Below are 56,491 nucleotides of genomic sequence, written 5' to 3'. Positions count from 1 at the left end.
GCGCAGCATCTCGAATTGCTGGCGCGCGTCGTCCGGCGTCTGGTAGGCGTACTGCGTGATCTCGATGTTGAGCAGGTCCTTCACCGCATCCAGTTCGGGGATGGTCTGGCCGTACATCACCACCCCTACGCGGCTCGAAATGCGCCGGGCCTTGATGAGCGCCTGCAGCAGGTCGAAGCCGCCGAGCTGGATGGTGGCCACGGGCGCTTCGAGGCCGGCCCGCAGGATGCTGGCGTTCGAGCCGGCGCTGACGAAGGCGTCGACCGTTCCGCGCGCGATGCGATCGCGCGCGATCTCCAGCGCGCCGCCGAAGGTGCCGTCCACCACTTCGATGTCGGCGCGGCCGACATATTCGGCGACCACCGGCATGGCGAATTCGCGGATCTGCCGGTAGCTGAGAAAGCAGAGCCGGGGCAGGCGTGTCCGCTGAAAGGAATGGGTCGCCATGGAAAGGATGCGTCTCGGTGAAACGTATGAGTGTTCCATAGATGTCGCATGGAACAAAATCCAGAAGGCAATCTTCGGAAAAAGTCTTTCAAATCAATGAGTTGCGAGACAGCGATGCTTTGGCACGGTGCATGCAACACGTAGAGCGAACACGTTTTACGGAGACATCGCACTTGGCACTCGAACACATCACCGTGCTGGACCTGACCCACATGCTCTCGGGTCCCTACGGCACCATGCTTTTGGCCGATCTCGGTGCACGCACCATCAAGGTCGAACCGCCCGGCACCGGCGAGGGCACGCGTCGGTTGCTCGAAAACGACCCTGACTACGCCCGCGACGGCATGGGCGCCTACTACCTCACGCTCAACCGCAACAAGGAGAGCGTTTGCGTAGACCTCAAGAGCGAGGCCGGCAAGACCGTGTTCCTCGACCTCGTGCGGCAGGCCGACGTGGTGTTCGACAACTTCAGCGTCGGCGTGACGGCGCGGCTGGGCATCGACTACGACTCGCTGTCGCAAGTGAACCCGCGCATCGTCACGTGCTCGGTCACCGGCTTCGGCCAGAGTGGTCCCGAAACCCATCGCCCTGCCTTCGACCAAGTGGTGCAGGCCATGGGCGGCGGCATGTCGATCACCGGCACGCCCGAGACCGGCCCGACACGTAGCGGCATTCCGATCGGCGACCTCGGTGGCGGCATGTTCGGCGCGATGGGCGTGCTCGCGGCGCTCGCGGAGCGCGAGCGCACCGGCCGCGGCCAGCACGTCGACATCTCGATGCTCGACGCGCAGATCTCGTTGCTCAACTACATGGCGACCATGCACCTGATGTCCGGCCACGTGCCCGCCGGCATCGGCAACGGCCACTTCGTGCACGTGCCCTACAACAGCTACCCGACGGCCGACGGTCACATCATCATCGCGTGCATCGGCGATGCTTTCTTCGAGCGCTTCGTCGAGTTCATCGACCTGCCGGCGTTGCGCAAGCCCGAGTACCTCCAGCAACCGGTGCGCTACGCGGCGAAGGCGGAGATCGACGCCATCGTCGGCGCCGAGTTGCAGAAGCAGCCGACGGCCTACTGGCTGGAGCGGCTGCGCGCAGCGCGCATTCCCTGCGGACCGGTCAACAACTTCGAGCAGGCGCTCAACGACGTGCAGGTGCGCGCACGCGACATGGTGGTCGAAGTGCCGCTCAAGACCGGCGAGATGCTGCGCATGCCGGGCAATCCGATCAAGCTCTCCGCGGCGTCCAGCAAGACCTACACCTGCCCACCCGCGCTGGGCGAGCACACGCGCAGCGTGCTGACGCAGCTGGCCGGCTACTCGCCCGAACAACTCGAACAACTCCGGCGCGACGGTGCCATCGCCTAGGCCTCGCACCATGGAACGAATCCACATCACCGACGTCGCCCCGCGCGACGGATTGCAGAACCAGCAGGTGCAGGTGTCGACCGCGGCCAAGCTGGAGTTGATCCGCCTGCTGGCCGCCGCAGGCGTGCAGAGCGTGGAGGCGACGAGCTTCGTGTCGCCCAAGGCCGTGCCTCAGATGGCCGATGCCGGCGAACTGGTTGCCCAACTGAACGAGGCGCTGCCGGAACTGCGCAGTTCGGTGCTGGTGCCCAACCTCAAGGGGTTGGAGCGCGCCCATGCGGCCGGCGCGCGGGAGATCGCGGTCGTGCTCTCCGCCACGGAGACCATGAACCGCAAGAACATCAACATGGGGCTGCACGAAGCCACCGAGGTCAGCGCGCGGACGCTGGCCGAGGCGCAGCGCCTTGGCATGCGCACGCGCGCCTACGTGGCAGTGGCCTTCGATTGCCCCTTCGAGGGCGAGACGCCGCTCGCGGAAGTGGTGCGCCTGGCCGCGCGCATGCACGAGCAGGGCGCCGGAGAAATCGTGATCGCCGACACCATCGGTTCCGCCTCGCCCGGTCAGGTGAAGGAGCGCCTCGGCGCCTTGTGCCAAGTGGTGCCGGTGGGGCAACTCGCCGTGCACTTCCACGACACGCGCGGCATGGGCGTCGCCAACGCCTGGGCCGCATTGGAGGCCGGCGTGCGCCGCTTCGACGCCAGCGTCGGCGGCATCGGCGGCTGCCCGTTCGCGCCCGGCGCCGCCGGCAATGTCGCCACCGAGGACCTGGTGCTCATGGCTGAACGAAGCGGCTTTTCGACCGGCATCTCGATCGATGGCCTGCTCGACGCGATGAACTTCGCCGAGGCGCAGTTGCAGCGCGCGCTGGGTGGGCGTGCCATCACATGGCTGCGACGCCAGCGCGAAAAGGAGCGAATGGCGCCTGTCGCTCGAACCGCCTGAACAAGTCCCCGCACAAAGACACATTCCAACGAAAGAGACGAGACCCATGACGAGCCCCCTCACCGCCTTCACGCGCCGTACTGCCCTCGCGGCGCTCGCATCGATCGCCGCCACCTCCGCGTGGTCGCAAGCCGCCGACGCCAAGTTCCCGAGCAAGCCCGTCACGCTGGTGGTGCCCTACGCGGCCGGCGGCGGCACCGACATCGTCGGCCGCCTGATGGCGCAGAAGCTGTCGGAGCTTTGGGGCCAGTCGGTCGTGGTCGACAACCGCACCGGCGCCAATGGTGTCATCGGCTCCAGCCACGTCGCCAAGTCCGCGCCCGACGGCCACACGCTGCTGCTGGTGGTGGGCTCCCACGCCATCAACCCGGTGCTCATGAAGAGCATGCCTTACGACACCATCAACGCCTTCACGCCGGTCACCAACATCGCCAGCTCACCGATGGTGCTGGTCGTGGCCGCCAAGGGGCCATACAAGACGCTGAACGACGTGGTCAAGGCCGCGCGCACGGAAGAGCTGGCCGTGGGCTACTCCGAAGGCCAGACGCGGCTGACCGGCGAACTGATCCGCCAGGCCGGTGACCTGAAGATGGCCGGGATTCCGTACAAGGGCGGTGCGCCGATCATGGTCGACATCATCGGCGGCCATCTGCCACTGGGCGTGACCAGCGTGCTCACCGCGTTGCCGCACGTGCAGTCGGGCGCTCTGCGCGTCGTGGGCGTGGCGGCGGACCAGCGCATGGCCATCTTCCCTGACGCGATGACCTTCAAGGAGGTTGGCCTGAAAGGCGTCGAATCGCTCAGCTGGTACGGCCTCTTCGGTCCCGCCGGCATGTCGCCCGCAGTCGTGGCGCAGATCAACCAGGACCTCAAGAAGGTCACGGCCGACCCGGCGGTCGTCAAGCAGATGCAGGCCCAGGGCGCGCAACTGGTGCTGACGCCGCCGGCCGAGTTCCGCAAATTCCTGGCGGGCGAGACGGAGAAATGGGCGCTGGTCGCGCAGCGCGGCGGCATCAAGCCCGAGTAAGCACAGAGTTCCACAACTAGAAAACGGAGACATTCATGCCATCGAATTTCCATCGCGCGACGCTGCGCCGACTTATCGCGCCGGCGCTGCTGGCGCTGGCCGCCGTCACCGGCCCCGCATCGGCCGACGACTACCCGAGCAAGCCGATTCGCCTCATCGTTCCTTTCGCGCCCGGCGGCGTCACCGATACCGGGGCGCGTGTGGTGGCCGAGCGGCTCGGTCAACGCCTGGGCCAGCAAGTGGTGGTCGACAACCGGCCCGGCGCCTCGGGCAACATCGGCACGCAGATGGCAGCGACCGCGGCGCCCGACGGCTACACGCTGGTGGTGGGCTTCGATGGCACGCTGGTCATCAATCCGCACGTCTATGGCAAGGTGCCCTTCGATCCGGTGAAGGATTTCGCGCCGGTCAGCAAGATCGGCGATGCGGCGCTCATCATCGTGACGCACCCGTCGGTGCCGGTGAAGACTTTCGAGGAACTGGTCGCCTATTCCAAGTCCAACCCCGGCGGCGTTTCCTATGGCAGCGCAGGCACAGGCAGCACGCCGCATCTCGCCGGTGAACTGCTGAAGATGCGCACAGGCGCCAACTTCGTCCATGTGCCCTACAAAGGCGGCGGGCAGGCCATGGCCGACGTGGTGGGCGGCACGCTGCCGATGCTCTATACGGCCGTGGCCGGTGCCTATCCCTTCGTCCAGAAAGGGCAGATCAACGCCATCGCGGTGTCGAGCAGCCAGCGACTGGCGTCGCTGCCCAAGGTGCCCACCATTTCCGAGGCGGGCGTGCCGGGCTTCGAATCTGTTTCGTGGATCGGCATCCTCGCGCCGGCGAAGACGCCGCAGCCCATCGTCGACAAGCTGCAGCGCGAACTCAACGCGGTCGTCCAGTCGCCAGACATCAAGGATCGGCTCGCCGCGCTCGGCATCACAGCTTCGGGCAATACGCCGGCCGAGTTCGGCCAGGAGATCCGGTCGGACCTGAAGCGCTACGCCGAGATCGTGAAGGCGGCCAACATCAAGGTGGACTGAGGTGCTCAGGCGCCGTGCGCGGCCGCGTCGGCGTCACCACCGGTTCTGAGTTCGGCCGCGAATCCCGACCGCACGATCACCTCCAGAGGCTGCGGCTGCAGCGACTCGATGCGCAGCACGCCGCCGCGCGACAGGACGGCCTTGTGCACCTGCCGCAGCGCATCGAGGCCGGTCGCGTCCAGCGAAATCAGATGCATCGCATCGAGCACCACTGTCATGCCGCGGGGGGCGCGTTCGATGGCCTGCACGGTCGGGTCCAACTTGGCTGCCGCGCCGAAGAACAGCGTGCCGTAGAGCCTGAATGTCAGCACCGGCGGCTCCAGCGACACCATCTCGACGCTGAACAGCGTGCTCATGCGCCGGACAAAGAGCGCGCAGGCCAGCACGATGCCCACCTGCACCGCCACGGTGAGGTCGAACACGACCGTGAGGAAGAAGGTGCCCAGCATCAGCAGTCGGTAGTGGCGGCTGAAGCGCCGCAGCATGTACGGCGAGAACTCGCGCCACTCGCCCATGTTCCAGGCCACGAAGACGAGGATGCCCGCCAGGACCGCGAGCGGCACATGCTGCGCGAGCGGCGCAGCGACCAGCACGACCACCATCAGAGTGAGCGCATGCACGATGCCCGCGATGGGTGAACTCGCGCCCGCGCGCAGGTTGGTGATGGTCCGCGCAATCGTGCCGGTGGCCGGCATGCCGCCGAAGAAAGGCACGACGGTGTTGGCGATGCCCTGCGCCATCAGTTCCTGATTCGGATCGTGTCGCGGCAGCCCGCTGACCTGATCGGCCACTCGCGCGCACAACAGCGATTCGATGGCTCCGAGCATCGCGATGGTGAGCGTCGGCGTCACCAGTTGCTTGACTGTCTCCCATGTGAAATCGGGCAGCGCGAACCCCGGCACGCCACCGGGGATTCCGCCGAAGCGCGTGCCGATGGTCTCGACGGGCAGACTGAAGCCCCACGACACCAGCGTCAGCGTGATCAGCGCGACGATGGGCCCAGGCACGCGCGACCCCGCTCGGGCGGCGCGAGTGTCGGCCATGCGACCCAGCACGAAATGCACGGCGTGCCCGAAGCGCGTCTTGTCGTGCAGCAGATGCGGCCATGCGAACAGGCCGATGAGGCAGGCGAGGCCGAGCCCGAAGGCGTAGGGATTGAAGCTGCCGAGATTCGTTGCCAGCGTATGGATCTGCGAGAACATGTCGGCCGGCATCTTGGCGATCGAGAGGCCCAGCCAGTCCTTGATCTGCGAGATCAGGATCAGCGTCGCGATGCCGTTGGTGAAGCCGATCACGATCGACACCGGCACGTAGCGCACCAGCGTCCCGAGCCGAAACAGCCCCATGAGGAAGAGCAGCACGCCGGCGCAAGCGGTGGAGATCAGCAGGTTCGCGACGCCGTAGCGCTCGACGATGCCGTAGACGATCACGATGAAGGCGCCCGCCGGTCCGCCGATCTGCACCGCCGACCCGCCGAGCGCCGATATCAGGAAGCCCGCGATGATGGCGGTCCAGATGCCGGCTTCGGGCTTGAGCCCCGAGGCGATCGCGAAGGCCATGGCCAGCGGCAGCGCCACGATGCCCACCGTGGCGCCGGCGCCGAGATCCTTGAAGAAGCGTTCCTGGCTGTAGCCCGCGAGGGCGTCGATGAGCCGGGGATGGAAGCTCGCCAGCTTCAAGGGAGAGGTCATGGGCGCTATTGTGGACGCGCCCTGTGTTCAGTCCGAGTCGCCGGGTAGCACGGCATCGGCCGCTGCGCCCACCGCCTTGCCGGTGATGCGGGCCGTGCCGATCGCGGCATCGGCCGCGAGTCCGACAGCGCCCGCGCCGACGCTCACGGCCGTGCCCGCAACGCTCACCGCAGCGCCCGCCACCGCGCAGCCGCCGAGCGCAAGGCAAGTGACAGAAGCCACAACGAGCAATACGAAGCGATTCATGGCGATGACTCCTTGAGGCTCAACGTACGCGCATACCAGGCGTTGCGCCGGGCCATGGCTCGAGCACGTGGATGCCGGGGTTCGCCTTCTCGTCCGCATGGCTGGCGGCCAGCACCATGCCTTCCGAAATGCCGAACTTCATCTTGCGCGGCGCGAGGTTGGCGACCAGCACCGTGAGCTTGCCGATGAGCTGCTCGGGCTCGTAGACCGATGCGATGCCCGAGAACACATTGCGCGTCTTGCCTTCGCCGGCATCGAGCGTCAGGTGCAGCAGCTTGGTCGATCCCTCGACCTTCTGGCAGGCCACGATCTTGGCGATGCGCAGGTCGATCTTCACGAAGTCGTCGATGGTGATGGTCGGCGCAATGCCTTCGCCGCCCGGCAGTTGCGTTGCGCCGGCGGTAGCAGGTTCGGCGGCTGGCTCGGGCAGCTCGAAGAGCTGGTCGAGTTGCTTGACGTCGACGCGCTGCATCAGGTGCTTGTAGTCGTTGATCGCGTGGCCGGCGCCCAGCAGCCGGCCCGCATCGGCGAACAGCAGCGGCGCGCTGCCCAGGAAGGATTCGACCTGCCCCGCCAGCGCCGGCAGCACCGGCTTGAGGTAGATCGTCAGCAGGCGGAAGGCTTCGATGCAGGCTGTGCACACGTCGTGCAGGCGCGCTTCCATGCCTTCCTTCTTGGCGAGTTCCCAGGGCTTGTTCTGGTCGACGTACTCGTTGACCTTGTCGGCCAGCAGCATGATCTCGCGCAGGGCCCGTGCGTAGTCGCGCCCGTCGTAGAGCGCCTGCATCGACGCGGAGGCGGCCTGCAGCGTGGCCAGCAGCGCCGCGCCGTCGGCCGACACCGTGCCCAGCTTGCCGCCGAAGCGCTTGGCGATGAATCCCGCCGCACGGCTCGCGATGTTGATGTACTTGCCGATCAGGTCCGCGTTCACGCGGGCCATGAAGTCCTCGGCCGTGAAGTCGACGTCCTCGACCTTGGCATTGAGCTTGGCCGCGATGTAGTAGCGCAGCCATTGGGGGTTCATGCCGATCGAGAGGTACTTGAGCGGGTCGATGCCGGTGCCGCGGCTCTTGCTCATCTTCTCGCCGGAGACGGTGATGAAGCCGTGCACGTTCACCTGGCTAGGCGTCTTGCGCTCGCTGAACTGCAGCATTGCCGGCCAAAACAGCGTGTGGAAGTACACGATGTCCTTGCCGATGAAGTGCACCTGCTCCACCGCCGGATCGGCGACGAATTCGTCGAAGCTCTGCGAAGTGCGCGAGGGCTCGTGCCAGTGCTGGGCGGCCTGTCCCTTGTCGAAGTGGTTCTTCAGGCTGGCGAGATAGCCCACGGGCGCATCGAGCCACACGTAGAAGTACTTGCCCGGCGCATCGGGGATCTCGATCCCGAAGTAGGGCGCCTCGCGCGAGATGTCCCAGTCGGCCATGCCGGCCTCGAACCACTCGCTGGCCTTCTTCGCCATTTCGGGCTGCAGCTTGCCGTCCTGCGTCCAGTTCTTGAGGAAGTCGACGACCTTGGGGTCGGAGAGCTTGAAGAAGAAGTGCTCGGAACTGCGCAGTTCCGGCGTCGCGCCCGTGAGCGTCGAGGAGGGGTTGATGAGTTCGGTCGGCGAATAGACGCTGCTGCACACCTCGCAGGCGTCGCCGTACTGGTCCTTCGCGTGGCACACCGGGCATTCGCCCTTGATGTAGCGGTCGGGCAGGAACATGCCCTTCACCGGGTCGTAGAACTGCTCGATGGTGCGCGTGGCGATCATGCCGCCGGCCTTGAGCCTCTTGTAGATGCCCTGCGCGAGTTCGGTGTTCTCGCTGCTGTCGGTCGAGTGCCAGTTGTCGAAGCGGATGTGGAAGCCGTCCAGGTATTCCTTGCGGCCCGCGGCGATCTCGCCGACGAACTCCTGAGGCGTCTTGCCGGCCTTTTCAGCGGCGATCATGATCGGCGCGCCGTGCGCGTCGTCGGCACCCACGAAATGCACCATGTGGCCCTGCATGCGCTGGAACCGCACCCAGATGTCGGCCTGGATGTATTCCATGATGTGGCCGACGTGGAACTTGCCGTTGGCGTAGGGCAGGGCGGTGGTGACGAAGAGTTTGCGCTGGGACATCGCGAGGGGCGCTTTCGGGGGAGAGGAGGAAACTGCGGGACGGACTGCGGCTGGCGCGAGAGCCAGCGGGAGGAGCCGCATTTTAGGTGGCGGGCTATAGTCTTCGCGCCAACCCAGGTTCCCCCGTGATCACCGAGTTCGAAATCACCCTCGCCCAGCCAGCCGACGCGCAGGACATTGCGGAGCTGTCGCGGGATGCGATCGAGCGCGGTCTGTCGTGGCGCTGGACCGAACGGCGGGTGCGGCGCAGCATCCGCGACGAGGCGACCAACGTGGTGGTGGCCCGGAGGCAGGGCGTCCTGCTGGGCTTCGCGATCATGCAGTACGGGGACGACGACGCGCACATCTCGCTGTTCGCGGTGCAGGCCTCGCAGCGCCGCAGCGGACTCGGATCGGCCCTGCTGGCCTGGCTGGAAGCCACCGCGGGCGTCGCCGGCATCCGCACCATTCGCCTGGAGGCAAGGGCTGGCAATGTGGCGGCCAAGTCCTTCTACGGCCGCCACGGCTTCACGGAATTCGGCACGAGCCCGGGCTACTACGAAGACGTCGAGGACGCGGTGCGCATGGTCAAGCGGCTGGGGCCGGAGCCCTGACCGGCTGCCCGGCCGTCATGCGACGGCATGGGCGTCGCGCTCGCGGCGCCATGCTCCCGGCGGCTTTCCGACCAGGCGCTTGAAAGCCCGCACGAACGCAGCCTCGGAGTCATAGCCTACCTCGAGCGCGATTGTGGCGACCGTGTCGCGGGTCTCGATCAGCAGGCGCGCCGCCCGCTGCATGCGCCACTGCGTCAGGTACTGGATGGGCGGCATGCCGAGCATCAGGACGAAGCGTTCGTGCAGCGCCGAGCGCGACAGGCCGACCAGCCGTCCGAGTTCGTCGAGGGTCCAGTCGCGCGCCGGCTGCGCGTGCATCAGTGCCAGCGCACGGCCGACAAAGCGATCGCGAAGCCCCGCGAGCCACCCCGCGCTCTGTGCGGGAAGGTGATCGGCATAGCGCCGCACGGCATCGACGAACATCATCTCGCTCATGCGGGCCAGCATCGCCTCGCCGCCGGCACGCTGCGCATGCGACTCGGCCACCGCCTGCTGGGTGAACTTCGCGATCCATGCGTCCTCGTCGGTGGCGCGCAGGTGCAGCATGCGCGGCAGCGATTCGATCAGCGGGTTGAAAGGCTGCAGGTCGCAACCGAGAAAGCCGCACACGATGCTTGTGTCCACCTCCGAATCCGGCGGCGCCGCGCGCAGGACGTTCTGACCGATGTAGGCCAGGCGCAGCGGCAGCCGTTCGGCTTCCATGTCTGCGTACCAGTTGAAGTCGCTGTCGCCGCGCATCCCGGGAGCGCTCGACACGACGTGCGCATCCCCGTGCGGGAACATCACCACATCGCCGGCGAAGAGCTGGACGGACGGCCCCCCGGGAATGCCGGCCCAGCAGCTGCCCTGTGCGACGGCGTGGTATTCGATCACGTGGTCCACGCCGCGCATCAGCAGCGGCGCGAGCTCCCTCGCCGAAGGCGCCTCGGCCGCCCAGTCGCTGCTGGCGCTGATGCTGAAGAAGACGGCGCCGCGCAGACGCACGCCCTGCAGTACGTCCGACAGCGTGTCCTGGCTCATCCGGGTGTCACCGCGGTGTTTCGGTCCGTGCAACGCAAACGGCGGACGCCCAGTCAACTGTCGAGGACGCGGGGTGAAGCGCGGCAACAGGCAGGCAAGAAGAATGGACCCACCCCTCGCAACCGATGCGCGGCGGCCCGTTCTTCGATGCGTTCATACAGGAGCACTCCATGCAAACCGTGACCTACCTTACGCTGGACAAGGACGTCCGGCAAGTTCGGCAGCCGGACCTCTCGGCATTCGCTGCGCAGCTCAGCGGCGGCGTCCTCGACGCCGCCGACCCTGCCTATGACGAGGCGCGCAAGGTCTGGAACGGCAGCGTCGACCGGCGCCCCGCATTGATCGCGAAGTGCCTGACGGAAGGCGACGTCCAGGCCGCGGTCCGCTTCGCCGCCGCGCATCGGATGCTGATCAGCGTGCGAGGCGGCGGCCACCACATCGCGGGCAACGCGGTCGCGGAGGGCGGCCTGATGCTCGACATGTCGGGCATGTCCGCGATCCACGTCGATACCGAGAAGCGAATCGCGCGTGTCGGTGCGGGCGCGCTGCTCAAGGATTTCGATCGCGAAGCGCAGGCGCACGGCCTGGCCACGCCGCTCGGCATCAATTCGACCACCGGCGTGGCGGGGCTCACGCTGGGCGGCGGCTTCGGCTGGTTGACGCGCCGCCATGGCATGACCGTCGACAACTTGCTGAGCGCCACCGTCGTGACCGCCGACGGCGCCGTGCGCGTCGCCTCGGCCACCTCGGAGCCCGACCTGTTTTGGGCCCTGCGCGGCGGCGGCGGCAATTTCGGCGTGGTGACCTCTTTCGAGTTCCGGCTCCACCCTGTCGGCCCCGAGTTGTACGCCGGCCTGGTCGTCTATCCGGCGACGCAGGGACAACAGGTGCTGCGCGCATGGCGCGACTTCACCACCCAGGCCCCCGACGAGCTGAGCGTCTGGGTGGTGCTGCGCAAGGCGCCTCCGCTGCCCTTCCTGCCCGAATCTGTCCATGGCACGAACGTCGTCGTCCTTCCGCTCGTGCACTGCGGCAGTGTCGAAGACGGGGAACGCGCCGCCGCGCCGGTGCTGCGCTTCGGCGAGCCAGTCGGCACCGCGCTGGGCCCGATGCCCTATGCCGGGTTCCAGACTGCCTTCGATCCACTGCTGACGCCGGGCGCCCGCAACTACTGGAAGTCGAACAACTTCAACACGCTCAGCAACGAGGCGCTGGACCTCGTCCTCGCGGCGGCCGAACGCGTGCCGGGGCCGGAATGCGAAATCTTCATGGCCCAGCTCGGCGGGGCCATGGCGCGCGTCAAGCAGGATGCGACCGCCTTTGCCGGCCGCGATGCCAACTACATCATGAATGTGCACGGTCGCTGGAGGGACGCGGGCGACGACGAGCGGGTGCGCGCCTGGGCGCGCGAGGTTTTCGAGGCCGCGGCGCGGCACGCCACCGGCAGTGGCTACGTCAACTTCCTGACCGAGGACGAGGCCGAGCGTGTCGCCGCCAGCTACGGTGCGAACCACGAACGCCTGCAGGCGGTGAAGCAGCGCTTCGATCCCGACAACCTGTTCCGGATGAACCTGAACATCGCCCCGGCCGCGTCGCCGCACCGGTAGGCCGGGCCATGAGCAGCATCGACGCACGCGGGTGCAGCGTCACCGGCGCCACACCCTCGGCCCTGGCAGCGTACGAGCGCTCGCTCGCCGCGTTCCAGAGCTGGCGCAGCGGCGTCGAGCCAGCACTTGCAGTCGCACTGCAGGAGGCGCCGGCCTTTGTGATGGCGCATGCCCTGCAGGCCTACCTGCTGCTCGGCAGCCGCGATCCACGCAAGGTGCGGCTGGCGCGGCCGGTGCTGGCACGCGCGGCCGGCCTTCCGGCCAATCCGCGCGAGCGGCTGCACCTGGCGGCCATCGCCGCGGCGCTCGGCGACGACTACGCAAGCGCCAAGACCCGGCTCGGCGAGGTGCTGAAGCAGCATCCGCTGGATGTGCTCGCACTGCAGGTGGTTCACATGCTCGATCACATCACAGGCGACGTCGCCCGCATGCACGACCGCGTGGCGTCGGTCATGCCCGCCTGGTCGCGCGATCTGCCGGGCCATCACGCGGTGCTGGCCATGCATGCCTTCAGCCTCGAGGAAAGCGGCGAGTACGGACGCGCCGAGGATGTCGCCTGCGCTGCGCTGGCCCTGAACCCGTTGGACGCCCGGGCGCACCATGCGATGGCCCATGTCTTCGAGATGTCCGAACGAGTCGACGCGGGCTTGCGCTGGATGAACGCGCACCGTGACTTCTGGAGCGTCGATACCGTCGTCGCCACGCACGGCTGGTGGCACGTGGCACTGTTCCACGTTGCGCAGCGCCGCTTCGAAGAGGCGCTGGAGCTGTACGACCAGCGGGTGCGCGCCCAGCCGTCCTGCGAGATAGCGGACCTGATCGACGCCTCCGCGCTGTTGTGGCGGCTCGAACTGGCGGGGGGTGACCCGGGCCGGCGCTGGGCCGAGCTCGCGACGGCCTGGGGCGCCTACATCGACGACGGCTTCTGCAGCTTCAATGATCTGCACGCCATGCTGGCATTCGTCGGCGCCCGCGACTGGGATCGTTCACGGCAGCTCGAACGGGCGCTGGTCAGGTCACAGGCGCTGCCGACGCGCCACGGCGAATCGACGCGGCAGGTCGGCTTGCCGTCGTGCCGGGCGCTGATTGCTTTCGGACACGGCAACGACACGCTCGCGATCACGCTGCTGGCGAGCCTGTCGGAGCTGGCGCACCGGCTCGGCGGGAGCCACGCGCAGCGCGATGTGCTGAACCTGACCTTGCTCAGGGCCGTCGAGCGCATCCGCAGGCCGGCTCGGAGAAGGCCGCGCCCAGAAAAAAGCCCCCTTGCATTGCTGCGCGGGGGCTAATCCATCGAAGGAACGATGGAGGAGACAACTGGGATCTGTCTGTCAGTGAAGCTCGTCCAGCTTCTTCGAGGTCACATAACCAGAAGCAACGACGCCAGCTACGGCAACAAGGCAGAGAAAAACGGTGAACATTGGGGACTCCAGAATGAGTGCGTTGCCTCGATTATAGGGTAAACCCTAGTTTCGTGCTGAGGAGCAATGAAAGCCAGTGCGCGCACCCCGTCAGATGTCGATCTGCGCCGGCGCGTCGTCCGCCAGCGCCTGCTCCACCACGCCGCGCGGCAGCGTCGGCGCAAACGACTCGATGAAGGCGTGCACGTAGCCGCGCAGGTAGTTGCCACGCCGCACCGCCAGTTTGGTGAGGTTGATGCCGAACAGCTCGCCTGCATCGAGCGCGCGCAGCTGCGTGTCGCGCTCGGCCTCGTAGGCAATGCCGGCGACGATGCCGACGCCCATGCCGAGCTGCACGTAGGTCTTGATCACGTCCGCATCCATCGCGGTCAGCACGATGTTCGGCGCCAGCCCCTGGTCCTCGAAGGCCTTGTCGATGCGCGTGCGGCCGGTGAAGCCGGTGTCGTAGGTGATCAGCGGATAGCGCCCGAGCGCATCGAGCGTGAGCGGCGCGTCGAGCAGCGCATGCCCCGGCGGCACGATCACCGAGTGCGTCCAGCGGTAGCAGGGCAGGGCCACGAGCTGCGGGTAGTCGCCCAGCGCCTCGGTCGCGATGCCGACGTCGACCTCGCCGCTCAGCAGCATCTGCGCGATCTGCTTCGGCGAACCCTGGTGGAGATGCAGCTTCACGTTCGGAAAATGCAATCGAAACTCCTGCACCGCGACCGGCAATGCATAGCGCGCCTGCGAATGCGTGGCCGCGACCGAGAGCAGGCCGCTCTGGCGCGCGACGAACTCCTGCCCCGCGTGCCTGAGGTTGGTGCTCTCCATCAGCATGCGCTCGATGATGGGAAGCACATGCCCGCCGGGCTCCGTGAGGCCGGTGAGCCGCTTGCCGGCACGTACGAAGAGTTCAATGCCCAGCTCCTCCTCCAGTTCGCGGATCTGCCGGCTCACGCCGGGCTGTGAGGTGTGGAGCGTGTGGGCGACTTCGGTGAGGTTGAAGCCGCAGCGAACGGCCTCGCGCACCGAGCGCAGTTGTTGGAAATTCATGATGCTCGAACGAAAAACGGCGCCCCCAGGGGCGTGTCGGGCCATTGTCCGCAGAGGCATCAGATCGGGGAACGACCGATTCGTTGATTCCAAATAGGAAAATCATCTTTGGCCGGGACGTGGGGCATCAGGCGCTGGTCGCAAAGCCGGCGTCGAAAGTCGGGCGCACGTCCAGCGGCTGCTTGATGAGCCCCACCTGGTGATAGAAGTCCGCCGTGCGCTGCTGATCGGCGATCACCTGCCCGTCGATGGGCACCCAGTTCTGCTGGCGGCGCTCGAATTGCAGCTTCGCGGCCTCGGGCGGAATGCCGATGATGCGTGCGAGCGTGGCGGAGAAGGCGTCCACGTTGCGGTACGACCAGGCTTGGGCCTTCACCACCCGCTGCAGGAAGTCCTGCAGCACCGGCCGCTTGGCTGCGATCGCCGCATCGGTCGCAGCCAGGTAGCTCAGGCCCGGCAGCAGGCCGCGCCCACTCACCAGCACCCGCGCGTGGTGGCTGGTCTCGGCCAGCGCGGTGTAGGGCTCCCAGGTCGCCCAGGCGTCGACCGAGCCTTGCGTCAGCGCAAGCTTGGCATCGGCGGGTGCGAGGAAGCGGAAGTTGACGTCCTCCGGCTTCAGGCCTGCGGTGGTGATGGCTTTGAGCGAGACGTAGTGGCCGATGGAGCCGCGGTTCGTCGCGATGCTCTTGCCCTTGAGATCGGCCGCGGTCTTCAGCGGCGAATCCGGCCGCACCAGAACGGCCGTGCCGTAGGAGTCGGACCGGTTCGCACCGATGGCCTTGACTCGCGTGCCGGCCGCGAGCGCGAAGATCAGCGGCGCATCGCCGATCGGGCCCGAGTCCACGGCGCCTGCATTGAGCGCCTCGGCCAGCGGCGCGGCGGCCGGGAATTCCGACCATTGGATGTCGTAGGCCAGGCCCTCCAGTCCCCCTGCCGCTTCGAGCAGCGCACGCAGGCCGCCTTTCTGGTCGCCTGCCTTGAGCACTGGGCGCGATTGCGCATGCAGCAGGGCCGTCGGCAAGGCGAGCGCCGTTGCGCCGGCGAGGGTGTGGGTGATGAATTGACGGCGGGATGCCTGTGTCATGAAAGGACTCCTTGAAAGTTGGAAATGCGGAAGAGGTCAGTGGACGAAGCCGCCCTTGAGGAAACGCACGGGCTCGGCATCCATGCGAGCGATCAGCGCACTCAGGCCGTCGGCGGGCGCTGGGTCGTCCGGCGTGCTGCCGGGCCCGGTGGCGGCGCGGCACAGCAGGTCGTCTTCCGACCAGCCGGCGGCGCCCGGCGCACTGCGCGCGCGCAGCCAGCCATCGCGGTCCGCCAGCAGTTGCGTGCCGGCCAGTCGGTCAGTGCCGGCGATCAATGCGAACGCCTCCCACGCCGCGGGTGAATCAATCACGCAGCCCGCCACGCGCGGCAGTGCCGCGACCGCAGAGGCTTGAAGCTGCATGGTGACCATGCGCGGGTCTTCGAGCGGGGCGGTCGCTGAACCCGCGGCAACGATGCGCAGGCGCTGTCCACGCCAAGCCGAGAGCGGACGCGGTTCACGGCCTTCGCAACGGACGACGACGTCGGGCAGGCCGATGGGCTGGCTCCAGACGCCGGTCGCGCGCAGGCTCTGCCCGGCACCCTGGGCTTTCGTGAAGTCGATCAGCGCCCATGCCTCGCTGTCTGCGAGTCGATCGAAGGCCGGCATGGTCGATGCTCCATGCCGGTCCATCGTGCCGTGCAGCACGTGCCACAGCAGATCGCCATCGGCGCGCCGCCACAGCAAGGGCCCGGCAAGGTTCGGAGGCCACACCGGCTGCGTCGCGGCCAGCGGACCTTGTCCTCGGCCATCGACGCCGTGGCATCCAACGCAATGCTTCGCATATAGCGCGTGGCCCTGCGCGATGGATTCGGCGCTGAAGCCAGTGGGCGAGCGATGAAAGCTCGTGGGATACGCAGGCACGAGCACTACCTCAGGTTGTGGCCATGGCGCGAGAACCAGCAGCAATGGCACCGTTGCGAGCAGGAGCCATCGACGCCGACGCCACGCCAGCGCGGCCAGAAGCAGGAGCGCGACGAGCGCCAGCACCACCAGCGTCAACGCCAAGCGCCGCGCCTGCCCGAGATCGATCAGCAGGTTCTCGCCCGACAGCCGGAGCGCCCACGGCCACGCGGGTTGCCCATGACTTGAGCCGACCAGCCCCAGCCACGCCAGCAGGCGCAGCAAGCTCAGTTGCACGCCCTGCAGCAGCCCGATCAATGGATTCAGCCATGCGGCATCCGCCAGCGCGCTCATGCCTCAGGGCAAGCAATCGTCACCACGTCGCGTCCAGGCCGAGATGGCGAAGCGCTTCATGTCGAAGCTCGGCCAACCTGGGATGACCCCGATGCCGTGGATAGGGCAGATCGACCACGAGTTCCGCGGAAATGCGCGCGGGCCGGTCGCTCAATACGATCACGCGGTTGGCGAGGAAGAGCGCTTCTTCGACGTCATGCGTCACCAGCAGCGCCGAGAAGCCGGCGCGCTGCCACAGGCTCACCAGCTCGCTCTGCATCGCGATGCGCGTGAGCGAATCGAGCTTGCCCAGCGGTTCGTCGAGCACCAGCAGGCGCGGGTCATTGACCAGCGCGCGGGCGAGCGCGACGCGCTGCGCCATGCCGCCCGAGAGTTGATGCGGAAAGCTCTTCGCGAACTCGGTGAGCCCCACGAGCTTGAGCGCATCGTCGACGCGCGAGCGCTGCGTCTTGAGCAGCCCGCGTGCCTGCAAGCCCAGCGCGACGTTGTCCCAGACGCTGCGCCACGGGTAGAGCGTCGGGTCCTGGAACACGACGATGCGCGACGGATCCGGCCGCGTGATGGGCTCGCCGTCCTGCGTGATGGTGCCGGCGGTAGCGGGTTCGAGCCCCGCGACGAGCCGCAGCAAGGTCGACTTGCCGCAGCCGCTGGGCCCCAGCAGCGCGACGAACTCGCCGGGCCGCACCTCCAGGTCGATGCCATCGAGCACCTGCAGCACGCCGGTCGGCAGCTTGAACCAGTGACTGACGTCGCCGATGTCGATGTGCGCGCCGGCGTGGGCGGTCGGCGCGGGTGCGCGGTTCGTCGTGGTGACTGCGGCGTCTACCATTTGACGGTCCCCTTCTGCCACGACAGCGCACGGTCGCGCACTGCGAAGAGCAGCGTGATCAGCCCCGAGCACAGCACCGCCATCACCAGCAGCGCCGCGTACATGTTGGCGTAGGCCGCCCAGCCTTGCGCCCATTGCAGGTACCAGCCGAGGCCGGCCTTCACGCCCATCATCTCGGCGGTGACCAGCACCGAGAACGATGCGCCGAGGCCCATGAAAAGACCGACGAAGACCTGCGGCAGCGCGGCTGGTATGGCCACGCGCAGCACCAGAAACCACTCGGGCGCCCCCAACGTGCGCGCCACGTCGTAGTAGCTCTTGTTGACAGAGGCCACGCCCGACCAACTCAGCACCGCGACGGGAAAGAAAGTCGCGAGCCCGACCAGGAACACGGCCGCCGCGTAGCTCGACGGCGCGAAGAAGAATGCCAGCGGCAGCAACGCCGAGGCCGGCACTGGCCCGAGGAAGCGCAACAGCGGATGCACCCAGTAGCCCGCGATGCGCGACCAGCCGATCCACACCCCGGTCGCGAACCCCACCAGCGCGCCGAGCACGAAGCCATGCGCGAGCAGCCGCAGCGAATGCGCGGTGGAGAGGCCGAGCCGGCTCCAGTCCTCGTAGGCGACGTCGAGCAGGCTTTGTGGTGGCGCGAAGAAGGGAGGAGGCAGCACGCCGAGCTTGGCAGTCAGCACTTCCCAGAGTGAGAGCAGCAGCGGCGCGGCGATGAGCCAATGGCCTGCAGGCCGAAGCTTGCGGCCGATGCGGCCTGCGCGGGCGCCGAGCAACGCGACCACCAGCAGCAGCGCTGCGACGGCGATCGCGCCAGCACCGAACTCCTGCGTGAAGTTCCAGTCGCTGAAGCCGACCTCGCGGTTGGGCCAGGAGAGGGTCAGCGCGCCGAGCGCGAGCCATGCAGTCGCCGCGACGATGCCCGTGCGCCAGACGCCCGTGACGGCAGGCTCGCGCAGCACGGCGGGCGTCGCGATGGCCGGCGCGTCGCGCCGGGCGTGCAGGCGCGGCGCGGCATGAGGCCGCGCCGCGCCAAGGATGTTCTCGGCCGTCGTCATGCCAGCACGTCCACCGACACGTGGTTCGCGAGCCGTGCCGGATCGGTGCTTTGCTTCAGCACGCCGACCGATCGGAAATCGCGCGCATAGAACTCCACTTCGTCGCGCAGGTTCCTTCCGACCGGGTGGTGCGCGTGGGTCAGAGTGCCCAGCAGCGCCTGCAGGTCCTCGACGGGCACCTTCGGCGAATACTTCGCGAAGAGCTTGGCCGATTCGTTCGGGTTCTCCGCCACGAAGTCCGAGGCTTGCACGATGGAGCGCACCAGCGCCGCCACTACCGGCCGTTCCTTGCGCACCAGCTCGCCGCGCGCGCCGACGATGCAGCAGACCTTGTCCTTGTATTCGCCGGAGAGGTTCGATGCCAGCTCCAGGTAGCGGCCCTTGTTGCGCTTCTCGATCAGGTAGAGCGTCGGGTCGCCATCCGCGATCGCCTGGATCTCGCCCTTGTTGACCGCGATGTCGAGCAGGTCGGCGGGGTACTGGAGCCAGGTCACGTCCTTGTCGGCATCGATGCCGTTCTTCTTGAGCAGGATCGAGAAGAAGTTCTTGCCGGGGCTCGCGATGTCCGACACACCGATCGTCTTGCCCTTGAGCTTCTGCAGGTCGGTGACGCCAGCCTCCTTGACGCCCACGAGCCGAACGCAGCCCCCGTGCGAGCTGCCGACGATCTTCACGTCGAAGCCCGATTCGAGCGGCTTGAGCCAGCGGTGGATCATGCCTACCGCCGCATCGGCCTTGGCCGTGGCCAGCGATTCGAGCAACTGGTCGGTCGAGCCCGTGTAGTTGATGAGTTCGACCTGCAGTCCGTTCTTCTCGAAGATGCCGCGCTCCTGCGCGACCACCACGGGCGAAAGGCAGAAGGCCGATGCGTTCCACGCGAAGCTCAGCTTGCGCTGCTGCGACCAGGCGCGCGTGGCGATCAGGCCGCTGGATGCAATGACGGCCGCGGCGCCGCCGGCGCGCAGCACGCCGCGGCGCGAAAGGGATTTGTTGTTCATGGTGGGGAGAAGCTCGCAGCGGGGTTGCGGTCAGGCGGCCTTGCGTTGCGCAGCCAGGCGCTGCGCCACCAGCTCGCGCGTGCGCGGAATCAGTTCGCGCCCGTAGTCGATGGCGTCCTCGAGCGGGTCGAAGCCGCGGATGAGGAAGGTGGTCACACCCAGCTCGTAGTAGTCGAGCAGGGCGTCGGCCACCTGCTCGGGCGTGCCGACCAGCGCAGTGCTGTTCGAGCGGCCGCCGATCTCCTGCGCAACCGCCGTCCACAGGCGCTTGTCGAGTCGCGTGCCCTTTTCGGCCGCGGCGAGCAGCCGCCTGGCGCCTTCGCTCTGCTGCGGGCCGCCGCGTCCGAAGCCCTGCACGACGCGAAGGCGGCGTGTCTCCGCGAGGATGCTGTCGGCGCGCTCCCAGGCCTTCTCCTCGGTCTCCGCCAGGATCGGGCGGAACGACACCGAGAAGCGCACGCTGCGCCCGTGCTTAGCCGCCTCCGACCGCACGCGGCCGGTCAGTTCGCGCGCCTGGTCGAGCGATTCGCCCCATAGCGCATACACGTCCGCATGCTTCCCGGCTACCGGAATCGCGGCCTCCGAAGCGCCGCCGAAGTACACCGGCACGTGCGGCTTGCCGTTGAGCGACTGTGCCGGCTTCACCTCCGAGAAGGCATCCTTGAAGCGGTAGTGCGCGCCTTCATGGTCGAAGGGCTTGTCGCTGGTCCACACCTGGCGCAGCACGTCGAGGTATTCGTCGGTGCGGGCATAGCGCTGGTCGTGGTCGAGCCAGTCGCCGTCGCGCTTCTGCTCGTCATCCGAGCCACCGGAGATGTAGTGCACGCCGAGTCGGCCGCCGCTGAACTGGTCGAGCGAGGCGAACTGTCGCGCGGCAAGCGTCGGCGCGACGAAGCCGGGCCGGTGCGCCAGCATGAAATGGATGCGCTCGGTGACGGATGCGGCGTAGGCCACGGTCAGTGTGGCATCGGGGCTGGTGGAGTGGTGCGGCACCAGCACCCGGTCGAAGCCGGCCTGCTCGTGGGCCTGCGCGAAGGCGCGCACGTAGTCGCGGTCGATCGCGGGGCCGCGCGCGGGATGGATTTCCGAAACCTTCTGGGCCTGGATCATTCCGATGAATTCGATGTCGCTCATGGCTGCTCGTGCCTTCCGTTCGTCTAGAGGAAAGGCGTGACCGTAAGGCGCGCGTCTTCGAAAGCGAACGCAGGAAAACGAGTTTGGATATGCGGCTTCCGTCTTTTTCCGCGCGCGCGGTGGGGGTTAAGGTCCGGGCCCATGAGTTCACAAGCCCTGCGTCGCCCGCCGGCCGCACCCGAATCGGACGACGCGCTCCTCGCGCAGTTGTCCTCCCTCTTTGCCGAGACCGCGGCCGACCACGATCGCAGTGGCGCCTTCCCGCGCGAGAACTTCGCCGCGCTGCATGCCAACGGGTTCGTCAGCCTGGTTGCGCCCAAAGCGCACGGCGGCGGTGGCGCCTCGCTTGAAACCGCGCGCCGCGTGCTGGCGGCCGTCGCTTACGGCGAGCCTGCGACCGCGCTGATCCTCACGATGACCTGGCTGCAGCACCTCGCCATCGGGCGTACCGACAGTCGTTGGCCGTCGCATCTGCGCGAACGCGTGCTGCGAGATGCCGTGCGCGACGGGGCATTGGTCAACGCATTGCGCGTGGAACCGGCGCTGGGCTCGCCGGCGCGGGGCGGCCTGCCCGCCACGACTGCACGCATCGAGGGCGATCAGTGGAAGCTCAGCGGCCACAAGCTGTACACCACCGGCATCGAGGGCCTGCGCTGGCTGTCGGTCTGGGGCCGCACGGACGAGGAGTCGCCGCGCGTCGGCGTCTTCCTGGTGCCGCGCGATGCGCCCGGCGTTCGCGTCGTCGCGAGTTGGGACCACCTGGGACTTCGCGCCTCGGGCAGCCATGAGGTGATCTTCGAGGACGTCGCGATCCCGCTCGACCACGCGGTCGATTTGCGCGCACCGGCCGAATGGGCACCCGATGCGGGCAGCCAGACCGACATCGACGCCCACGCCATGCAGCAGGCCTGGATGGTGGTGCTGCTGGGCACGCTTTACGACGCCGTGGCGCGTGCGGGGCGCGACTGGCTGGTCGGCTTTCTCAACGGGCGGGCCCCGAGCGGGCTCGGCGCGCCGCTGGCCAGCCTGCCGCGCGTGCAGGAGACCGTCGGCGAGATCGAGGCCTTGCTGAACGTCAGCCGCGTGTTGCTGGACCGTGCGAGCGCCGAAGTCGATGTGGGCCGCGCGCCCTCCGCCACGGAGAGCGGCTTGCTGAAGTACACCGTCACGACGCATGCGATCCGCGCGGTCGAGCTGGCGCTGCAACTCAGCGGCAACCACGGCCTTACGCGGCAGAACCCGCTGGAGCGCCACTACCGCGATGTGCTCTGCAGCCGCATCCACACGCCGCAGAACGACGCGATCCTGGTGACGGCCGGCAAGGCCGCGCTGTCCCGATGAGTGCGCGACTGCGCGATTTCGCCATCGCTTTCGGCCGGTTGATCGACACCCATCCCGGTGAGCCGCGCATCGTGGAAGAGGGCGGTGCATTGCTGCGAGGCCTGGTCGCGCGCGACGACTGGCTGCCTGATGCCTTCGCGAAGCCGCATCCCGAGCGCTATCAGCAATACCTTCTGCATCTCGATGCGGCCGAGCGCTTTTCGGTGGTGAGCTTCGTCTGGGGGCCCGGACAGGCCACGCCGGTGCATGACCACACGGTGTGGGGCCTGATCGGCATGCTGCGCGGCGCCGAGCTGAGCCAGCGCTACCGCGAGCGCGATCGCCTGCTGATGGCCGAGGGTTCGCCGGTGCGGCTCGAGCCGGGGGACGTCGAGGCCGTGTCGCCGACCATTGGCGACGTGCATCGCGTCAGCAACGCTTACGACGATCGTGTGTCGATCAGCATCCACGTCTATGGCGCCGACATCGGCAAGGTGCGACGCCATACTTACCCGCCGGACGGAGGGCGGAAGCCTTTCATCTCCGGATACTCGGGATCGCCCCCAAGCTTGCCCACTTCATCGAAATGACTGCTCTCATCTCCTTCACCTCAGTGCGTGCGCATCTCGTGGCACGTGACGAGATCGCCTTGCTCGACGTGCGCGAGGAAGACCCGTATGCACAGGCCCATCCGCTGTGGGCTGCCAACCTGCCACTGTCGCGGATCGAACTCGACGCATGGCGCCGCATTCCGCGCCGCGACACGTTGATCGTGCTCTATGGCTCGCATGAAGATGTCGATCTCGCACCGCTCGCGGCCGAGCGACTCGCGGCGCTCGGCTACACGCGCGTGCACCTGCTCCAGGGCGGGCTCGAGGGCTGGCGCGATGCCGGGGGCGAGTTGTTCCGCGACGTCAACGTGCCGAGCAAGTCTTTCGGCGAGTGGGTGGAGCATGAGCGCCGCACGCCTTCGCTCTCGGCGCAGGAGGTCAAGGCATTGATCGATGCGCGTGCGGATGTCGTGGTGCTCGACGCGAGGCGCTTCGACGAGTTCCAGACCATGAGCATTCCCACCGCGACCAGCGTGCCCGGCGCCGAACTGGTGCTGCGTGTGCGCGAGCTGGCGCCCGATCCGGCCACGCGGGTCATCGTCAATTGCGCCGGCCGCACGCGCAGCATCATCGGTACGCAGTCGCTGGTGAATGCGGGCATTCCCAATCCGGTCGCTGCGCTGCGCAACGGGACCATCGGCTGGAAGCTGGCCGGGCAGGTGCTGGACCACGGCGCCTCGCGGCGTGCGCCTGCGCCGGGCGAAGCGAATCGCGCCGCCGCGCAGGCGAATGCACAGGACGTGGCGCGGCGGGCAGGCGTGCGCTGGATCGGGCCCCATGCGCTTGCGACGCTCGAGGCGGCGGGCCGGACGGTCCACCGCTTCGACGTCCGTACGCCCGAAGAGTACGAGGCCGGCCACCTGCCGGGCTTCGCCAGCGCGCCCGGTGGCCAGCTGGTGCAGGAAACCGATCACCACGTGCCGGTGCGCGGCGCACGCATCGTGCTCGCCGATGACGATGGCGTTCGCGCCCCGATGACGGCGTCGTGGCTGGCGCAGATGGGGTGGGAGGTGTACGTCGTGGAGGCGCAGCCTGCAACGGCGCGCAGTGCGCTGGGTGCGGCGCCGGCCGATCATGCGGCTGCGCCGTCGGTGATCGGGATCACGCCGGCCAGACTGGCCGATGCGTTGGACGCGTCGGAAGACATTGCCGTGATCGACGTCACGACCAGCGCCGATCACGCGAAGCGTCATATTCCGGGCGCCTGGTTCGCGATCCGTGCGCAACTGGGGCAGGCACTGGACGTGATCCCCGCCGCGCGCCGCTACGTGCTGACCTGCGGCAGCAGCCTGCTCGCGCGCTTTGCGGCTGCCGATCTGCGCGCCTTGCTCGGTGCACGCGGCCGCGATGCCGAGGTGGTCGTGCTGGAGGGCGGCAATGCCGCATGGTTCGCTGCCGGCCTGCCGACGGAAACCGGATGGCGCCGCCTCGCAACACCGGCGACCGACCGCTACCGCCGCCCGTACGAAGGCACGGACGCGCCGGCGGAGGCGATGCAAGCCTACCTGGACTGGGAATTCGGGCTCGTCGCTCAGCTCGCTGCAGACGGCACGCATCACTTCAAAGTGATCTAGGCGCAATCGGGTTTCGCCCTGCTTCAGGGTCAAGTGGGCGCCCGTCGGGCCGCACTCCGGCGCCGCACTAGACTAGCCGCCATTCAGGAGTTTCCAAATGGCAGTTACGCAAGAGGCGCTCGCGCAGGCGCTCAAGTCGGTCCTCGACCCCAATACCGGCAAGGATTTCGTCAGCACCAAGGCGCTGAAGAACGTTCAGATCCACGAAGGCGAGGTGTCCTTCGACATCGAGCTGGGCTATCCGGCCAAGAGCCAGATGCCCGCCCTGCGCAAGGCGCTGGTGGCTGCGGCCAAGACGGTGGCGGGCGTGGAGAACGTGTCGGTCAACATCGCGACCAAGGTCATCAGCCACGCCGTGCAGCGCGGCGTGCAGCTGATGCCCAACGTGAAGAACATCATCGCCGTCGCTTCGGGCAAGGGCGGCGTCGGCAAGAGCACGACGGCGGCCAACCTGGCGCTTGCGCTCGCGGCCGAAGGCGCCAGCGTGGGTCTGCTCGATGCCGACATCTACGGCCCGAGCCAGCCCATGATGCTGGGCATCGACCGCCGGCCCGAGAGCGAGGACGGCAAGACCATGGAGCCGCTGGAGAACCACGGCGTGCAGGTCATGTCGATCGGCTTCCTGGTCGACCAGGACGAAGCCATGATCTGGCGCGGCCCGATGGCCACGCAGGCGCTGGAGCAGTTGCTGCGCCAGACCAACTGGAAGGATCTCGACTACCTCATCGTCGACATGCCGCCCGGCACCGGCGACATCCAGCTCACGCTGTCGCAGCGCGTGCCGATGACGGGTGCGGTGATCGTCACCACGCCGCAGGACATCGCGCTGCTCGATGCCAGGAAGGGCATCAAGATGTTCGAGAAGGTCGGCGTGCCGATCCTCGGCATCGTCGAGAACATGGCGGTGCACGTGTGCTCGAACTGCGGCCACGTCGAGCACATCTTCGGCGCCGAGGGCGGCAAGAAGATGGCCGAGCAGTACAACATGGACTATCTCGGCGCGCTGCCGCTGGACATCAACATCCGCCTGCAGGCCGACAGCGGCAAGCCGACCGTGGTAGCGGACCCCGACGGCGAGGTGGCGGGCATCTACAAGTCCGTCGCGCGTCGCGTCGCGGTGGGCATCTCGGAAAAGGCCAAGGACTTCTCCGCCAAGTTCCCGACCATCACGGTCAGCAAGAACACCTGAGCGAGCGCACTGCCGCATGAACCTGCTCGCTTCGATGCGTTACCTCGTCGCGCTCGACGAGCATCGCCACTTCGGCCGCGCGGCGCAGGCCTGTCACATCACGCAGCCGGCGCTGTCGAATGCACTGCGCGCCCTGGAGGCGGAGTTCGGCGTGGTCATCGTCAAGCGCGGCCGCACCTACGCCGGGTTCACGCACGAGGGTGAGGCCGTGCTGGCGGCGGCCCATCGCATGCTGCACGAGAACGAGGTCCTGCATCAGTTATTGAAGAGCGAGGAGGGCCATCCACGCGGCAGCCTGCGCATGGCCGCCGTGCCGACCGCCATCCCGCTGCTGGCGCGGTTTGCGGCGCGGCTGCAGGCGCGCCATCCGGGCATCGTGCCCATCGTGCTGACCATGAGTTCGCTGGAACTCGAAGCGGGACTGGAAAGCCTGTCGCTCGACATGGCCCTGGGCTACACCGAGCGCATGCATCTGCGTGATGTCAAGCTCACGGCCTGGCCCCAGAGCATCGAGCACTATTTTCTGCTGCGCCGTGTCACGCGGACCGGTACGGCGGCCCTGCACATCGGCGATCCGATCGGTTGGGCCGAGGCCGCCCGGCAGCCGCTGTGCCTGCTGACGCCCGAAATGCACAACCGCTCCATCGTCGACCAGGCCTTCAAGGCGGCGGGCGCGGCGGTGACGCCCGCCATCGAGACCAATTCCGTGCTGACCCTGGCCCTCAGCGTGGTGTCGGGCAGTGTCTGTGCCGTGTTGCCGGGCGCGATGGTGGATGCCGTTCGCGGCCATGGTCAGCTCGAGGCACTGCCGCTTGTGGCGCCGGAGATACACACGCCCATCGGCTTCATGACCCAGACGGTGGTGCGGCCTTCGCGCGCGCTGGAGGCGGCGCTGGCGCTGGTCCAGAGTCAGGACTGGCAGCAGGAGGCTGCCGCGCACAGCGGCTCGCTCCGGGGCTGAGCCAGGGTGCCGGGCCGCCCGGCACGTCATTTCCGAATTGAATCACTTCATGTGTGGATTCAATTTGCCAACAGCGCCGGGGCGCCCGACAGTCGGACAGGCCGTGCCCCCGTGCGGCCTTACTCCTAATTCACGGCCGAGGCAAATGATTCACCCAGGCACCCACGACAAGATCCAGGCGATTCCCCTCGCCACGCCCGACCAGATGCGCGACCGCATCCGTCGCAAGAGCAAGCTCAAGGGGCGGCAGCCCGAGGAGGCCGCATTGGCGCAGGTGCGAACGCTGATCGGCCTGCGTCCCCCGGATGGCTACCCGCGCGACCTGCTGATCGAGCACCTTCACCGGCTCAACGACGCGCACGGCTGCCTGCACGACCACCATCTCGTGGCGCTGGCGTCGCTGACCAACATTCCGATGGCCGAGGTCTACGAGGTCGCGACCTTCTATCACCACTTCGAGGTCGTGCGCGGCGACGAGGCGGCTCCGGGACTGACGGTGCGTGTGTGCGACGGCCTGGCGTGCGAACTGGCCGGAGCGCAGGACCTCCTCGCGCGGCTGCCTGCCTTGCTCGGCGCGGAGGGCCACGGCGATGTGCGCGTGATCTCGGCGCCCTGCATCGGCCGCTGCGAGCAGGCGCCTGCGGTGGCCGTGCATCAGCGCGCGGTGCCGCTGGCGACGGCCGGCAAGGTGCTGCAGGCGTTGGCGTCCTCCTCGACTTTCGGCGTGCAGGAGCCCGTGCAAGCGACCACCAACTTCGTGCCCGCATCGTTGGCGGAGCAAAGCATCTCGCCGCCGCCCGATGCCGTCGAGGCCTTGCCCGCATTCACCGACTACGCCACCTACCGCGCCAGCGGCGGTTACGCGCTCGCGGCGGCGCTGGTCAATGGCGAGGAGAACGCCGAAGCCGTCATCAAGGCCATGGAAGACTCGGGCCTTCGGGGGCTGGGCGGGGCCGGATTTCCGGCAGGCCGCAAGTGGCGCATCGTGCGCGACCAGCCCGCGCCCAAGCTCATGGCAGTCAACATCGACGAGGGCGAGCCCGGCACCTTCAAGGACCGCACGTACCTCGAACGCGATCCGCACCGCTTCCTCGAAGGACTGCTGATCGCTGCGCAGATCGTCGGCATCGATGCCTGCTACATCTACCTGCGCGACGAATACCACGACTGCCGCGTACTGCTGCAGGCGGAACTGGCCAAGCTCAAGGCGAATCCGCCCTGCGAGCTGCCGAAGATCGAACTGCGTCGCGGTGCCGGCGCCTACATCTGCGGCGAGGAGTCCGCGATGATCGAGAGCATCGAAGGCAAGCGCGGCGAACCGCGCATGCGCCCGCCCTACATCGCGCAGGTCGGCCTGTTCGGGAGGCCGACACTGGAGCACAACTTCGAGACGCTCTACTGGGTCCGCGACATCGTCGAGAAGGGCCCGCAATGGTTCAGCGGCTTCGGTCGCCATGGGCGCAAGGGCCTGCGCAGCTTCAGCGTGAGCGGGCGCGTGGAGCATCCGGGCGTCAAGCTCGCGCCAGCGGGCATCACGGTGCAAGAACTGATCGACGAATACTGCGGCGGCATGCTCGAGGGTCACACGCTGCACGCCTACTTGCCCGGCGGCGCGTCGGGCGGCATCCTGCCGGCGAGCATGAACGACATCCCACTGGATTTCGACACGCTGCAGCCGCACGGGTGCTTCATCGGGTCCGCCGCCGTGATGGTTCTGAGCCAGCACGATCGCGCGCGCGATGCCGCGCTCAATGTCATGCGTTTCTTCGAGCACGAGAGCTGCGGCCAGTGCACGCCCTGCCGCGTCGGCACGGCCAAGGCCGCCGCGCTGATGCAGGCACCCGTGTGGGACAACGCCACGCTGGAGGATCTCGCGCAGGTGATGGGCGATGCCTCCATCTGCGGGCTCGGACAGGCGGCGCCGAATCCGATCCGCAGCATCCAGAAGTACTTCCCGCAGGAGATTGCATGAACGCGCCCGCCACGCTCGCGGAACTGCTGCCGCAGACGATCGAGTTCCAGCTCGACGGCCGCAGGGTCGAAGCCATCGAGGGCGAGACCATCCTGAGGGCCGCGCAACGCCACGGCATCGACATCCCCCATCTTTGCTACAAGGACGGGCTACGGCCCGACGGTAACTGCCGCGCCTGCGTGGTCGAGGTGAAAGGCGAGCGGACGCTGGCGCCGAGTTGCTGCCGCGCCGTGACGTCCGGCATGGAAGTTCAGGCCACCAGCGAGCGCGCCGTGAAGAGCCAGAAGATGGTGGTCGAGATGCTGCTGTCGGACATGCCGGATGCAGGATACAAATGGAACGATGCGGGGGTGGCGGAGGCCGAGCATCCCCATCCCAACGCGCCTGGCCAGCACGGTGAACTCAGCGACTGGGCCGAGCGCCTCGGCATCGAGGTTCGCCCCGCGCTCAAGGCCCTGCGCCGCGAGCAGCCCGCTGCCGATGTCTCGCACCCGGCCATGGCGGTCAACCTCGACGCCTGCATCCAGTGCAATCGCTGCGTGCGCGCCTGCCGCGAGGAGCAGGTCAACGATGTCATCGGCTACGCCCTGCGCGGCGGGGACTCGAAGATCGTCTTCGACCTCGACGATCCGATGGGCGACAGCACCTGCGTGGCCTGCGGCGAATGCGTGCAGGCCTGCCCGACCGGCGCGCTCATGCCCAAGAGCCACATCGGTTCGCAACTGGTCGATCGCAAGGTGGATTCGGTCTGCCCCTTCTGCGGTGTGGGATGCCTGATCACCTACAACGTCAAGGACGAGAAGATCGTCAGCGTCGAGGGCCGGGATGGCCCGGCCAACCACAGCCGGCTTTGCGTGAAAGGCCGCTTCGGCTTCGACTACGCGCATCATGCGCAGCGGCTCACCAAGCCGCTGATCCGAAAGCCCGGCGTGCCCAAGCACTTCGACGATGCGCCGCGGCCCGGCGACTGGAGCGGGGCCTTCCGTGAAGCGACCTGGGAAGAGGCGCTCGCGTTGACAGCCGGCAAGCTCAAGAGCCTGCGCGATACGCACGGCAAGAAGGCGCTCGCCGGCTTCGGCTCCGCCAAGGGCAGCAACGAAGAGGCCTACCTGTTCCAGAAGCTGGTGCGCACCGGCTTCGGCAGCAACAACGTCGACCACTGCACGCGCTTGTGCCACGCGTCGAGCGTGGCGGCGCTGCTCGAAGGCGTGGGCTCGGGCGCGGTGAGCAACCAGGTCAACGACGTAGAGCACGCGGAGCTGATCTTCATCATCGGCTCTAACCCGACCGCGAACCATCCAGTGGCTGCCACGTGGATGAAAAACGCCGCGAAGCGCGGCGCGAAGATCGTGCTCGCCGACCCGCGGCGCACCGACATCAGCAGGCACGCGTGGCGCACCCTGCAGTTCAAGGCCGACACCGATGTCGCGATGCTCAATGCGCTCATCCATGCGGTGATCGACGAAGGGTTGGTGAACGAGGCCTTCATCCGTGAACGTGCCAGCAACTTCGAGGCATTGCGCGAGAACGTCAAGGGCTACAGCCCCGAGGCGATGGCGCCGATCTGCGGCATCCCGGCGGAGACCTTGCGCGAGGTGGCCCGCGCCTTCGCGACCGCCAAGGGCGCCATGGTGCTGTGGGGCATGGGCATCAGCCAGCACGTGCACGGCACCGACAACGCGCGGTGCCTGATCGCACTGGTCACCGTCACCGGCCAGATCGGCAAGCCCGGCTCCGGCCTGCATCCGCTGCGCGGGCAGAACAATGTGCAGGGCGCGAGCGATGCGGGGCTGATCCCGATCGCGTTCCCCAACTACCAGCGCGTCGACGACGCGGGTGCGCATGCGTGGTTCGAGAAGTTCTGGGGCGTGCCGCTCGATGACAGGATCGGCTACACGGTGGTCGAGATCATGCACAAGGCGCTGGCGCCGGACGACGATCCGCACAAGATCCGTGGCATGTACATCATGGGCGAGAACCCGGCGATGAGCGACCCGGACCTGAACCACGCGCGCCATGCGCTGGCGAGCCTGGAGCACCTGGTCGTGCAGGACATCTTCATGACCGAGACCGCGTGGCTGGCCGACGTGGTGCTTCCTGCGAGCGCATGGCCCGAGAAGACCGGCACGGTGAGCAACACGGACCGCATGGTGCAGCTTGGCAAGCGCGCGCTGAACCCGCCGGGCGATGCGAAGCCCGATCTCTGGATCATCCAGGAGATCGCCCGGCGCATGGGCCTGCCGTGGAACTACGAGGGCGAGGAATGCGGTGTCGCCGCGGTCTACGAGGAAATGCGCCAGGCCATGCATGCGGCCATCAGCGGGATCACGTGGGACCGGCTGGAGCGCGAGTCCAGCGTGACCTATCCCTGCCTGAGCGCGGACGACCCCGGCCAGCCGACCGTGTTCATCGAAAGCTTCCCGACCGCGGACGGCCGCGTGAAGCTCGTGCCAGCCGACATCATCCCGGCCGATGAGCGGCCCGATGCGGCGTATCCGTTCGTGCTCATCACTGGCCGGCAACTGGAGCACTGGCACACCGGCAGCATGACGCGTCGCGCCACGGTGCTCGATGCGCTGGAGCCGATCGCGACGGCGTCGATGAACCAGGCCGACCTGCAGGCCATGGGCCTGGAGCCGGGCGACGTGGTCACGATCCAGTCGCGACGCGGCGAGGTGGCGATCCATGTTCGGCGCGACGACGGCACGCCGAACGGCGCGGTGTTCGTGCCTTTCGCGTACTACGAGGCGGCGGCCAACCTGATGACCAATGCGGCGCTCGATCCCTTCGGGAAGATCCCGGAGTTCAAGTACTGCGCGGTGCGCATCCTTCGCGGTGGCGCGCCGACGGCGGAGGTCGGCTACGGGACGGGCTCGACGACAGGGGACAATGCGCCCCAGACATGGACAGCCTTGACCTGATCAGGACCTTCCGCGAAGTCGCCTCGCACGGCAGCTTTTCGCGTGCCGCCATCAAGCTCGATGTGTCGAAGGCCACGGTGAGCAAGTACATCGCCGAGCTGGAGACGCGGCTGGGCGTGCGCCTTCTCAACCGCTCGACGCGGGCGGTGAGCCTCACCGATGCCGGCTCGCTGCTGCTCGAACGCAGCAAGCCGATGATGGAGATGTTCGAGCTCACCCAGGCGGAGGTGCAGGAGCATGCGAGCCGGCCGACCGGGCGGCTGCGCATTTCAGCGCCCCTCGGGGCGGGGCAGGGCGACCTGCCGAAGTGGATCGGCGAGTTCATGGGCCACTATCCCGACGTCAGCATCAGCCTGCACCTGACCAACCGGACGCTCGACATGGCGGAGGAGGCGATCGACCTGGCGCTCCACTTCGGCCCCATCGAGGACGAGAACCTGATCGTGCGCAAGCTGGCGCGCCGCAGTCTGGTGGTGTGCGCGTCGCCGGTGTACTGGAAGAAGCATGGCAAGCCGGAGCACCCGAGCGATCTCGCGAATCACGATGCCCTGACGCAGTCGCGCCTCGGCCTGCATCCGCAGTGGCGCTTCGAGGTCGACGGCAAGCCTTTCGACGTGCCGGTGAAGTCGCGCATGGACGCCACCGAGTCCGCGCCGCTGATCCAGGTCGCGATGCAAGGCTTCGGCGTGATCTACATGGCGGAAATGCTGGTGCAGCCCCACGTCGACCACGGCGAACTGGTGCCGGTGCTGCAGGACTATGTGCGCAGCGACATGTGGCTTTCGGCCGCATACCTCCAGCGGCGCCACAACAGCGCGGCGCTGCGTGCGCTGCTCGATTTCCTGGAATCGCGCTTCAAGGGACGGGGCAAGACCGGGGGCTGAGCCCGGGCGCCCGGGCCGCCTGCCGAAAAAGGGTCGCCAGCACCCGGTCTGATCGCTACGATGGCGCCGCAGCCGGCCCTCGGCGCACAACAACAACGGAGACACCCATGCGCCTACGCCTTAGCGCCTTTCATGCGCTCGCACTCGCCACCCTGTCCGCGGCGGCAACCCTGTCCGGCTGCAGCACGACGCCCGCCGGGTCGCGCCAGCTGATGCTGGTCGCCAACGACGAGAAGCAAAGCTGGAGCGACGCAGGCGCCGTGGTCCTCGGCGCGCCGGGCCGCGACACCCTGCAGGTGATCGACATCGGCACCGACCCGCTCGCGCCGCGCTCGCTGGTCACGCTGCCGCTGGACAACACCATCGCCGGGCCGCCGACCAACCTGGCCATCACGGCCGACGAGAAGCTGGCGCTGGTCGCGAACTCCGTCAACGTGGTCGAGGAAAACGGCGTGCGCAAGCAGGTGCCCGACAACCGCCTGTTCGTCATCGACCTCACGGCCACGCCGCCGAAGCTCATCGACACCGTCGCCGTGGGCAAGCAACCCTCGGGGCTGTCGATCAACCCCGCGGGCACGCTCGCCCTGGTCGCAAACCGCGCCGACAACTCGATCAGCGTGCTGCGGATCGCGGGCCAGAAGGTCACGCTGATCGACACCGTCGCGATCGGCGAGTCGGTCTCGCATGTGCGCTTCACGCCCGACGGCCGGCGTGCGCTGGCATCCAAGTTCCCTAACCACAAGATTGCGCTGCTCGATGTCAACGGCGAGAAGGTCACCTACAACAAGGTCGATCTCGCCGCGGGCCTTTGGCCCTACAACGTCGACGTGACGCCGGACGGCAAGCTCGCGCTCACCGCCGACAACGGCAACTCGGGGGCCTCCGACGGGCAGATCGACACCGTGAGCGTGATCGACCTGGAGGCCACGCCGCCGCGTGTCATCGACAAGGTGGTGGTCGGCGATGGCCCGGAGGGCCTGGCCGTGAGCCCGACCGGCAAGTTCGCGGTTGCCGTCCTGCTGCGTGGCAGCAATGCCGCCAAGAACGCGTACTTCTACAACCGCAACGGCTCGGTGGTCGCGCTCAAGATCGACGGCAAGAAGGTGACGCGCGGCAACGAAGTCGAAGTGCGCGGCCTGCCCGAAGGCGCGGTATTCAGCGCGGACGGCAAGTACCTCTACGTCGGCAATTTCATCGACCAGGACATCACCATCCTGCGCGTGGATGGCGACACGCTGGTGAACACCGGCAAGTCCTTCGGGCTTGCGGGCCATCCGGCGTCGATGCGGGGCCGCGTCACCCACTGAACGCCCGGGCAGGGAGGTAGGCGACGGGTGTGCGGAAACTTACCGGCCCTGCGATGAACAAGAATGGATTAAGCCTTCTGTTTCCGTCTTCCGAAACGAGACCCGCGTCCTAAGCTCGATGCCATTCCAATAACGAGAGGAATGGCTATTTATGCCAAGACTGATCATCCTGGCCCGGCACGCCAGTGTCCGGCAGGTCAACATCGCGGGGCCGCTCACCACCATCGGGCGCTCAGGCAGCAACAGGGTATGCATCGACAGTGAACGGGTGAGCCGGCATCACGCCGCCATCCAGTGGACGGGCGAGGGCTTCATGCTGACCGACATGGGCAGCCGCAACGGCACCTGGGTCAACAATGAAAAGGTGCGGGCGCACACCTTGCGCAACGGCGACGCGATCGTTGTCGGCGATTGCCAACTGCGCTTTCTCTTCAGCAGCAGGACACTGCCGCCGGTCGAAGCCCTGCGCTTGTTGACGGCGCCGGATGCCCTCCTGCAGTTCGAGGAAAGGGAAGCGCACAGCGGAAGGGGAAGACTCCCGAGCGGCCGGATCGGACTCGACAGCCGCACCTTCGTGCGTTGAGATTCAGGCGAACTGGGCGGCGACCGGTTGGCGTTGCGCCGCCGGCACGGCAACGGGAACAGAAGCAGGCGCGGCGGCACGCGGGCGGCGCTCGTCGATCAGCCGGGCGGCCAACTGCGCCGCCATCTCGAGCTTCTTGAGGTCTCGCGCCTCGACGCCTGGATCCGGATTGAAACTGGAGGAATAAAAGGTGCCATACATCGCCCCGCTGGCAAGCACCACGGGCGCGCTGAGGTAGCAGCCCGACGGAACGCGTGCGCTCAACACCTGTTTGCAAAAAGCCAGTTCCAACGGCTCGGCCTGCTCATCGATGAACTGGGCGCGGTGCGAGGTCTGCATGCGGTGCGACACGCGCTGCCCGTCGTTGACTTCGCAGGCAAATGCAGCCTCCATGGCGTGCTGGTCGCGCAATAGCTTCAGGACCTGGTGGACCGCCGGTTCGAGCAGCGGGTCGCACGAATCCGGCGTCGCGATGAGCAGGTCGGACACCTTCACCTCGAGGGCGGCAAGTCCGTCATCGTTCTCGTAGTAGCTCATGCGGGGCCTCTTCGTTGGAATGGCTTGATTGAAACGCACAACGACGTGAATCCTCGGAAATGAGAACTATGGTTTCTCTTTGTGGCCGACTTTTGTCACAAAAGTAATACTTCAATTAACATTTAGAAACCCTTTGAGCCCAATCCCGCGCCGGCGGGCGACGTTTTCGCATCGGCTATCGTCCGGACTATGGAGATTCCCGAAACCCCCGTCGCAAGCTCCCGGCCGGCGGCACTCGACGTCGCGGTCGTGATGCGGCGCGATCGGCTGCACGGCCCGTCGAGCCACTGGCAACCGTGGCGCTGGACGCTTGACGCCGTGCTGCCGGATAAACCCGGCTTCGGCGAGCAGCCGCGCCTCCTGGAAGACCACGACGGGGAGCAGCGCTGGCTGCATCCCGGCTTCAAGGTCGAGCTCTTCCGCGACGAGGCCGAGGGCTACCACCTCAATGCCACTGCCCCGGCGCCGTGCTGGTTCGTGCTCTGGCGCATGGAGGAGGAAGCGACCCTCGCGCCCGAACCGATCCCGCGGCCAGTGGTCGTGACCCTCAGCTATTACGAAGCCGGGCGCTGGCTCGATGCGCAGGAAACCGTCGAGCAGGTGCCGGCACCCCAGGAGGTCGTCGATTGGCTCCGTACCTTCGTGCAGGAGCACTACCTGGTCGAACCCAAACGGCGCAAGCGGCCCGAAAGTTTCCGGCCGCTCGTGGACCGATTCGGCAATGCGGCCAGCGTGTCGACCGAGAAGAAGCGTGGCCGGGGAGCGGGCGATGTCTGAAGGGTTCTTCGACCGCTGGTCGCGGCGCAAGCAGCAGGTGCGTGTCGGGGAGGTGCCGGAGGATCCGAAGCCGGAATCCGGACCCGATGCTTCACCGGCGGCCGCGACGCCCGTGTCCGTCCAGGCGGTGCAGGTATCGGCGCCTTCGGCCGATCTCCCGCCCGAGCCGCCGCCACTCACCCTGGACGATGCAGAGGCATTGACCATCGATTCGGATTTCAAGCCTTTCGTGGCAAAAGGCGTCGCGCCGGAGGTCAAGAACGCCGCTTTCAAGAAGCTGTTTGCCGATCCTCACTTCAACGTGATGGACGGCCTGGACACCTACATCGACGACTATTCCAAGCCGTCGCCCCTGCCCGAGAGCGTGCTGCGCCAGATGGCGAGCGCGAAATTCCTGAATCTCTTCGACGAAGAGCCCGAAAAGCCCGCAACGCCTGAAGAAACCCCTAGGGATGATGGCTTGCCGGGCGTGGCACAGTCGAGCGATCCCGAGCCCCTTCCCAGGCCGCCGGTTGCCGATGCGCAACCTGCCAGCCAAGAACCTGATGACCACCACGCTGATCTGCGACTGCAACAAGACGATGCCCCTCGAGCCGAAGACGCTCGGGACGGCGCTGGCTGAAACACTGCCCCTTCATTCCGCGCTGTGCCGCCGCGAGGCGGCTTCGTTCCAGCGTGCCATTCAATCCGGCGACGACGTGGTGGTCGCCTGTACGCAGGAGAAGCGCCTGTTCGGCGAACTGGCCGGGCAGACGCCCGAGGCCACGTCGCCGATCCGTTTCGTCAACATCCGAGAGACCGGTGGCTGGAGCCGCGATGCGAAGAGCGCCATGCCGAAGATCGCGGCGCTGCTCGCTGCCGCCAGCCTCCCCGATCCGGACCCCGTCGCGACGGTGAGCTACGCGAGTCAGGGGCGGTTGTTGATCATCGGCGCGCTGGACGCGGCGGAGAAGGCCGCGGTCCTGGTGGCCGATACCCTCGACGTGACGATCTTTTCGCAAGGCCCGGGCGAACTGGGCGGCGCGCAGGAACGCCGCTGGCCCGTGGCCGCGGGGCGGATCGATTCACTCGCGGGATGGCTCGGCGCATTCAAGCTGAACTGGACCCGCGACAACGGGATCGACCTCGACCTCTGCACCCGCTGCAACGCCTGCGTGGCCGCGTGCCCCGAGCAGGCCATCGGCCTCGACTACCAGATCGACAACGCCAGGTGCACTTCGCACCGCGATTGCGAGCGCGCTTGCACCGTGGCCGGCGCCATCAATTTCGGCCGCGCGCCCGAACAACTCGATGGCGCTTTCGACCTCGTGCTCGACCTCGGTGCCACGCCGGTCATCGACTGGCACGCGCCGCCGCAGGGCTACTTCCATCTGCCCGGCGGTATGGCGCATGCGGAGGGGTTGCAGACGTTGCTGCGCCTGCGCGAGATGGTCGGCGAGTTCGAGAAGCCGAAGTTCTTCGACTACAAGCAGAAGCTCTGCGCGCACAGCCGCAACGAGGTCGTCGGCTGCAATGCCTGCATCGAGGTCTGCTCCGCCCATGCGGTGTCGAGCGACAAGGAACGTCAGCGCATCGTCGTCAACCCGAACCTCTGCGTCGGCTGCGGCGCCTGCACCACCGTGTGCCCGACCGGCGCACTGGGCTACACCTATCCGCGCGCGCCCGACCAGGGCCTCAAGCTGCGCACGTTGCTGTCCACCTACGCGGGCGTCGGCGGTCGCGATGCCGCACTGCTGCTGCATAGCCAGGAAGCCGGGCAGGCCCTGGTGGAGCAGCTCGGGCGCCAGGCCCAACTCGGCAAGGCGCAGGGCGTGCCGGGGAACGTGATTCCCGTCGGCCTCTTCCACGCCGCGAGCACTGGCATCGACCTGTGGCTCAGCGCCGTGGCGTTCGGCGCTTCGCAGGTGGTCGTGTTGAGCACGGGGGATGAAGCGCCGCAGTACGTCGCCGCGCTCAAGGAGCAGATGGAGATCGCGCAGACGCTGCTGCTCGGACTCGGCTACACGGGCACGCATTTCAAACTCATCGAAGCCGATTCAGTGGCGACGCTCGACAGTGCACTCGCCGCGCTGCGCGGCACCCGGCAGCAGGTGCCCGCGAAGGCAGCCCGCTATGCCGTCGGCGCCGAGAAGCGCAGCACGCTCGAACTCGCGCTCGATCACCTGGTGGACGAATCGCCGACGCTGAACACACCCGCTGCCGAGCGGGTCGCGATCCCCTTGCCGCAAGGCTCGCCCTTCGGCGCCATCGCGGTGGACAAGGACAAGTGCACCCTGTGCCTCGCCTGCGTCAGCGCCTGCCCCGCGAGCGCGCTGCAGGACAACCAGAACGCGCCGCAGCTTCGCTTCGTCGAAAAGAATTGCGTGCAGTGCGGGCTGTGCGAAACCACCTGTCCCGAAAACGCGATCTCGCTGGTGCCGCGCCTGCTGGTATCGCCGGAGCGCAAGCAACCGGTCGTGCTGAACGAGGCCAAGCCCTGGTCCTGCATCCGTTGCTCGAAGCCCTTCGGCACCCAGAAGGCGATCGAGGCCATGCTCGGCAAGCTGGCCGGTCACGCCATGTTCCAGGGCGAGGCGCTGGAGCGTTTGAAGATGTGCAGCGATTGCCGGGTCATCGACCTGTACAGCGCGCAGAACGAAATGAAGATCACACAGCTATGAGCGAGAGTTTCCCGGTTACCTCGGCCCTTGACGAAGAGATCGCACGCGCCGAACTCTATGGATTGCTGGCGCGCCTCTGGTACGCCGCGCCCGACGCGGAGTTGCTCGAGGCCTTCCAGGTCGCGCCGACCGAAGCGCCCGCCGCCGGCGCATTTTTGGAAGAGCCCTGGCGGCAGCTTGTCGGCGCCGCGCGCGGCATCGATGCGGCCGCGGCGCGCGACGAATACGACACGCTTTTCGGCGGCATCGGCAAGCCGGAGGTCTATCTTTTTGGCTCGCACTATCTGAGCGGCTTCCTCAACGACAAGCCACTGGCACATCTGCGCAACGATCTGGATCAGATCGGTCTTGCACGGGACGTGTCGATTCCCGAAACGGAAGATCACATTTCCTGTCTTTGCGAAGTCATGCGCTATCTCATCGCCGGAGAAGACGTGGCGGTGGCGAACCTGACCCGGCAACGGGCCTTCTTCTCGACCCATGTCCAGTCATGGCTGCCAGCCTTGTGCGACGCCGTGTCGCAGCACCCCAGAGCCCGCTTCTATGCCGCGCTGGCAGGGTTTACCCGCGCTTTTGCGGAGGTCGAGAGCCAAGGCTTCGACATGCTGGACTGATATCGAGGGGTATTCGGGATAGCACTTGTTAGGGTCTCGACTAGTATCCAAACGTATGTAACTGGTTTCATATCTCGTTCAGCCTAAGCCACTCCTGGAGCAGTCATGCAGGACAGCCATTCCGCCGGCCCTCAGCCGGCATCCCGCCGGGGATTCTTCATCGGCGCCGCCACGGTCGGCGCCGCCGCAGCAGCCGTCACGGTGCTGCCCAAGGTCGTCGAGGCGCCAGCCGCCCCGGCAGCACCCGAACTCAAGCCTCCGCCCGAGAAGGGCGGCGGCTACTCGCTGAGCGAACACGTCAAGCGCTACTACAAGACCACGTCGGCCTGAAAAAACGAGGCAACACACGATGCTACTGACCAAGAAAGCGTCTGGCGCCACGCGTGACGGCGCTTCTCCCTCCACGTCGCCCTTTGTCCACAGCCTGCGGCGCGGCCTTTCCAACGCACTGCCGACCATGGACCGGCGCTCCTTCCTGCGCCGCTCCGGCCTGGGTGTCGGCGTCGGCCTCGCGGCCGGCCAACTCACGCTGATCCGCAAGTCCAACGCCGCCGAAGGCCGGCCGACCGCCGTCGGCGCCGGCAAGGTCGAGGTCCGGCGCACCATCTGCTCGCACTGCTCCGTCGGCTGCGCATCGGATGCCATCGTCGAGAACGGCGTGTGGGTCCGGCAGGAGCCGGTGTTCGATTCGCCGATCAACCTTGGCGCGCACTGCGCCAAGGGCGCGGCGCTGCGCGAACACGGCCACGGCGAATACCGCCTGCGCTATCCGATGAAGCTGGTCAACGGCAAGTACGAGCGCATCAGCTGGGACACCGCGCTCGACGAGATCACGGCCAAGCTCAAGGAGCTGTCGAAGGCCAGCGGGCCCGACTCGGTCTACTGGATCGGCTCCAGCAAGCACAGCAACGAGCAGTCCTATCTGATGCGCAAGTTCGTGAGCTTCTTCGGCAGCAACAACTGCGACCACCAGGCACGCATCTGTCACTCGACCACCGTCGCAGGCGTGGCGAATACATGGGGCTACGGCGCCATGACCAATTCGTACAACGACATGCGCAGTGCGAAAGTCGCGCTGTACATCGGCTCGAACGCGGCCGAGGCCCATCCGGTGAGCATGCTGCACATGCTGCATGCCAAGGAAAACGGCTGCAAGATGATCGTGGTCGATCCGCGCTTCACGCGCACGGCGGCCAAGGCCGACGAGTACGTGCGCATCCGCTCGGGATCGGACATTCCCTTCCTCTTCGGCGTGCTGTACCACATCTTCAAGAACGGCTGGGAAGACAAGAAGTACATCAACGACCGCGTCTTCGGCATGGACGAAGTGCGCGCCGACGTGATGGCGAAGTGGACGCCAGACAAGGTCGAGGAAGCTTGCGGCGTGAATGAGGCGCAGGTCCTCAAGGTCGCGACCTGGCTCAACGAGAACCGACCCGGCACCATCGTCTGGTGCATGGGCCAGACGCAGCACACGATCGGCAACGCCATCGTGCGCGCCTCGTGCATCCTGCAACTCGCGCTGGGCAACGTCGGCAGGTCGGGCGGCGGCACCAACATCTTCCGCGGCCACGACAACGTGCAGGGCGCCACCGACGTGGGCCCGAACCCCGACTCGCTGCCCGGCTACTACGGGCTGGTCGAAGGATCGTGGAAGCACTTCGCTGCGGCCTGGGGTGTGGACTTCGAGTGGATCAAGAGCCGCTACGCCTCGCCCGCGATGATGAGCAAGCCCGGCATCACCGTGTCGCGCTGGATCGACGGCGTGCTCGAGAAGAACGAACTGATCGACCAGGACTCGAACCTGCGCGGCGTGTTCTATTGGGGTCATGCACCGAACTCGCAGACCCGTGGTCTCGAGATGAAGCGGGCGATGGACAAGCTCGACCTGCTGGTGGTCGTCGACCCGTACCCGTCGGCGACTGCGGCCATGGCCGCGATGCCCGGCAGGCCCGAGGACCAGAACCCCAACCGCGCGGTCTACCTTCTGCCGGCCTGCACGCAGTTCGAGACCAGCGGCTCCGTCACTGCCTCGAACCGCTCGCTCCAGTGGCGCGAGAAGGTCATCGAGCCGCTGTGGGAAAGCCGCAGCGACCACATGATCATGCAGCAGTTCGCCGACCGCCTCGGCTTCGGCAAGGAACTGAGCAAGAACTACAAGATGCAGAAGGTCAAGGGCATGGACGAGCCCGTGCCCGAGGACATCCTGCGCGAGATCAACAAGAGCTGCTGGGCCATCGGCTACACCGGCCAGAGTCCCGAACGCCTGCAGGCGCACATGCGCAACATGGCGGCGTTCGACGTGCGCACGCTCAAGGCCAAGGGATCGATCAAGGACAAGGTCAATGGCTACGACATCACGGGCGACTACTTCGGACTGCCGTGGCCCTGCTACGGCACGCCGGAGCTGAAGCATCCGGGTTCGCCGAACCTGTACGACACGTCGAAACACGTCATGGACGGCGGCGGCAACTTCCGCGCGAATTTCGGCGTGGAGCGCAACGGCAAGAACCTGCTGGCCGAGGACGGATCGCATTCGCTCGGCGCTGCCATCACGACCGGCTACCCGGAACTCGACCACCTGCTGCTCAAGAAGCTCGGCTGGTGGGACGAACTTACCGAGGCCGAGAAGCCCAAGGCCGAAGGCAAGAACTGGAAGACCGACAGCTCGGGCGGCATGATCCGCGTGTTCATGAAGAACCACGGTTGCCATCCTTTCGGCAACGCCAAGGCGCGTGCATTGGTGTGGAACTTCCCCGACGCGATTCCGCAGCACCGCGAGCCGCTCTATGGCACGCGGCCGGACCTGGCGGCGAAGTACCCGACGCACGACGACAAGATGGCCTTCTGGCGCCTGCCCACGCTGTACAAGAGCGTGCAGCAGCGCAACATCGCGGACAAGATCGCGGAAAAGTTCCCGTACATCATGACCTCCGGCCGTCTGGTCGAGTACGAGGGCGGTGGCGAGGAAACGCGCTCCAACCCATGGCTCGCGGAGCTGCAGCAGCAGATGTTCATCGAAATCAACCCGCGGGTGGCCGCCGAGAAGGGCATCCGCAACGGCGAGCGCGCCTGGGTCCACACGCCGACCGGTGCGCGGCTCAACGTGCAGGCCCTGGTGACCGAGCGCGTCGGCCCCGACACGGTGTTCATGCCCTTCCACTTCTCCGGCCACTGGCAGGGGGCGGACATGCTGGCGTACTACCCCAAGGGTGCGAACCCGATCGTGCGCGGCGAGGCGATCAACACCGGCACGACATATGGCTATGACAGCGTCACCATGATGCAAGAAACAAAGACGACGGTCTGCAACGTCGAGAAGGCATAAGGAGTCTGGTATGGCAAGAATGAAGTTCGTCTGCGACTCCGAGCGCTGCATCGAATGCAACGGCTGCGTCACGGCCTGCAAGAACGAGAACGAGGTGCCGTGGGGCGTGAACCGCCGCCGCGTGGTCACGCTCAATGACGGCGTGCCGGGTGAGCGCTCCATCTCCGTGGCCTGCATGCATTGTTCCGATGCGCCCTGCATGGCGGTGTGCCCGGTGCAATGCTTCTATCGCACTGAAGAAGGCGTGGTGCTGCACGACAAGGACGTGTGCATCGGCTGCGGCTATTGTTCGTACGCCTGCCCATTCGGCGCGCCGCAGTTTCCGTCGCAAGGCACCTTTGGTGCACGCGGCAAGATGGACAAGTGCACCTTCTGCGCCGGCGGCCCGGAAGAAAATGGCTCGCAGGCCGAGTTCGAGAAGTACGGCCGCAATCGCCTGGCCGAGGGCAAGCTGCCGGCCTGCGCCGAGATGTGCTCGACCAAGGCGCTGCTCGCGGGCGATGGCGACGTCGTCGCCGACATCTTCCGCACGCGCGTGGTTCATCGCGGCAAGGGCGCCGAAGTCTGGGGCTGGGGCACCGCCTACGGCTCGCAAACGGCCGGCACGCCGACCAACGGAGTCGCGAAATGAAGCGCGCGCTGGCAACGGCGGCGCTGATCTCGGTCGCGGTGTTCCTCGGCGCCTGCGGCGAGAAGCCGCAGACGAACGCCCATGGCGTCCGGCTGGACGCGGCCCCTTGGACCGGCACGGGCACGCAGCCCAACACCGGAACGGCTTTCACGGCGAGCGGCTGGCAGCCGGGGGACAGGGCGTCCTGGGAGCAGCACCTCAAGGTGCGCGCCCAGAACCAGAACGAATACAACCGGATCAACTGACCCGGAGGTTGCATGAGAAAAGTGCTTAACGCCCTGGCAATGGTCGCGGTACTGGGCTGCGGCATCGCCAATGCACAGACGCCGGACCCGTCCGCCGCACCCGCCGCGCCGGCAGCTGCCCCAGCCGCACAGCCGGCGGCTGGCATCCGCAGCCAGAACATTTTCGACGTCAGGCCGGAAGCCAGCGCCGACCCGAACTTCCTCAACCAGACCAATGGCGAGCGCCAACGGGTGCAGCCGGGCAACAACGCGCCGATGTGGCGCCAGGTGAGTGGCGGCGTCACCGGCTTCAGCAGCCTTCCGGCCAGCGAGGCGCCCGAGGCGGGCAACCTGATCCAGCGCTTCGTCCAGTATCCGGGCTCGCATTACACCAACGCCGGCGAAGCTTGGCGCCAGGTGCGGAACAACTGGATCATTCCGTACGGTGCGGCTCTGCTTTTTGTCACGCTGCTCGCACTGGCCATCTTCTACTTCACGCGCGGGCCGATCGGCCTGCATGGCCAGGAAACCGGCCGCAAGATCGAGCGCTTCACACCCTTCGAGCGCGCCACTCACTGGTCGAACGCGACCGCCTTCGTCGTGCTGGCGATCTCGGGCATCGTGATGGCTTTCGGCAAGTTCTTCCTGCTGCCGGTCCTCGGCGGTGCACTATTCGGCTATCTGGCCTACGTGCTCAAGACCGTGCACAACTTTGTGGGACCGCTGTTCGTGGTGACGACGATCTTCATGATCTTCACCTTCATCCGCAGCAACTGGCCCAGCAAGGATGACCTGACCTGGCTCAGGCACGGCGGCGGTCTGTTCGGTGGCGACAAGGAGCCGCCGTCGCATCGATTCAATGCGGGCGAGAAGCTGGTGTTCTGGGGTGGCGTTCTGTTCCTCGGCAGCTTGGTCATCGGGTCGGGGCTCTTCCTCGACAAGCTGCTCCCAGGCTTCGTCTACACGCGCGGCGAGATGCAGATCGCGCACATGATCCACGCCGTCGCCACGCTGTGCATGATGGCCTTGATCCTGGGCCACATCTACATCGGCACGCTCGGCATGAAGGGCGCGTACAAGGCCATGCGCGAAGGCAATGTCGACGAGACCTGGGCCAAGGAGCATCATCCGCTCTGGTACGACGACATTGCGGCCGGCAAGATCCCGGCGCAGCGCAGCGCTCAGGCCCGCGACCCTGCGGCGGTGCAGGGCGTCCGGGTTGAAGGAAATCCCTCATGAAGAAAACTCTGAACCTCTGCGGTCTCTTGCTCGGCATGGCTGTCGCATCCGCCGCCGTGGCCAAGCTCCCTGCACCGGCCGCCTCGCCCGAAGCCAAGCTCAAGGCGGCCGAGGCCGCTGCCAAGACGGCTTGGACCACCAAGGTCGACGCTTACCAACTGTGCCAGGCGCAGACCCGGGTGGCGAACCATGTCCGTGAAGGCCTGGCCGCAGCCGGCAAGCCCGTGCCGACCGCTACGCCGACGCCGCCTTGCACAGATCCTGGCCCCTTCGCCTTTGCGCCGCCCGCTGAAGTGAGGCCTATCGAAGCCTCGGGCGCCCATTCGCCCGCGACGACCGCCGCTTCGCCGCCGAGCTCCAACCAGACTTCGGCCGAGACGAATCCAGCGCCCAAGAAGTGAGGCTGCCTCGCCTGACGCAGGCCCAGGCGCCGCTCACGCGTGAGGTCGAGATCGTCGATGAGCATGGCGAACCGGGTGTCGTCTCCATTCCTGCCGAACGCGATCTGACGGTCTACGTCGACCGCCGCGAGCTCGTCACGCTGATGACGCTGGGCGCGCAACCCGAACTGCTGGTGCTCGGCTACCTGCTGAACCAGCGCCTCATAGATTCGGCCGCGGACGTCGAATCCATCACCGTCGACTGGGAGGTCGGCGCGGCTGCCGTCAGGACGCACGCGGGCATCGATCGCATCGAGGAACGCACCGCGAAGAAGGTGGTCACCACCGGCTGCGGCCAAGGCAGCGTGTTCGGCGAACTCATGGCCGGCATCGATCGCCTCCAGTTGCCCGATACGCGCATGACGCAGGCGCAGCTCTATTCGCTGGTGAACGCGATCCGCCTCCAGGAGAGCACTTACAAGTCGGCCGGCTCGGTGCATGGCTGTGCGCTCTTCACGCTTCGCGACGACGGCGACGACGGCGACGAGGTGCAGATGCAGTGCTTCATCGAGGACGTGGGCCGACACAACGCCATCGACACCATCGCCGGCTGGATCGCGATGCAGCCGGCGAGCCAACTGGCCGGCGGGCGCGTGTTCTACACCACCGGCCGCCTGACCAGCGAGATGGTCATCAAATCGGCGCAGATGGGCGTGGCCATCGTCGTGTCGCGCAGCGGCATGACTCAAATGGGCCACGAGGTCGCCACGCGCGTGGGCCTTTGCGCGATCGGGCGGGCGACCAACCGGCGCTTCATCTGCTATGCCGGTGTGGACCGGCTCGTGCTGCAGCCCGAGCTGGCGGGTGCTCGGCCGGCGACCACTGCCTAAAACCTTCGGTTTGGCGGGCGGTGGCCGCTCGGCTATCGTCACGCCCCATGAATGCTTTCCTTCGCCTTGGCTGGCGCACGCTCTGGCGCGATCTTCGCGCGGGCGAGCTTCGTCTCCTGATCGTTGCGGTGCTGCTGGCGGTGGCGGCGCTCACGGCCGTGGGCTTCTTCGCCGACCGGCTCAAGGGAGGCTTGCAGCGCGACGCGCGCCAGTTGCTGGGCGGAGATGCGGTCCTCGCGACCGACAACCCGACGCCGGCTGTCTTCGTGGAGCGCGCGCGCGCCCTGGGTCTGGACGGCGCGAGTACCTACGGATTTCCAACCATGGCGCGTGCCGACGAGGCGCAGGGCGGCGCGAGCAAGCTGGTGGCCCTGAAGGCCGTCACGGCCGGCTACCCGCTGCGAGGCAACCTGCAGGTGGGCATCGATCCGGCCGCCCCGGGTCAGATCACCCGCGACGTGCCCACGCCCGGCGAGGCCTGGGTCGACGCCTCGCTGCTGGACTCGCTCTCGCTCAAAGTGGGTGACACGCTGCTGCTGGGCGATGCCGGCCTGCGCATCGCGCGCGTGATCACGCTCGAACCCGACCGCGGCGCCGGCTTCATGAGCTTCGCGCCGCGCGTCATGCTCAATCAGGCCGACGTGCCGCGCACCGGCCTCGTGCAGCCGGCGAGCCGCGTGAGTTACCGATTCGCGGTGGCCGGTGAACCTGCCGCGGTGAAGCGCTTCAGCGACTGGGCCGAAGCGACGATCAAGAAGGGCGAGGTGCGCGGCGCGCGGCTCGATTCCTTCGAGAGCGGCCGGCCCGAGATGCGCCAGACGCTGGATCGCGCGGAGAAGTTCCTCAACCTCGTCGCGCTGCTCGCTGCATTGCTTTCGGCCGTGGCCGTCGCACTGGCCGCGCGTGGTTTCGCCGCCAGCCACCTCGACGATTGCGCCATGCTGCGCGTGCTCGGCCAGAGCCAGCGCACCATCGCCGGCGCCTACGCCTTCGAATTCGCGGTGATCGGCGTGATCGCCAGCGCGCTGGGCGTGGCGATCGGGTTCGGCGTGCACTACGCGTTCGTGGTGCTGCTCGCGGGACTGGTGCAAAGCGCGCTGCCCGCGCCGACGCTCTGGCCGGTCATGTTCGGCTTCGGCGTGGGGCTCACGCTGTTGTTCGCCTTTGGCTTGCCGCCGGTGCTGCAACTCGCGCGCGTGCCGCCGCTGCGCGTGATCCGCCGCGACGTGGGCAACTTGAAGCCCGCGTCGATCGCCGTGCTCGGGCTGGGCGTCGCAGGCTTTGCCGCCTTGCTGGTGGCGGCCAGCAGCGACCTGAAGCTGGGGCTCATCGCCGTCGGCGGCTTCGCAGCGGCCGTGGCCGTGTTCGCATTGTTGAGTTGGATCGCCGTGATCCTGCTGCGCTGCAGCGTCAACGAGACGACGGCGCCGCGCTGGCTGGTGCTGGCCACGCGCCAGATCTCGGCAAGGCCTGCGTATGCAGTAGTGCAGGTCAGCGCGCTGGCCGTGGGTCTGCTCGCGCTGATCCTGCTGGTGCTGCTGCGCACGGACCTCGTGTCGAGCTGGCGCAAGGCCACGCCGCCGGATGCGCCGAACCGCTTCGTGATCAACGTGATGCCGGACCAGAGCGACGTGTTCCAGAAGACGCTGCGCGACAACGGCGTGCGCAAGTTCGACTGGTACCCCATGATTCGCGGCCGTCTGGTCGCCATCAACGACAAGCCGGTGTCGCCCGACGACTACACCGACGATCGCGCCAAGCGGCTCGTCGATCGCGAGTTCAACCTCAGCAACAGCGTGGACGCACCGGCACACAATGTCGTCACTGCCGGTGCCTGGAAGCCGGGGGCCTCAGGCGAGGTGAGCGTCGAGGTAGGTCTCGCCGAGACGCTGGGCCTGAAGCTGGGCGACACGCTGCGCTTCGACATCGGCGGCATGCAGAACGACGCGCGCATCACGTCGCTGCGCAAGGTCGACTGGGGCTCGATGCATGCGAACTTCTTCGTGATGTACACGGTGGCCTCGCTGGCCGACGTGCCCGTCACGTATATGGGCGCGTTCCGTGCGCCCGATGTGAAGGGCTTCGACAACGCGCTGGTGCGCACTTATCCGAACGTGACCAACGTCGACATGAGCGCGACGATCGGGCAGGTGCAGCGCGTGCTCGACCAAGTGATCCGTGCGGTGGAGTTCCTGTTCGGCTTCACGCTGGCGGCGGGGCTGGTCGTGCTGTTCGCGGCCGTCACGGCCACGCGCGAGGAGCGCGCCCGCGAGTTCGCGGTGATGCGCGCTGTGGGTGCGCGGGCGAGCCTGCTGCGGCAGGTGCAGCGCGCGGAGCTGGTGGGGGTCGGAATGCTGGCGGGCTTTCTGGCAAGCATCGTGGCCTCGGTCATCGGCTGGGCGCTCGCACGCTTCGTGTTTGACTTCACGTGGACCGCATCGCCACTCGTGCCTATTGCGGGTGCCCTGGCAGGTGCTGTCCTGGCGCTCGCTGCCGGCTGGTGGGGTCTGCGCGAGGTATTGCGCCGACCCGTGGTGGCGACGCTGCGGCAGGCGGCGGAATAGGCGGTCATGCCGATGGACGGTTGCATCGAGTTCGACACCGAGCGCTTGCATCTGCGCCAGTGGCGCAGCACTGATCGGGAGCCCTTCGCGCAGTTGAACGCCGATCCGCGTGTGATGGAGTTTTTCCCCGAACCGCTTTCGCGCGCCGAGAGCGATGCGGTGGCAGACCGTTGTGCGCAGGGCATCGAGGAAAGAGGCTGGGGATTCTGGGTCGTCGAAGAGCGCGCGAGCGAAACGCCCATCGGCTTCACGGGACTGAGCGTGCCGAGGCCCGATTTGCCGTGCTCGCCGTGCGTCGAGATCGGCTGGCGGCTGGCGCGTGCCTACTGGGGTAGGGGTTACGCGACCGAGGCTGCGCGCGGTGCCCTGCGAGTGGGCTTCGAGAGGCTTGCGCTGTCGGAGATCGTTGCGTTCACTGCCGTGCCCAATCTGCCCTCGGAGGCGGTCATGAAGCGGTTGGGGATGGTTGCTGATGGGACGTTTGAACATCCGGCCATTGCTGTGGGTCATCCGCTTCGTCCGCACAAGCTCTATCGGTTGACTCGCGAGGCGTGGCTTGCTCAAGGTGCGGAGTCGCAGAGTGGCGCCCCGAAGAAAGCACCCCTCACCAAGACAACGCTCTAAAGCACTTCATCCCGAAGCTGCGGAAACACCTTGGACACTTTCGCCAGCAAGTAGTCGCCGTACTTGCCATTGAAGGCATGCACATTCGCCCGGTCCCAGCGCGCAGCGCTGTCGTCCTGCGCGTCAGCACCGGCAAGCCCTTCGATACGTTGCACCCGCGCCTCGAAGTGAGGGTCGAAGAAGAGGGGGAAAGACAACCGATCGCGACCCGAGGTATTGCGCGTCACGCGGTGCGGCGTCGACTTGTAGAGCCCGCCAGTCATTCGGTCGAGCATGTCGCCGATGTTGCAGACGAAGGAATTCGGCACCGGCGCCGCTTCGATCCATCCACCCGGAGTGCGCACCTGCAGGCCACCTACATCGTCCTGGTGGAGGATGGTGAGCAGGCCGTAATCCGTGTGCTCGCCGACACCCCAGTGCACGTCCATGCCCTCGGGCACCGACTGGGTCGGGTAGTTGAAGATGCGGAACAGGATCAGCGGATCGGCCGTGTAGCGCTCGGCAAAGTACGTGGCCGGCAAGCCGAGGCTCAGGGCGATGCCTTCCATCAAGCGATGGCCCAGCCGCGCAACTGCGTCGATGTAGGCGAGCACCGTGTCGCGGAATCCTTCGATGCCGGGAAAGAGATTGGGCCCATGCACGGGCGTGCGGGCTCGCACGAGCGGATGCGCTTCGGACAGTTCGGTGCCGAGGTAGAGGCCTTCCTTCCAGTCGGGCCGGCCCGAGGTCAACTCGCCGGCCAGCGGGAAATAGCCACGCCATGCGCGTCCGCCCAGCGCCATCCGCCATCGCATCTTGGTGGCCTCGTCGAGCGCGAAGAATCGGCGGCTCAGGTCTTCGAGACGCTCCACCAGAGCCTTATCAACGCCATGGCCCCTGATGTAGAAAAAGCCGTGCGCGCGGCAAGCGGCGCCAATCCGTGCGGCCACGTCGTCGCGTCCCGGGCCGCCGGCCACCAGCGCCGAAACGTCGATGACGGGGAGGGCATCGCTGCCGGGAGAGGGTGGGGTCAAATCATGCATGCCCCGATGGTGCCGCAAGTCCTGGAGACAATGTCATCCATGCAAATTCAGGACAAACCACCTTTCGACACGCCCTTCGAATGGATCGGCGGTGAAGACAAGGTCCACGCCCTGGTCGAGCGCTTCTACGACCTCATGGACCTCGAACCGGCCTACGCGCAATTGCGCGCCGTGCATGGCTCGACGCTGGACAACGCGCGGCAACGCCTTTTCTGGTTCCTGTGCGGCTGGCTCGGCGGCCCGCAGCACTACACCGACCGCTTCGGCCACCCGATGCTGCGCGCGCGCCATCTGCCGCAGAGCATCGGCGGCCACACCATCGGCATCAAGGAACGCGACCAATGGCTCGCGTGCATGGATCAGGCGATGGGTGAAACCGGCGTGCCGGAAGGTCTGCGTGAACGGCTGCGCGGATCTTTCTTCCAGACGGCTGACTGGATGCGCAATCGCGGCGAGTGAGTCGTCCGAGCCTGATCAGCGCCGCGACGGCGCCAACAGAACCACCAGCGCGCCCGCACCACCCTCGGCCGGCTTGGCCTGCACGAAGGCCAGCGTTTCGTTTTTCTGGATCAGCCAGCGCTGCACCTTGGCCTTGAGCACCGGCTGCTTGCCGGGCGAGCCCAGGCCCTTGCCGTGCACCACGCGCACGCAGCGCAAGCCCTGCTTGTAGGCGTCGCGGATGAAGGCGCCGAGCGCGTCGCGCGCTTCGTCGCTGCGCATGCCGTGCAGGTCGATTTCGCGTTGGATCGACCACTCGCCCGCACGCAGCTTACGCGTCACATCGGTATTGATGCCGGGGCGGCGGAAGCTCATCGCATCGTCGGTGTCGAGCAGCGTGCTCACGTCGAACTCGTCGGACAGGGATTCGCGCATCACGCGTTGCTCGTCGAGTTGCTGCTGCACAGGGATCGGCGCCGGCGGCTCGGGGGCCAGCGGCACCGAGGCCTTTTGCCGCAAGGGCTTCGTGGCGCCGATCGCACGGGAGAAGAGGTCTTGGTCGGCCAGGTGCTTCTTCTGCGCAGCTGCTTGCGCCGCGGCCTCGACTGCTTCGCGCTCGCGCTGTTCTGCGAGCGAGCGCTGCACCTGCTTCAGGTCGGCAAGGCTCTTGAGATTGTTGGGTTTGGCGGGCATGAGGGTGGGCGATCAGCGGCTATTGTCGATGCAGCCGGGCTCGGGCTATTTCATCAGGTTACATGTCGGTGATCAGACGAGGCCGTGTTCGGCCATCGAAAGGGCGCCGCCCTTGGCCACGATCACATGGTCCAGCACCCGGATGTCGATGAGCGCCAGGGCCGCCTTGAGCGTCTGGGTGAGCGTTTCGTCCGCTCGCGACGGCTCGACGCAGCCGCTCGGATGGTTGTGCGCCAGCACGACGGCCGCGGCGTGGTGGTGCAGGGCCCGGCTGACGACTTCGCGCGGATAGACGCTGGTTTGCGTGAGCGTGCCACGAAAAAGCTCTTCCATCGCGACCAGGCGATGCCGGGCGTCCAGGAAGAGGGCGGCGAAGACCTTGTAGGGCCTTGCGGCCAGGTGGAGCTGCAGGTACTGCTTGACCGCCTCCGGCGAATCGAAGACCGCGCGCTCCTTCAGGCGTTCGGCCAGCACGCGCCGCGCGAGTTCGAGGACCGCCGCCAGCTCGGCGCGCTTGGCGGTGCCGCCCAGTCCCTTGACGCGCTTGAGATCGTCGAGCCCCGCGTTGAGCAGGCCGGCGAGGCCTCCGAAGTCGTCAAGCAGCTCCTGGGAGAGCTGCAGCACGTTCTTTCCGGGGAGGCCGGTGCGCAGGAGGAGCGCCACCAGTTCCGCGTCGCCCAGCGCGCCGGCGCCGAGTCCCATGAGTTTCTCGCGCGGCCGCGCTTCTTCGATCAGGTCCTTGAAAGACATGGCGATTCGGGGTTCAAGCCCCACTCCCTAAAATATGGGCCCCAGTCTATCGGGACTCTTCATTTTGTCTTCGACCTCCACCGCCCCCGTCGTCACGGCCGGTTCCTTCCTCACCCTGCATTACCGGCTCGCCGGACCTGCGGGCGACATCATCAATACCTTCCAGGACAAGCCCGCCACGCTGTCCCTGGGCACGGGCGAACTTTCGCCCGCGGTCGAGCAGCGCCTGATCGGCATGCAGGAAGGCGCGCACGCCACTTTCGAGCTGCCGGCCGGCGATGCCTTCGGTGACCGCAATCCGGAGATGCAGCAATGGGTGGCGCGCAAGCTGCTCGCACAGATGGGCGACCCGGACGAGCAATACGCCGTCGGCGACGTCGTGCAGTTCCCGACGCCTGACGGCACCGGCAGCTACGCGGGCGCTGTCATCGAGTCGAACGAAACCGCGGTGCGCTTCGACTTCAACCATCCGCTCGCAGGTCAGCCCGTGACCTTCGAGGTCAAGCTGATTGGCGTGTTGTGAACACCATCGAGGAAGTCATCCTGGCGGAGCCGCGGGGCTTTTGCGCAGGCGTCGATCGCGCGATCGAGATCGTCGAGCGCGCCATCGCCAAGTTCGGCGCGCCGATCTACGTGCGGCACGAGATCGTGCACAACACCTATGTGGTCAATGAGCTCAAGGCCAAGGGAGCGATCTTCATCGAAGAGCTCGCCGACGTGCCGCCGGGCGCCACGCTGGTGTTCAGCGCGCATGGCGTCAGCAAGGCCGTGCAGGCCGAGGCGCGCGAACGCGGCTTCGAGATTTTCGATGCCACCTGCCCGCTTGTCACCAAGGTGCACGTCGAGGTCGCGAAGCTCGCCAAAGAGGGCTACGAATTCATCATGATCGGCCACAAGGGGCATCCCGAGGTCGAAGGAACGATGGGGCAGCTCTCGAGCGGCATCCATCTGGTGGAAGACGTGGAAGACGTCGCGCACGTCTCGCCCGCGCAGACGCTGAAGCTCGCGGTGGTCACGCAGACCACGCTGTCGGTCGATGATGCGGCCGAAATCTCCGCTGCTGTGCGTGCGCGTTTTCCGAACGTGCGCGAACCCAAGCAGCAGGACATCTGCTACGCGACGCAGAACCGGCAGGATGCCGTCAAGATCCTCAGCCCGCAGGTCGACCTGGTGATCGTGGTCGGCAGCCCGACCAGCTCCAACAGCAATCGCCTGCGCGAACTCGCCCAGCGCCTGGGCACCGAAAGCTACATGGTCGACTCGGCTGCGGAACTGAAGCCCGAATGGTTCGAGGGCAAGGTCCGCGTGGGTCTCACGGCAGGCGCCTCCGCGCCCGAAGTGCTGGTGCACGAGGTCATCGATCGCGTCAAGGCGCTGGGCGCCCTCTCGGTGCGCAAGATGAACGGCATCGAGGAAACGCTCAAGTTCCCGCTGCCCAAGGGCCTCAAGCTGGACGACATGCCCGCGCCGGGCCATATTTCGTGAGTGGCGCCACTCACGATTGGCGCAGCGACATCGAGGCCGCGTCGCGGCGCATCCATGAGCGCGCGCCGTACTTTCTGCGCGAGACGCCGCTCTGGAAGCTGCCTGCGGAGGCGCTCGGCCTCCAGGTACGCGGTGTCGAAGTCTGGCTCAAGCTGGAGCATCTGCAAGTCAGCGGCAGCTTCAAGGCGCGCGGCATGATGAACCGTCTGCTCGCCAACGACATACCCGCTGCCGGGGCGATCGTCGCGTCGGGCGGCAATGCCGGCATCGCGACGGCTGCCGCCGCGCAGGCGCTCGGCGTGCACTGCGCGGTGTTCCTGCCCGAGATGTCCACCGAGGCCAAGCGCGCGCGGCTGCGCGCGCTCGGCGCGGAGGTGGTCGTGGGCGGCGAGGCCTACGCGGACGCTCTGGCTGCCTGCCTCGACCGCCAGCGCGAAACCGGCGCACTTCTCACCCATGCCTACGATCAGCCAGAGGTGGTCGCTGGCGCAGGCACGCTCGGCCGCGAGATCGAGCGGCAGGCAGGCTTGCCGGACTCCGTGCTCGTGAGCGTTGGCGGAGGCGGCCTGATCGGTGGTCTGGCGGCCTGGTTCGAGCAGCGCAGCCGCGTGGTCGCGCTCGAGCCGGAACGCGCGCCCACGCTGTTTCGCGCGCGCGAGGCCGGCGAGCCGGTCGATGTGGAGGTCGGCGGCGTCGCGGCCGATTCGCTGGGCGCGCGGCGCATCGGCGCCATCGCCTGGGATGTCACGCAGCGCCACGTGCGCAATGCATTGCTGCTGCCCGACGAAGCCATCCGCGCCGCGCAGATCTGGCTCTGGAAAGAACTGAAGCTGGCCGTCGAGCCGGCCGCAGCCCTGCCACTGGCCGCGCTGCAGAGCGGGGCTTATGTGCCGCGCGAGGGAGAGAAGGTCTGCCTCATCGTTTGCGGCGCCAACGTTGATCCGGCAACGCTGAACTGAGCCTTCGGTGGCTGGCAGCTAGTGCTCGCAGTTCACCATCCACGGAACGCCGAACTTGTCTTCGAGCATGCCGAAACCCGCGGCCCAGAAAGTCGCCGCGTAAGGCATCGTCACCTTGCCGCCCTCGGCCAGTGCGTTGAAGAGTTTTTCGCCTTCCTTGACGTCCTTGCCCTGAACCGAGAGCGAAAAACCCTTGTGGCCGTCGAAGGGATAGCCGGGCGGCAGATCGGAGGCCATGAGCTGGTGGCCGCGCGCCTCGAGCGTGGCGTGCATGATCTTCTGTTTGTGCGAATCCGGCGTGTCCTTGCCCATGGGGCTTTCGCCGAAGGTCATGCTGAAGGCGATCTTGCCGTCCAGGCACTTGGCGTAGAACGCGAGCGCCTCGGCCGCGTTGCCGTTGAAGGTCAGATAGGCTTGCATTGCATCTCCATGAGGTGGGCTGGGAGGGGAGAACGATCCTACGCGCACCTAAAATCACGCAAATGCTCGATATCACACTGTTACGCAAGGACCTCGCGTCCGTCGTTTCCCGTCTCGAAACGCGCAAGAAGGATCAGCCCTACCTGGACGTGGCGAGGTTCAGTTCGCTCGAGGCCGAGCGCAAGACCTTGCAGACCCGCACCGAGGAAATCCAGGCGCGCCGCAATGCCCTCAACAAACAGATCGGGCCGCTGAAGGCCAAGGGCGAGTCGGTCGACGCGCTGATGGTCGAAGTCAACGCGCTCAAGGCGGAACAGGAATCCTCGGCCACCCGGCTCGACGCGATCCAGCCCGAACTCCAGGCGCTGCTGCTGGCTGTGCCGAACCTCCCGCATGCGAGCGTGCCGGTCGGCGAGGACGAAGAGGCCAACGTCGAAGTGCGACGCTGGAGCCCTCGGGGCGGCGCAGGCGCGTCGGCCTCTCCGCTGGGCTTCGCGCCCAAGGACCATGTTGACCTCGGGCTGCCGCTGGGCCTGGATTTCGAAATGGGCGCCAAGCTGTCGGGGTCACGCTTCAGCGTGATGAAGGGGCCGATCGCCCGCCTGCATCGCGCGCTCGCGCAGTTCATGCTCGACATCCAGACGCAGCAGCACGGCTATACCGAGTGCTATGTACCGTACATCGTCAACGCCGATACGCTGCGCGGCACGGGCCAGTTGCCCAAGTTCGAAGGTGACCTGTTCGCCGCGAAGAAGGGCGGACAGGACGGCGAACCGGCGCCCGACCATTCGGCGCTCTACCTCATCCCGACCAGCGAGGTGCCGCTCACGAACTTCGTGCGCGACGAGGTGGTTGCGGAGGCGCAATTGCCCATCAGGCTCACCGCGCACACGCCATGCTTCCGCTCGGAAGCGGGCAGCGCCGGACGCGACACGCGCGGCATGATCCGCCAGCACCAGTTCGACAAGGTCGAGATGGTCCAGATCACCCATCCCGACAAGAGCTACGAGGCGCTCGAGGCCATGACCGGCCACGCCGAGGCCGTGCTGCAGGCGCTCGAACTGCCTTACCGTGTCGTATTGCTGAGCACGGGCGACATGGGCTTCGGTTCCACCAAGACCTATGACCTGGAAGTCTGGCTGCCGGCGCAGGACACCTATCGCGAGATCAGCTCGGTGTCGAACTGCGAGGCCTTCCAGGCTCGGCGCCTTCAGGCCCGCTTCAAGAACGCGCAGGGCAAAAACGAACTCGTTCACACGCTCAACGGTTCGGGCCTCGCGGTCGGCCGCACGCTGGTGGCCGTCCTGGAGAACCACCAGAACGAAGACGGGTCGATCAACGTGCCAGCCGCGTTGCGGCCCTATCTGGGCGGCCTCGAAGTGTTGCGCGGCTGAAAAAGTGCGTCACGAGGTCTGCTAGAATAGCGGGCTCGACAGACACCGGAGAGGTGGCAGAGTGGTCGAATGTACCTGACTCGAAATCAGGCGTACGTGCGAACGTACCGAGGGTTCGAATCCCTCCCTCTCCTCCAGCTAAGTGTTTTTGACCGTCCGCATCGGTCCACGACACGGCAGAAAGCCCGCACAGTTCCCTCTGTAGCGGGCTTTTTTGCGTCCGTATGAGTCCGCATGAGGGCTTGTCAATCCACGGTTTTGCGTTGGTATGAGCGTTGGTATGGGGTCTACCGTGCACGGCCGACATGCTGACGCCCGACCTGAGCCTGGCTGCTCAGCGCGCTGGCAAGGCACTGGCGAAGCTCAACGAGGCCGAGCTGCTGGCCGTGCTCGGAATCGAACTGCAACGGCGCGGCCTTCAACAATTGGGAGAACTTCCAATGCCACGGGCGCAAGTGGCGAGGCGCAAGGCGCCCGAGCGCGAGCAGATGCTGTTGCTACTGCCGGTGCGCGATGACGTAGGCAATCAATCACTGCTGAACGGAAGTCAATGAGCGTGATGTATTTCACAGACCTAGTACGTCAACACGCAAATAACGGAACGTAATGCGTTCCAAGTTTTTGGTCTGCATCTTGACGAGTGAACTTCCACTGGATAGTTCGGCGGGCAGCGTTGCGAGCGCATTGCCACTTGTCGACCTC

At 66.9% G+C, this 56,491-nt stretch carries 53 protein-coding genes and 1 tRNA gene (1 of these 54 cut by a window edge); 37 read left to right on the top strand and 17 right to left on the bottom strand.

Translation table 11 applies throughout. The features are described from left to right. Positions 1-447, bottom strand: partial view of a propionate catabolism operon regulatory protein PrpR gene (prpR, locus tag QTI04_RS22530; protein ID WP_286602043.1) — the beginning only. The gene continues 1,476 nt to the left of window position 1, outside the view; only the first 447 of its 1,923 coding nucleotides appear in the window; its start codon is at positions 445-447; its stop codon lies beyond the left edge, outside the window. 173 nt (positions 448-620) lie between these two features. Here prpR and QTI04_RS22525 point away from each other — a divergent pair, with 173 nt between their 5' ends. Genes QTI04_RS22525 through QTI04_RS22510 form a run of 4 tightly spaced genes read left to right on the top strand, consistent with a single transcriptional unit; the run spans position 621 to position 4,815 of the window. Then, on the top strand, positions 621-1,817 hold the full coding sequence (locus QTI04_RS22525; RefSeq protein WP_286602041.1) for a CaiB/BaiF CoA-transferase family protein: 1,197 nt from the start codon (positions 621-623) through the stop codon (positions 1,815-1,817). A gap of 10 nt (positions 1,818-1,827) precedes the next feature. Continuing rightward, positions 1,828-2,760 carry a hydroxymethylglutaryl-CoA lyase gene (locus QTI04_RS22520; protein WP_286617649.1) on the top strand — a complete coding sequence of 311 codons (933 nt, stop codon included), beginning with the start codon at positions 1,828-1,830 and terminating at the stop codon, positions 2,758-2,760. A 46-nt stretch (positions 2,761-2,806) separates the two neighbouring features. Continuing rightward, the gene (locus tag QTI04_RS22515; protein WP_286617648.1) at positions 2,807-3,787 is read left to right on the top strand and encodes a tripartite tricarboxylate transporter substrate binding protein; all 981 of its coding nucleotides are present in this window, start codon (positions 2,807-2,809) and stop codon (positions 3,785-3,787) included. Positions 3,788-3,822: 35 nt separating this feature from the next. Next, a complete protein-coding gene (locus QTI04_RS22510) occupies positions 3,823-4,815 on the top strand; it encodes a tripartite tricarboxylate transporter substrate binding protein (RefSeq protein ID WP_286617647.1) in 993 nt (330 codons plus the stop codon). 5 nt (positions 4,816-4,820) lie between these two features. Here the strand turns inward: QTI04_RS22510 and QTI04_RS22505 are convergent, their stop codons facing one another. Genes QTI04_RS22505 through metG form a run of 3 tightly spaced genes read right to left on the bottom strand, consistent with a single transcriptional unit; the run spans position 4,821 to position 8,856 of the window. After that, a complete protein-coding gene (locus QTI04_RS22505) occupies positions 4,821-6,506 on the bottom strand; it encodes a SulP family inorganic anion transporter (RefSeq protein WP_286617646.1) in 1,686 nt (561 codons plus the stop codon). Positions 6,507-6,533: 27 nt separating this feature from the next. Beyond that, positions 6,534-6,752, bottom strand: coding sequence for a hypothetical protein (locus tag QTI04_RS22500; RefSeq protein WP_286602034.1), 219 nt, complete (start codon positions 6,750-6,752; stop codon positions 6,534-6,536). Positions 6,753-6,771: 19 nt separating this feature from the next. Further along, positions 6,772-8,856 carry a methionine--tRNA ligase gene (metG, locus tag QTI04_RS22495; protein ID WP_286617645.1) on the bottom strand — a complete coding sequence of 695 codons (2,085 nt, stop codon included), beginning with the start codon at positions 8,854-8,856 and terminating at the stop codon, positions 6,772-6,774. Positions 8,857-8,981: 125 nt separating this feature from the next. Here metG and QTI04_RS22490 point away from each other — a divergent pair, with 125 nt between their 5' ends. After that, complete coding sequence (locus QTI04_RS22490) at positions 8,982-9,449, top strand: GNAT family N-acetyltransferase (protein ID WP_286617644.1); 468 nt, start codon at positions 8,982-8,984, stop codon at positions 9,447-9,449. Positions 9,450-9,464: 15 nt separating this feature from the next. Here QTI04_RS22490 and QTI04_RS22485 read toward each other — a convergent pair whose 3' ends face one another. Next, complete coding sequence (locus QTI04_RS22485; protein ID WP_286617643.1) at positions 9,465-10,469, bottom strand: AraC family transcriptional regulator; 1,005 nt, start codon at positions 10,467-10,469, stop codon at positions 9,465-9,467. Positions 10,470-10,639: 170 nt separating this feature from the next. Between QTI04_RS22485 and QTI04_RS22480 the strand changes: the two genes are divergently transcribed. Beyond that, the gene (locus QTI04_RS22480) at positions 10,640-12,076 is read left to right on the top strand and encodes an FAD-binding oxidoreductase (protein WP_286617642.1); all 1,437 of its coding nucleotides are present in this window, start codon (positions 10,640-10,642) and stop codon (positions 12,074-12,076) included. Positions 12,077-12,084: 8 nt separating this feature from the next. Continuing rightward, positions 12,085-13,365, top strand: coding sequence for a tetratricopeptide repeat protein (locus tag QTI04_RS22475; protein ID WP_286617641.1), 1,281 nt, complete (start codon positions 12,085-12,087; stop codon positions 13,363-13,365). A gap of 222 nt (positions 13,366-13,587) precedes the next feature. Here the strand turns inward: QTI04_RS22475 and QTI04_RS22470 are convergent, their stop codons facing one another. From QTI04_RS22470 to QTI04_RS22440, 7 genes are all read right to left on the bottom strand, one after another. Further along, complete coding sequence (locus QTI04_RS22470) at positions 13,588-14,529, bottom strand: CysB family HTH-type transcriptional regulator (RefSeq protein WP_286602025.1); 942 nt, start codon at positions 14,527-14,529, stop codon at positions 13,588-13,590. A 127-nt stretch (positions 14,530-14,656) separates the two neighbouring features. Further along, on the bottom strand, positions 14,657-15,613 hold the full coding sequence (locus tag QTI04_RS22465; protein ID WP_286617640.1) for an ABC transporter substrate-binding protein: 957 nt from the start codon (positions 15,611-15,613) through the stop codon (positions 14,657-14,659). A 36-nt stretch (positions 15,614-15,649) separates the two neighbouring features. Beyond that, entirely contained in the window at positions 15,650-16,810 is a 1,161-nt protein-coding gene (locus tag QTI04_RS22460; RefSeq protein ID WP_286617639.1) for a cytochrome c, read from the bottom strand. A 19-nt stretch (positions 16,811-16,829) separates the two neighbouring features. After that, complete coding sequence (locus QTI04_RS22455) at positions 16,830-17,639, bottom strand: ABC transporter ATP-binding protein (RefSeq protein ID WP_286617638.1); 810 nt, start codon at positions 17,637-17,639, stop codon at positions 16,830-16,832. Next, positions 17,633-18,706 (bottom strand): ABC transporter permease, encoded by a 1,074-nt coding sequence (locus tag QTI04_RS22450; protein WP_286617637.1) that lies wholly within the window; start codon positions 18,704-18,706, stop codon positions 17,633-17,635. Before QTI04_RS22450 ends, QTI04_RS22455 begins: the two co-directional genes overlap by 7 nt. Beyond that, the gene (locus QTI04_RS22445; protein WP_286617636.1) at positions 18,703-19,704 is read right to left on the bottom strand and encodes an ABC transporter substrate-binding protein; all 1,002 of its coding nucleotides are present in this window, start codon (positions 19,702-19,704) and stop codon (positions 18,703-18,705) included. The genes QTI04_RS22450 and QTI04_RS22445 overlap by 4 nt, the downstream gene beginning before the upstream one ends. A gap of 30 nt (positions 19,705-19,734) precedes the next feature. Beyond that, the gene (locus tag QTI04_RS22440; RefSeq protein ID WP_286617635.1) at positions 19,735-20,838 is read right to left on the bottom strand and encodes an LLM class flavin-dependent oxidoreductase; all 1,104 of its coding nucleotides are present in this window, start codon (positions 20,836-20,838) and stop codon (positions 19,735-19,737) included. A 141-nt stretch (positions 20,839-20,979) separates the two neighbouring features. Between QTI04_RS22440 and QTI04_RS22435 the strand changes: the two genes are divergently transcribed. The 10 genes from QTI04_RS22435 (at position 20,980) to QTI04_RS22390 (ending at position 34,160) form a co-directional block, all read left to right on the top strand. Further along, on the top strand, positions 20,980-22,179 hold the full coding sequence (locus QTI04_RS22435; protein WP_286617634.1) for an acyl-CoA dehydrogenase family protein: 1,200 nt from the start codon (positions 20,980-20,982) through the stop codon (positions 22,177-22,179). Further along, positions 22,176-22,748, top strand: a complete 573-nt coding sequence (locus QTI04_RS22430) for a cysteine dioxygenase (protein WP_286617633.1) — start codon at positions 22,176-22,178, stop codon at positions 22,746-22,748. The genes QTI04_RS22435 and QTI04_RS22430 overlap by 4 nt, the downstream gene beginning before the upstream one ends. Beyond that, positions 22,745-24,343: a rhodanese-related sulfurtransferase gene (locus tag QTI04_RS22425; protein WP_286617632.1), complete on the top strand. Its 1,599-nt coding sequence runs from the start codon at positions 22,745-22,747 to the stop codon at positions 24,341-24,343. The genes QTI04_RS22430 and QTI04_RS22425 overlap by 4 nt, the downstream gene beginning before the upstream one ends. Before the next feature lie 97 nt (positions 24,344-24,440). Continuing rightward, positions 24,441-25,532: an iron-sulfur cluster carrier protein ApbC gene (gene apbC, locus QTI04_RS22420; RefSeq protein WP_286602007.1), complete on the top strand. Its 1,092-nt coding sequence runs from the start codon at positions 24,441-24,443 to the stop codon at positions 25,530-25,532. Between the two features lie 16 nt (positions 25,533-25,548). Continuing rightward, positions 25,549-26,493: a LysR substrate-binding domain-containing protein gene (locus QTI04_RS22415; RefSeq protein WP_286617631.1), complete on the top strand. Its 945-nt coding sequence runs from the start codon at positions 25,549-25,551 to the stop codon at positions 26,491-26,493. A 145-nt stretch (positions 26,494-26,638) separates the two neighbouring features. After that, a complete protein-coding gene (locus QTI04_RS22410) occupies positions 26,639-28,465 on the top strand; it encodes an NADH-ubiquinone oxidoreductase-F iron-sulfur binding region domain-containing protein (protein WP_286617630.1) in 1,827 nt (608 codons plus the stop codon). Continuing rightward, positions 28,462-31,386 (top strand): formate dehydrogenase subunit alpha, encoded by a 2,925-nt coding sequence (gene fdhF / locus QTI04_RS22405; RefSeq protein WP_286617629.1) that lies wholly within the window; start codon positions 28,462-28,464, stop codon positions 31,384-31,386. Before QTI04_RS22410 ends, fdhF begins: the two co-directional genes overlap by 4 nt. Continuing rightward, entirely contained in the window at positions 31,368-32,270 is a 903-nt protein-coding gene (locus QTI04_RS22400; RefSeq protein ID WP_286617628.1) for a LysR family transcriptional regulator, read from the top strand. The genes fdhF and QTI04_RS22400 overlap by 19 nt, the downstream gene beginning before the upstream one ends. Before the next feature lie 107 nt (positions 32,271-32,377). Continuing rightward, positions 32,378-33,577: a YncE family protein gene (locus tag QTI04_RS22395; RefSeq protein ID WP_286617627.1), complete on the top strand. Its 1,200-nt coding sequence runs from the start codon at positions 32,378-32,380 to the stop codon at positions 33,575-33,577. A gap of 151 nt (positions 33,578-33,728) precedes the next feature. Beyond that, a complete protein-coding gene (locus QTI04_RS22390; protein ID WP_286601999.1) occupies positions 33,729-34,160 on the top strand; it encodes an FHA domain-containing protein in 432 nt (143 codons plus the stop codon). Between the two features lie 3 nt (positions 34,161-34,163). Here the strand turns inward: QTI04_RS22390 and QTI04_RS22385 are convergent, their stop codons facing one another. Further along, a complete protein-coding gene (locus tag QTI04_RS22385; RefSeq protein ID WP_286617626.1) occupies positions 34,164-34,649 on the bottom strand; it encodes a hypothetical protein in 486 nt (161 codons plus the stop codon). 237 nt (positions 34,650-34,886) lie between these two features. Here QTI04_RS22385 and QTI04_RS22380 point away from each other — a divergent pair, with 237 nt between their 5' ends. The 13 genes from QTI04_RS22380 to QTI04_RS22320 all read left to right on the top strand — a co-directional run bounded on the left by QTI04_RS22380 (position 34,887) and on the right by QTI04_RS22320 (position 48,628). Then, positions 34,887-35,474 carry a DUF3305 domain-containing protein gene (locus QTI04_RS22380; protein WP_286617625.1) on the top strand — a complete coding sequence of 196 codons (588 nt, stop codon included), beginning with the start codon at positions 34,887-34,889 and terminating at the stop codon, positions 35,472-35,474. After that, positions 35,419-36,096, top strand: a complete 678-nt coding sequence (locus tag QTI04_RS22375; RefSeq protein WP_336621900.1) for a DUF3306 domain-containing protein — start codon at positions 35,419-35,421, stop codon at positions 36,094-36,096. The genes QTI04_RS22380 and QTI04_RS22375 overlap by 56 nt, the downstream gene beginning before the upstream one ends. Further along, positions 36,056-38,134, top strand: coding sequence for a 4Fe-4S dicluster domain-containing protein (locus QTI04_RS22370; RefSeq protein WP_286617758.1), 2,079 nt, complete (start codon positions 36,056-36,058; stop codon positions 38,132-38,134). The genes QTI04_RS22375 and QTI04_RS22370 overlap by 41 nt, the downstream gene beginning before the upstream one ends. Continuing rightward, the gene (locus tag QTI04_RS22365; RefSeq protein WP_286602326.1) at positions 38,131-38,748 is read left to right on the top strand and encodes a molecular chaperone; all 618 of its coding nucleotides are present in this window, start codon (positions 38,131-38,133) and stop codon (positions 38,746-38,748) included. The genes QTI04_RS22370 and QTI04_RS22365 overlap by 4 nt, the downstream gene beginning before the upstream one ends. Before the next feature lie 105 nt (positions 38,749-38,853). After that, positions 38,854-39,078, top strand: a complete 225-nt coding sequence (locus QTI04_RS22360; RefSeq protein WP_286601994.1) for a formate dehydrogenase — start codon at positions 38,854-38,856, stop codon at positions 39,076-39,078. Between the two features lie 19 nt (positions 39,079-39,097). Beyond that, positions 39,098-42,076 carry a formate dehydrogenase subunit alpha gene (locus QTI04_RS22355; RefSeq protein ID WP_286601992.1) on the top strand — a complete coding sequence of 993 codons (2,979 nt, stop codon included), beginning with the start codon at positions 39,098-39,100 and terminating at the stop codon, positions 42,074-42,076. 10 nt (positions 42,077-42,086) lie between these two features. Beyond that, positions 42,087-42,707: a formate dehydrogenase FDH3 subunit beta gene (gene fdh3B / locus QTI04_RS22350; RefSeq protein ID WP_286534934.1), complete on the top strand. Its 621-nt coding sequence runs from the start codon at positions 42,087-42,089 to the stop codon at positions 42,705-42,707. Continuing rightward, positions 42,704-42,952 carry a hypothetical protein gene (locus QTI04_RS22345; protein ID WP_286601991.1) on the top strand — a complete coding sequence of 83 codons (249 nt, stop codon included), beginning with the start codon at positions 42,704-42,706 and terminating at the stop codon, positions 42,950-42,952. Before fdh3B ends, QTI04_RS22345 begins: the two co-directional genes overlap by 4 nt. A 12-nt stretch (positions 42,953-42,964) precedes the next feature. Continuing rightward, positions 42,965-44,170 (top strand): formate dehydrogenase subunit gamma, encoded by a 1,206-nt coding sequence (locus QTI04_RS22340; protein WP_286617623.1) that lies wholly within the window; start codon positions 42,965-42,967, stop codon positions 44,168-44,170. Beyond that, on the top strand, positions 44,167-44,571 hold the full coding sequence (locus QTI04_RS22335) for a hypothetical protein (RefSeq protein ID WP_286617622.1): 405 nt from the start codon (positions 44,167-44,169) through the stop codon (positions 44,569-44,571). Before QTI04_RS22340 ends, QTI04_RS22335 begins: the two co-directional genes overlap by 4 nt. Continuing rightward, positions 44,568-45,440, top strand: a complete 873-nt coding sequence (locus tag QTI04_RS22330) for a formate dehydrogenase accessory sulfurtransferase FdhD (protein ID WP_286617621.1) — start codon at positions 44,568-44,570, stop codon at positions 45,438-45,440. Before QTI04_RS22335 ends, QTI04_RS22330 begins: the two co-directional genes overlap by 4 nt. A 47-nt stretch (positions 45,441-45,487) precedes the next feature. Beyond that, entirely contained in the window at positions 45,488-48,004 is a 2,517-nt protein-coding gene (locus tag QTI04_RS22325; RefSeq protein WP_286617620.1) for an ABC transporter permease, read from the top strand. Positions 48,005-48,016: 12 nt separating this feature from the next. After that, on the top strand, positions 48,017-48,628 hold the full coding sequence (locus tag QTI04_RS22320) for a GNAT family N-acetyltransferase (protein ID WP_286617757.1): 612 nt from the start codon (positions 48,017-48,019) through the stop codon (positions 48,626-48,628). Here QTI04_RS22320 and QTI04_RS22315 read toward each other — a convergent pair. Beyond that, positions 48,625-49,650: an isopenicillin N synthase family oxygenase gene (locus tag QTI04_RS22315; protein ID WP_286617619.1), complete on the bottom strand. Its 1,026-nt coding sequence runs from the start codon at positions 49,648-49,650 to the stop codon at positions 48,625-48,627. The genes QTI04_RS22320 and QTI04_RS22315 overlap by 4 nt on opposite strands. Before the next feature lie 39 nt (positions 49,651-49,689). On the opposite strand from QTI04_RS22315, the gene QTI04_RS22310 reads away from it, so the two are divergent. Next, positions 49,690-50,109, top strand: coding sequence for a group II truncated hemoglobin (locus QTI04_RS22310; RefSeq protein ID WP_286617618.1), 420 nt, complete (start codon positions 49,690-49,692; stop codon positions 50,107-50,109). 15 nt (positions 50,110-50,124) lie between these two features. Here QTI04_RS22310 and QTI04_RS22305 read toward each other — a convergent pair whose 3' ends face one another. Continuing rightward, positions 50,125-50,781 carry a Smr/MutS family protein gene (locus QTI04_RS22305; protein ID WP_286601981.1) on the bottom strand — a complete coding sequence of 219 codons (657 nt, stop codon included), beginning with the start codon at positions 50,779-50,781 and terminating at the stop codon, positions 50,125-50,127. 72 nt (positions 50,782-50,853) lie between these two features. Beyond that, positions 50,854-51,531: a DNA repair protein RadC gene (gene radC / locus QTI04_RS22300; protein ID WP_286617617.1), complete on the bottom strand. Its 678-nt coding sequence runs from the start codon at positions 51,529-51,531 to the stop codon at positions 50,854-50,856. A 34-nt stretch (positions 51,532-51,565) separates the two neighbouring features. On the opposite strand from radC, the gene QTI04_RS22295 reads away from it, so the two are divergent. From QTI04_RS22295 to QTI04_RS22285, 3 genes are read left to right on the top strand one after another with little or no spacing between them, the layout of a single operon-like run. Beyond that, entirely contained in the window at positions 51,566-52,054 is a 489-nt protein-coding gene (locus QTI04_RS22295; RefSeq protein ID WP_286601978.1) for a peptidylprolyl isomerase, read from the top strand. Then, positions 52,051-53,016, top strand: a complete 966-nt coding sequence (ispH, locus tag QTI04_RS22290) for a 4-hydroxy-3-methylbut-2-enyl diphosphate reductase (RefSeq protein ID WP_286617616.1) — start codon at positions 52,051-52,053, stop codon at positions 53,014-53,016. Before QTI04_RS22295 ends, ispH begins: the two co-directional genes overlap by 4 nt. Continuing rightward, positions 53,013-53,975 (top strand): threonine/serine dehydratase, encoded by a 963-nt coding sequence (locus QTI04_RS22285; RefSeq protein ID WP_286617615.1) that lies wholly within the window; start codon positions 53,013-53,015, stop codon positions 53,973-53,975. The genes ispH and QTI04_RS22285 overlap by 4 nt, the downstream gene beginning before the upstream one ends. Before the next feature lie 18 nt (positions 53,976-53,993). Here QTI04_RS22285 and QTI04_RS22280 read toward each other — a convergent pair whose 3' ends face one another. Then, a complete protein-coding gene (locus tag QTI04_RS22280) occupies positions 53,994-54,395 on the bottom strand; it encodes a VOC family protein (RefSeq protein WP_286617614.1) in 402 nt (133 codons plus the stop codon). A 62-nt stretch (positions 54,396-54,457) separates the two neighbouring features. Here QTI04_RS22280 and serS point away from each other — a divergent pair, with 62 nt between their 5' ends. The 3 genes from serS (at position 54,458) to QTI04_RS22265 (ending at position 56,343) form a co-directional block, all read left to right on the top strand. Then, entirely contained in the window at positions 54,458-55,789 is a 1,332-nt protein-coding gene (gene serS / locus QTI04_RS22275) for a serine--tRNA ligase (protein ID WP_286617613.1), read from the top strand. Positions 55,790-55,836: 47 nt separating this feature from the next. Next, positions 55,837-55,926: transfer RNA gene (locus QTI04_RS22270), tRNA-Ser, on the top strand. Positions 55,927-56,094: 168 nt separating this feature from the next. Next, on the top strand, positions 56,095-56,343 hold the full coding sequence (locus QTI04_RS22265) for a hypothetical protein (protein ID WP_286617612.1): 249 nt from the start codon (positions 56,095-56,097) through the stop codon (positions 56,341-56,343). Positions 56,344-56,491 lie beyond the last annotated feature (148 nt).

Origin of the sequence: Variovorax sp. J22R115 (genome assembly GCF_030317005.1) — a bacterium.
Classification (GTDB): Bacteria; Pseudomonadota; Gammaproteobacteria; order Burkholderiales; family Burkholderiaceae_C; genus Variovorax.
Note: the sequence above shows the minus strand (reverse complement) of the source record. Positions and strands in the feature narration are given on the sequence as shown.

Coding starts and splice junctions, on each gene's coding strand:
- QTI04_RS22520 (WP_286617649.1), top strand. CDS start 1,828: ATGGAACGAATCCACATCACCGACGTCGCCCCGCGCGACGGATTGCAG.
- QTI04_RS22515 (WP_286617648.1), top strand. CDS start 2,807: ATGACGAGCCCCCTCACCGCCTTCACGCGCCGTACTGCCCTCGCGGCG.
- QTI04_RS22510 (WP_286617647.1), top strand. CDS start 3,823: ATGCCATCGAATTTCCATCGCGCGACGCTGCGCCGACTTATCGCGCCG.
- QTI04_RS22505 (WP_286617646.1), bottom strand. CDS start 6,506: ATGACCTCTCCCTTGAAGCTGGCGAGCTTCCATCCCCGGCTCATCGAC.
- QTI04_RS22500 (WP_286602034.1), bottom strand. CDS start 6,752: ATGAATCGCTTCGTATTGCTCGTTGTGGCTTCTGTCACTTGCCTTGCG.
- metG (WP_286617645.1), bottom strand. CDS start 8,856: ATGTCCCAGCGCAAACTCTTCGTCACCACCGCCCTGCCCTACGCCAAC.
- QTI04_RS22485 (WP_286617643.1), bottom strand. CDS start 10,469: ATGAGCCAGGACACGCTGTCGGACGTACTGCAGGGCGTGCGTCTGCGC.
- QTI04_RS22480 (WP_286617642.1), top strand. CDS start 10,640: ATGCAAACCGTGACCTACCTTACGCTGGACAAGGACGTCCGGCAAGTT.
- QTI04_RS22475 (WP_286617641.1), top strand. CDS start 12,085: ATGAGCAGCATCGACGCACGCGGGTGCAGCGTCACCGGCGCCACACCC.
- QTI04_RS22470 (WP_286602025.1), bottom strand. CDS start 14,529: ATGAATTTCCAACAACTGCGCTCGGTGCGCGAGGCCGTTCGCTGCGGC.
- QTI04_RS22465 (WP_286617640.1), bottom strand. CDS start 15,613: ATGACACAGGCATCCCGCCGTCAATTCATCACCCACACCCTCGCCGGC.
- QTI04_RS22460 (WP_286617639.1), bottom strand. CDS start 16,810: ATGAGCGCGCTGGCGGATGCCGCATGGCTGAATCCATTGATCGGGCTG.
- QTI04_RS22455 (WP_286617638.1), bottom strand. CDS start 17,639: ATGGTAGACGCCGCAGTCACCACGACGAACCGCGCACCCGCGCCGACC.
- QTI04_RS22450 (WP_286617637.1), bottom strand. CDS start 18,706: ATGACGACGGCCGAGAACATCCTTGGCGCGGCGCGGCCTCATGCCGCG.
- QTI04_RS22445 (WP_286617636.1), bottom strand. CDS start 19,704: ATGAACAACAAATCCCTTTCGCGCCGCGGCGTGCTGCGCGCCGGCGGC.
- QTI04_RS22440 (WP_286617635.1), bottom strand. CDS start 20,838: ATGAGCGACATCGAATTCATCGGAATGATCCAGGCCCAGAAGGTTTCG.
- QTI04_RS22435 (WP_286617634.1), top strand. CDS start 20,980: ATGAGTTCACAAGCCCTGCGTCGCCCGCCGGCCGCACCCGAATCGGAC.
- QTI04_RS22430 (WP_286617633.1), top strand. CDS start 22,176: ATGAGTGCGCGACTGCGCGATTTCGCCATCGCTTTCGGCCGGTTGATC.
- QTI04_RS22425 (WP_286617632.1), top strand. CDS start 22,745: ATGACTGCTCTCATCTCCTTCACCTCAGTGCGTGCGCATCTCGTGGCA.
- apbC (WP_286602007.1), top strand. CDS start 24,441: ATGGCAGTTACGCAAGAGGCGCTCGCGCAGGCGCTCAAGTCGGTCCTC.
- QTI04_RS22415 (WP_286617631.1), top strand. CDS start 25,549: ATGAACCTGCTCGCTTCGATGCGTTACCTCGTCGCGCTCGACGAGCAT.
- QTI04_RS22410 (WP_286617630.1), top strand. CDS start 26,639: ATGATTCACCCAGGCACCCACGACAAGATCCAGGCGATTCCCCTCGCC.
- fdhF (WP_286617629.1), top strand. CDS start 28,462: ATGAACGCGCCCGCCACGCTCGCGGAACTGCTGCCGCAGACGATCGAG.
- QTI04_RS22400 (WP_286617628.1), top strand. CDS start 31,368: ATGGACAGCCTTGACCTGATCAGGACCTTCCGCGAAGTCGCCTCGCAC.
- QTI04_RS22395 (WP_286617627.1), top strand. CDS start 32,378: ATGCGCCTACGCCTTAGCGCCTTTCATGCGCTCGCACTCGCCACCCTG.
- QTI04_RS22390 (WP_286601999.1), top strand. CDS start 33,729: ATGCCAAGACTGATCATCCTGGCCCGGCACGCCAGTGTCCGGCAGGTC.
- QTI04_RS22380 (WP_286617625.1), top strand. CDS start 34,887: ATGGAGATTCCCGAAACCCCCGTCGCAAGCTCCCGGCCGGCGGCACTC.
- QTI04_RS22375 (WP_336621900.1), top strand. CDS start 35,419: ATGCGGCCAGCGTGTCGACCGAGAAGAAGCGTGGCCGGGGAGCGGGCG.
- QTI04_RS22370 (WP_286617758.1), top strand. CDS start 36,056: ATGCCCCTCGAGCCGAAGACGCTCGGGACGGCGCTGGCTGAAACACTG.
- QTI04_RS22365 (WP_286602326.1), top strand. CDS start 38,131: ATGAGCGAGAGTTTCCCGGTTACCTCGGCCCTTGACGAAGAGATCGCA.
- QTI04_RS22360 (WP_286601994.1), top strand. CDS start 38,854: ATGCAGGACAGCCATTCCGCCGGCCCTCAGCCGGCATCCCGCCGGGGA.
- QTI04_RS22355 (WP_286601992.1), top strand. CDS start 39,098: ATGCTACTGACCAAGAAAGCGTCTGGCGCCACGCGTGACGGCGCTTCT.
- fdh3B (WP_286534934.1), top strand. CDS start 42,087: ATGGCAAGAATGAAGTTCGTCTGCGACTCCGAGCGCTGCATCGAATGC.
- QTI04_RS22345 (WP_286601991.1), top strand. CDS start 42,704: ATGAAGCGCGCGCTGGCAACGGCGGCGCTGATCTCGGTCGCGGTGTTC.
- QTI04_RS22340 (WP_286617623.1), top strand. CDS start 42,965: ATGAGAAAAGTGCTTAACGCCCTGGCAATGGTCGCGGTACTGGGCTGC.
- QTI04_RS22335 (WP_286617622.1), top strand. CDS start 44,167: ATGAAGAAAACTCTGAACCTCTGCGGTCTCTTGCTCGGCATGGCTGTC.
- QTI04_RS22325 (WP_286617620.1), top strand. CDS start 45,488: ATGAATGCTTTCCTTCGCCTTGGCTGGCGCACGCTCTGGCGCGATCTT.
- QTI04_RS22320 (WP_286617757.1), top strand. CDS start 48,017: ATGGACGGTTGCATCGAGTTCGACACCGAGCGCTTGCATCTGCGCCAG.
- QTI04_RS22315 (WP_286617619.1), bottom strand. CDS start 49,650: ATGCATGATTTGACCCCACCCTCTCCCGGCAGCGATGCCCTCCCCGTC.
- QTI04_RS22310 (WP_286617618.1), top strand. CDS start 49,690: ATGCAAATTCAGGACAAACCACCTTTCGACACGCCCTTCGAATGGATC.
- QTI04_RS22305 (WP_286601981.1), bottom strand. CDS start 50,781: ATGCCCGCCAAACCCAACAATCTCAAGAGCCTTGCCGACCTGAAGCAG.
- radC (WP_286617617.1), bottom strand. CDS start 51,531: ATGTCTTTCAAGGACCTGATCGAAGAAGCGCGGCCGCGCGAGAAACTC.
- QTI04_RS22295 (WP_286601978.1), top strand. CDS start 51,566: ATGGGCCCCAGTCTATCGGGACTCTTCATTTTGTCTTCGACCTCCACC.
- QTI04_RS22280 (WP_286617614.1), bottom strand. CDS start 54,395: ATGCAAGCCTATCTGACCTTCAACGGCAACGCGGCCGAGGCGCTCGCG.
- serS (WP_286617613.1), top strand. CDS start 54,458: ATGCTCGATATCACACTGTTACGCAAGGACCTCGCGTCCGTCGTTTCC.
- QTI04_RS22265 (WP_286617612.1), top strand. CDS start 56,095: ATGCTGACGCCCGACCTGAGCCTGGCTGCTCAGCGCGCTGGCAAGGCA.